General features: G+C 41.0%; 41 protein-coding genes and 1 pseudogene. 5 read left to right on the forward strand and 37 right to left on the reverse strand.

The features are described 5' to 3' along the window. Window positions 1-41: 41 nt before the first annotated feature. The 3 genes from murJ to DSBG_RS13605 form a co-directional block, all read right to left on the reverse strand. Window positions 42-1,514, reverse strand: a complete 1,473-nt coding sequence (gene murJ / locus DSBG_RS13595; protein WP_083236867.1) for a murein biosynthesis integral membrane protein MurJ — start codon at window positions 1,512-1,514, stop codon at window positions 42-44. A 3-nt stretch (window positions 1,515-1,517) separates the two neighbouring features. After that, entirely contained in the window at window positions 1,518-2,627 is a 1,110-nt protein-coding gene (locus DSBG_RS13600; protein ID WP_068964861.1) for a polysaccharide pyruvyl transferase family protein, read from the reverse strand. A gap of 282 nt (window positions 2,628-2,909) precedes the next feature. Then, window positions 2,910-3,401 (reverse strand): acyltransferase, encoded by a 492-nt coding sequence (locus DSBG_RS13605; RefSeq protein WP_068964862.1) that lies wholly within the window; start codon window positions 3,399-3,401, stop codon window positions 2,910-2,912. 316 nt (window positions 3,402-3,717) lie between these two features. On the opposite strand from DSBG_RS13605, the pseudogene DSBG_RS22520 reads away from it, so the two are divergent. Both DSBG_RS22520 and DSBG_RS22525 read left to right on the forward strand, forming a co-directional pair. Further along, window positions 3,718-3,858: pseudogene (locus tag DSBG_RS22520) on the forward strand (hypothetical protein); the annotation flags it as partial. 271 nt (window positions 3,859-4,129) lie between these two features. Beyond that, window positions 4,130-4,333 carry a hypothetical protein gene (locus DSBG_RS22525; RefSeq protein WP_141694318.1) on the forward strand — a complete coding sequence of 68 codons (204 nt, stop codon included), beginning with the start codon at window positions 4,130-4,132 and terminating at the stop codon, window positions 4,331-4,333. A gap of 99 nt (window positions 4,334-4,432) precedes the next feature. Here DSBG_RS22525 and DSBG_RS13610 read toward each other — a convergent pair whose 3' ends face one another. The 16 genes from DSBG_RS13610 to DSBG_RS13685 all read right to left on the reverse strand — a co-directional run bounded on the left by DSBG_RS13610 (window position 4,433) and on the right by DSBG_RS13685 (window position 22,597). After that, window positions 4,433-5,521, reverse strand: coding sequence for an EpsG family protein (locus DSBG_RS13610; protein WP_068964863.1), 1,089 nt, complete (start codon window positions 5,519-5,521; stop codon window positions 4,433-4,435). Between the two features lie 153 nt (window positions 5,522-5,674). Next, window positions 5,675-6,685: a glycosyltransferase family 2 protein gene (locus tag DSBG_RS13615; protein ID WP_068964864.1), complete on the reverse strand. Its 1,011-nt coding sequence runs from the start codon at window positions 6,683-6,685 to the stop codon at window positions 5,675-5,677. A gap of 524 nt (window positions 6,686-7,209) precedes the next feature. Beyond that, window positions 7,210-8,373: a Coenzyme F420 hydrogenase/dehydrogenase, beta subunit C-terminal domain gene (locus DSBG_RS13620; protein ID WP_068964894.1), complete on the reverse strand. Its 1,164-nt coding sequence runs from the start codon at window positions 8,371-8,373 to the stop codon at window positions 7,210-7,212. 1 nt (window position 8,374) lies between these two features. Further along, window positions 8,375-9,487, reverse strand: a complete 1,113-nt coding sequence (locus DSBG_RS13625) for a polysaccharide pyruvyl transferase family protein (RefSeq protein WP_068964865.1) — start codon at window positions 9,485-9,487, stop codon at window positions 8,375-8,377. Between the two features lie 203 nt (window positions 9,488-9,690). Beyond that, window positions 9,691-9,954 (reverse strand): zinc-ribbon domain containing protein, encoded by a 264-nt coding sequence (locus DSBG_RS23760; protein WP_242877623.1) that lies wholly within the window; start codon window positions 9,952-9,954, stop codon window positions 9,691-9,693. A gap of 15 nt (window positions 9,955-9,969) precedes the next feature. After that, window positions 9,970-10,986: a glycosyltransferase family 4 protein gene (locus DSBG_RS13635; protein ID WP_068964866.1), complete on the reverse strand. Its 1,017-nt coding sequence runs from the start codon at window positions 10,984-10,986 to the stop codon at window positions 9,970-9,972. A gap of 135 nt (window positions 10,987-11,121) precedes the next feature. Further along, complete coding sequence (locus DSBG_RS13640) at window positions 11,122-12,135, reverse strand: radical SAM protein (protein WP_068964867.1); 1,014 nt, start codon at window positions 12,133-12,135, stop codon at window positions 11,122-11,124. A 1-nt stretch (window position 12,136) separates the two neighbouring features. After that, window positions 12,137-13,378 (reverse strand): glycosyltransferase, encoded by a 1,242-nt coding sequence (locus tag DSBG_RS13645; RefSeq protein ID WP_068964868.1) that lies wholly within the window; start codon window positions 13,376-13,378, stop codon window positions 12,137-12,139. Window positions 13,379-13,475: 97 nt separating this feature from the next. Continuing rightward, window positions 13,476-14,867, reverse strand: a complete 1,392-nt coding sequence (locus DSBG_RS13650; RefSeq protein ID WP_068964869.1) for a sugar transferase — start codon at window positions 14,865-14,867, stop codon at window positions 13,476-13,478. A 526-nt stretch (window positions 14,868-15,393) separates the two neighbouring features. Further along, on the reverse strand, window positions 15,394-16,083 hold the full coding sequence (locus DSBG_RS13655; RefSeq protein ID WP_068964870.1) for a response regulator: 690 nt from the start codon (window positions 16,081-16,083) through the stop codon (window positions 15,394-15,396). A gap of 86 nt (window positions 16,084-16,169) precedes the next feature. Further along, the gene (locus tag DSBG_RS13660; protein ID WP_068964871.1) at window positions 16,170-18,515 is read right to left on the reverse strand and encodes a sensor histidine kinase; all 2,346 of its coding nucleotides are present in this window, start codon (window positions 18,513-18,515) and stop codon (window positions 16,170-16,172) included. Beyond that, window positions 18,505-19,446, reverse strand: a complete 942-nt coding sequence (locus DSBG_RS13665) for a polyprenyl synthetase family protein (RefSeq protein WP_068964872.1) — start codon at window positions 19,444-19,446, stop codon at window positions 18,505-18,507. Before DSBG_RS13665 ends, DSBG_RS13660 begins: the two co-directional genes overlap by 11 nt. A gap of 16 nt (window positions 19,447-19,462) precedes the next feature. After that, window positions 19,463-19,663 carry a hypothetical protein gene (locus DSBG_RS13670; RefSeq protein WP_068964873.1) on the reverse strand — a complete coding sequence of 67 codons (201 nt, stop codon included), beginning with the start codon at window positions 19,661-19,663 and terminating at the stop codon, window positions 19,463-19,465. A gap of 83 nt (window positions 19,664-19,746) precedes the next feature. Further along, window positions 19,747-20,454 carry a CpsD/CapB family tyrosine-protein kinase gene (locus DSBG_RS13675; protein ID WP_068964874.1) on the reverse strand — a complete coding sequence of 236 codons (708 nt, stop codon included), beginning with the start codon at window positions 20,452-20,454 and terminating at the stop codon, window positions 19,747-19,749. A 16-nt stretch (window positions 20,455-20,470) separates the two neighbouring features. Next, window positions 20,471-21,169, reverse strand: coding sequence for a YveK family protein (locus DSBG_RS13680; RefSeq protein WP_068964875.1), 699 nt, complete (start codon window positions 21,167-21,169; stop codon window positions 20,471-20,473). Window positions 21,170-21,454: 285 nt separating this feature from the next. Further along, window positions 21,455-22,597, reverse strand: coding sequence for a hypothetical protein (locus tag DSBG_RS13685; protein ID WP_068964876.1), 1,143 nt, complete (start codon window positions 22,595-22,597; stop codon window positions 21,455-21,457). Between the two features lie 480 nt (window positions 22,598-23,077). On the opposite strand from DSBG_RS13685, the gene DSBG_RS24060 reads away from it, so the two are divergent. After that, the gene (locus DSBG_RS24060; RefSeq protein ID WP_282434217.1) at window positions 23,078-23,212 is read left to right on the forward strand and encodes a hypothetical protein; all 135 of its coding nucleotides are present in this window, start codon (window positions 23,078-23,080) and stop codon (window positions 23,210-23,212) included. A gap of 56 nt (window positions 23,213-23,268) precedes the next feature. Here DSBG_RS24060 and DSBG_RS24065 read toward each other — a convergent pair whose 3' ends face one another. Beyond that, window positions 23,269-23,391, reverse strand: coding sequence for a hypothetical protein (locus tag DSBG_RS24065; RefSeq protein WP_282434218.1), 123 nt, complete (start codon window positions 23,389-23,391; stop codon window positions 23,269-23,271). Window positions 23,392-23,518: 127 nt separating this feature from the next. Between DSBG_RS24065 and DSBG_RS13690 the strand changes: the two genes are divergently transcribed. Then, window positions 23,519-24,619 carry an NAD(P)-binding protein gene (locus DSBG_RS13690; RefSeq protein ID WP_068964877.1) on the forward strand — a complete coding sequence of 367 codons (1,101 nt, stop codon included), beginning with the start codon at window positions 23,519-23,521 and terminating at the stop codon, window positions 24,617-24,619. Between the two features lie 69 nt (window positions 24,620-24,688). Here DSBG_RS13690 and DSBG_RS13695 read toward each other — a convergent pair whose 3' ends face one another. The 15 genes from DSBG_RS13695 to DSBG_RS13765 form a co-directional block, all read right to left on the reverse strand. Continuing rightward, window positions 24,689-26,182, reverse strand: coding sequence for an alkaline phosphatase family protein (locus tag DSBG_RS13695; protein WP_068964878.1), 1,494 nt, complete (start codon window positions 26,180-26,182; stop codon window positions 24,689-24,691). Between the two features lie 213 nt (window positions 26,183-26,395). Further along, a complete protein-coding gene (locus DSBG_RS13700; RefSeq protein WP_068964879.1) occupies window positions 26,396-26,818 on the reverse strand; it encodes a universal stress protein in 423 nt (140 codons plus the stop codon). A gap of 179 nt (window positions 26,819-26,997) precedes the next feature. Further along, on the reverse strand, window positions 26,998-27,603 hold the full coding sequence (gene pyrE, locus DSBG_RS13705; RefSeq protein ID WP_068964880.1) for an orotate phosphoribosyltransferase: 606 nt from the start codon (window positions 27,601-27,603) through the stop codon (window positions 26,998-27,000). A 22-nt stretch (window positions 27,604-27,625) separates the two neighbouring features. Then, a complete protein-coding gene (gene pyrF / locus DSBG_RS13710) occupies window positions 27,626-28,336 on the reverse strand; it encodes an orotidine-5'-phosphate decarboxylase (RefSeq protein WP_068964881.1) in 711 nt (236 codons plus the stop codon). A gap of 31 nt (window positions 28,337-28,367) precedes the next feature. After that, window positions 28,368-29,288: a dihydroorotate dehydrogenase gene (locus DSBG_RS13715; RefSeq protein WP_068964882.1), complete on the reverse strand. Its 921-nt coding sequence runs from the start codon at window positions 29,286-29,288 to the stop codon at window positions 28,368-28,370. After that, the gene (locus DSBG_RS13720) at window positions 29,275-30,126 is read right to left on the reverse strand and encodes a dihydroorotate dehydrogenase electron transfer subunit (protein WP_068964883.1); all 852 of its coding nucleotides are present in this window, start codon (window positions 30,124-30,126) and stop codon (window positions 29,275-29,277) included. Before DSBG_RS13720 ends, DSBG_RS13715 begins: the two co-directional genes overlap by 14 nt. Window positions 30,127-30,299: 173 nt before the next feature. Continuing rightward, the gene (gene carB / locus DSBG_RS13725) at window positions 30,300-33,473 is read right to left on the reverse strand and encodes a carbamoyl-phosphate synthase large subunit (protein ID WP_068964884.1); all 3,174 of its coding nucleotides are present in this window, start codon (window positions 33,471-33,473) and stop codon (window positions 30,300-30,302) included. A 1-nt stretch (window position 33,474) separates the two neighbouring features. Continuing rightward, window positions 33,475-34,587 carry a glutamine-hydrolyzing carbamoyl-phosphate synthase small subunit gene (gene carA, locus DSBG_RS13730; RefSeq protein WP_068964885.1) on the reverse strand — a complete coding sequence of 371 codons (1,113 nt, stop codon included), beginning with the start codon at window positions 34,585-34,587 and terminating at the stop codon, window positions 33,475-33,477. Between the two features lie 70 nt (window positions 34,588-34,657). Next, a complete protein-coding gene (locus tag DSBG_RS13735) occupies window positions 34,658-35,974 on the reverse strand; it encodes a dihydroorotase (RefSeq protein WP_068964886.1) in 1,317 nt (438 codons plus the stop codon). Next, window positions 35,961-36,896 carry an aspartate carbamoyltransferase catalytic subunit gene (locus DSBG_RS13740; RefSeq protein WP_068964887.1) on the reverse strand — a complete coding sequence of 312 codons (936 nt, stop codon included), beginning with the start codon at window positions 36,894-36,896 and terminating at the stop codon, window positions 35,961-35,963. The genes DSBG_RS13735 and DSBG_RS13740 overlap by 14 nt, the downstream gene beginning before the upstream one ends. 195 nt (window positions 36,897-37,091) lie before the next feature. Continuing rightward, window positions 37,092-37,652 (reverse strand): bifunctional pyr operon transcriptional regulator/uracil phosphoribosyltransferase PyrR, encoded by a 561-nt coding sequence (pyrR, locus tag DSBG_RS13745; RefSeq protein WP_068964895.1) that lies wholly within the window; start codon window positions 37,650-37,652, stop codon window positions 37,092-37,094. A 293-nt stretch (window positions 37,653-37,945) separates the two neighbouring features. Continuing rightward, a complete protein-coding gene (locus DSBG_RS13750) occupies window positions 37,946-38,950 on the reverse strand; it encodes an RluA family pseudouridine synthase (RefSeq protein WP_141694319.1) in 1,005 nt (334 codons plus the stop codon). A 36-nt stretch (window positions 38,951-38,986) separates the two neighbouring features. Continuing rightward, a complete protein-coding gene (lspA, locus tag DSBG_RS13755) occupies window positions 38,987-39,451 on the reverse strand; it encodes a signal peptidase II (RefSeq protein WP_068964889.1) in 465 nt (154 codons plus the stop codon). A 154-nt stretch (window positions 39,452-39,605) separates the two neighbouring features. After that, window positions 39,606-40,577, reverse strand: a complete 972-nt coding sequence (pta, locus tag DSBG_RS13760; protein ID WP_068964890.1) for a phosphate acetyltransferase — start codon at window positions 40,575-40,577, stop codon at window positions 39,606-39,608. A 409-nt stretch (window positions 40,578-40,986) separates the two neighbouring features. Further along, window positions 40,987-41,661: a TraR/DksA C4-type zinc finger protein gene (locus DSBG_RS13765; protein ID WP_068964891.1), complete on the reverse strand. Its 675-nt coding sequence runs from the start codon at window positions 41,659-41,661 to the stop codon at window positions 40,987-40,989. 245 nt (window positions 41,662-41,906) lie between these two features. Here DSBG_RS13765 and DSBG_RS22530 point away from each other — a divergent pair, with 245 nt between their 5' ends. Beyond that, a complete protein-coding gene (locus DSBG_RS22530) occupies window positions 41,907-42,101 on the forward strand; it encodes a hypothetical protein (protein WP_141694320.1) in 195 nt (64 codons plus the stop codon). Window positions 42,102-42,283: 182 nt separating this feature from the next. On the opposite strand, the gene DSBG_RS13770 is transcribed toward DSBG_RS22530, so the two are convergent. Then, window positions 42,284-42,625, reverse strand: a complete 342-nt coding sequence (locus DSBG_RS13770) for a DUF5665 domain-containing protein (protein WP_068964892.1) — start codon at window positions 42,623-42,625, stop codon at window positions 42,284-42,286. Window positions 42,626-42,880: 255 nt separating this feature from the next. Continuing rightward, the gene (pduL, locus tag DSBG_RS13775) at window positions 42,881-43,459 is read right to left on the reverse strand and encodes a phosphate propanoyltransferase (protein WP_068964893.1); all 579 of its coding nucleotides are present in this window, start codon (window positions 43,457-43,459) and stop codon (window positions 42,881-42,883) included. Window positions 43,460-43,531: the final 72 nt, after the last annotated feature.

The following is a 43,531-nucleotide window of genomic DNA, read 5'->3' on the forward strand; positions in this document are numbered from 1 at the left end:
CCTTTGTTGAATTAAAAAAACAAGTGAATACCGCGTTTTTATTAATATTGCATTCTAAATACTTTACTCTTTAACAAATAAATAAATCCAACATATAAAGTTAACGTTGCTGAACCGTAAGCAAGAATATTAAGAATCAAACTATGAAAATCTAACCACTGTTTAACCCATAACAATATTAGTGTAACGCTTATCATGCTAATAATGTTTTTAGCATATTCTATCGTTAAATTTCTTGCATTAAATTGCAATGAAAATTTTAATCGGAATTTAAAGAAAATCATAGTTAACGAGACATATGAGGAAATTACTGTACCTAATATTACTCCGTACAAACCAATAAATCTTGATAATATAATGCTTATAATAATATTAATGATACTAATTAATATGCTATTTTTAAAAGTTGTTTTAGTATCTCCATAAGCATAAAAATATCGATAGATTAAATCTCGAAGAACGTTCGCTGGTTGTCCCAATATAAAAAGTACAGAACAATAATAAACGATTTCCGTTAAACTTGAATTAAATAATCCTCTTTCAAATAATAAGGAGAGACCCTCACGTCCAACAATAATCATTCCAGCAACAATTAGACAAATTAGTGAATTAAAAAAAATACTATAGTCCCAAAAAAAAGTTTGGTTATCCTTATCTTTTATTTTCTCCGCGATTTTGGGATAAATATAAATTAAGATATTTGCGATCAGTAATGAATTAATCAATGTCATAATTTGAATAGAATAATTTAAAACTGAAATCTTTCCTACACCAAGATTAGAAGATATTAGAGAATCGGTCAGTAATGAAATTTGATATAACCCAGTGCTGAATAGTGTCGGAACAAAAACAACTATCATTCGTTTAAAGTTAGATGAATGAATATTGAAAGTCGGAATAAAACGTAATTTATTTTTATAAGCAACAACTGATGCAAAGACTAAATTTAACATCGCTGTAGCTCCAATAGTAGAAGCATATTCATATATACTCAAGTCTTTTTTTAATACCAAAACTATAATCAAAAGAATATTACAAAGCAATAATATAACTTTGGGAATATTAAACTGATTTCGGCATTGAAAATATGCATTTGTTACACTTAATAGTGCAGTAAAAAATTGTGTCATTAATACCAGTAAAAGCAATTCACATGTAATATTTATAAATATTTGTCCACTATTGGTCAAAAATCCAATTATTTGATATCTTAAAATATATGAAAAAGCCACAAAGACAATCGCCACAGAAAATATTGCTGATATAAAAGTATTAATATCGGATTTGTCAGTTTTATTAATATAAGCAGGAATCAAAACAGTAGTGATTCCTGTTCCTAAAAAACCAAACAAAAAAGAAGCTATTGTGTTAGCAAAATTATATGCATCCATTTCTACAGATGCCCCATAATTAGCTGCCGCTATTGATGTTCTCATTACTGTAGTAACTTGCGTAAAACCAGTTAATATTATCATTAAAATTAATTGTATAAATACTTTTTTGTTTCGAGACAAAATTTATTCCTCACAATACTTAAGTTGTTTATCTAAATGCAAAAACTGTTCTTCAGCACGTAATTTCTGTTCTTCAATATCTAGAACTATTTGATTTTGTAAATTATAATAAACATCATCCATTGAAAGACTATCTATTTCTTGAATGCGAATAAACTTGCCTTTAAAACCCGTATCCTCAATTACGTTCAACATTTTATCACTATATATAATAGGAAAGACAGGACGCCCTACAATCCAGCCTAAAATCATAGCATGAAACCGAGTTGCTAAGATATATACAGATTCTTTAAGAACTGAAACACATGACTCAATATCTCCTTCATATAAATATTGATGAACATTACATTGATACTCTTTTTTTATACCACTTTGAATTTCTTTTACTGCTTCGATATCTCCTTGATTTGAACAAAATGAAACCAATTGAATCTCATAACCTTTTGATATATAATCCTCGCAAATGTTAATTAATTGTTTAATATATGTAAGATGATATTTTGAGAAAGATAATCTATTCTTTAAATTAATAACAGAAATCGCAATTTGTTTTTTAGGTGCAATGTTTTTAGAAGGATTATAGGTAAAAACTATGTCTGGAGCAAATCGAGTATTTTTCAAGTCTTTAAATAAATTGTATGAATATGATTCGCGAAAGCAAATATCTTCATATTTTCGAAACAACTCTTTATAACTATTATAAAACTCAACATCTTGATATGGTCCAAAATTGGCACCAAGCAAATAAAAAGGTTGATTTTGAATCATTTTAATTTTATTTAACTTATATATTTTTCTCCAGTTAAAATTACTTTGAATAAACAAGGAACCGCCAATATAAACAGAAGCTATACACGTCTTAGCAAGGAAATTTGTAATTATATTTTTATTGGTTATTCTTAATAACATTGAATCCAATTTTTTTATGAATACACCTAAATTGTAAATCTTTAAGTTTCCATTATGCTTATATGTTTTTTTATACATTGTTGTTGGAGCTATTAATTTAAAACAAATATCTGGATATCGCTCGACAATTATCTTTATGAACAAGTCATCTCCTAAATTACTATTAAGATAAGCATATAGCATTACTTGTTTAATTGATTTCACCTTTGTTCACTCCCTATAGTTATATTTTTCTCAACATCTGTAAAAATATAGAATTACTGCATTATTTTAATATTACTATCCTTTGCTTAAACCAAATGAAGAATAATACTGTCTTAAATACTCTAGAGTATGAATTAGTTTTAAGTAGTTTTTTCATCTAAGAACTTACCATTTCTTTTGCCTGGTATCCTTTACTAACAACGTTGATAATTCATTTGGCATACTTACCTGGGGGGGACGCGAGGACCTAATACTCAACCTCATTTTAAATAATTGAATATCCTAGTCTGACGCCATATCGTTAAATACCTTCATCCTTTTTTCTGCTAATTCATAGGAATTGCCAATAACTTTTGCAGGATTACCACCAACTATAGTATTAGGCGGAACATCTTTAGTTACTACACTTCCCGCTGCAACAATTGAATTAGGACCAATTTTTATATCATACATTATAGTGCTATTTGCACCTATAAACACATCGTCCAATATTTCTATTCTACCCGTGTAGTAACGGTAATTACTACCCTTATAACGCTGAGAATTATTAAATAAACCGCTTATTATATCATGTGTGAGAAAGGTGACATTTGCAGCTATTCTTACATTATTGCCCATGGACACTAAGAATGGTTCAGATGGTATTTTAACTGGTTGGTAAAAACAGTCCTTACCCATTTCACGGAATATATTATTTCTTTTTAAATATTCAGCTCTTTTAAAGCCATTACTTTTCAAAAGTAAATTTAACATTATTAGCTTTTTGGGTTTCATGGTGGTAAATCCTCCTTACTTAAACGACCGTTTTCCCATTTATTAGTTTATTCCTACTACCAGTCAATAACTTGGCTTTGCAACACGATTATTATGACTTTGTTATTAATGTTCTCCTAAAGGGTAACTCTCCAACGCTTACACTACCTAGTACATTTCGATTTCATCCTAGAATACTTCTTGCGCTATATCCTTAATTTAAATGAGTATTCTTGAGGCATCCGGACAGCAATCCTGTGACATCCGGCCAATAAACCGGCACCTTAATATTGAACTCCTGTACAATGTGTTTTAGCACGTTTACGGGAGGAAGAAGAAAATGAGGTGTGAAGAACCAGTGAAAGTTCTAGAAATCTTAAGACTGACAGAAGATGGCTATTCTCAAAGAGAAATCGCTCAAAGTGTTAAATGTGGTAAATCCACGGTTGGAGAAATTCAGAACGCTGCCGAATTGTAAACTTCTATACGATACGGCTAGAAAAAATGACCAATTATGAAATCAAGCTCTTACTCTATCCAGACAGTTATGGTCATTCCCTTAAAGAGGATCCAGACTGGCGCAGTATCCATGAACTGCAAGCAAATAAACGTCTAAATTTGCAATAGTCTCTGGGAAGATTGCAAAGCGGAAAATACCAATGGGTTAAGCTATGTCGCTTTTGTCAACGTTATCTTAGCTGGAAGAATGAACCTGGTAAAAACGTGATCATGGTTCAGAATCGTGAACCATGCAAACAATTGCCCATCAACGACGTCACACAGGATCACGATATGTCACTAATCTAGGTCACATGCCGCCCCATCACCGTCACCAACACCAGGCTAATCATTTTGATGGTGCCCAATACTGCATGTGGGCTAAGAACATCGGTGGTCAAACTTATGCCGTTATTGACCATCTCCTTTCGTCTCAAATCGCCGAAGAACAGTAACCTGTATAATCTATGTTAAACACTCCATGCAATGAGGTGCCGGCCATTGGCCGGATGAGATAAGAACACAGGCCGGAGGCACAAGAACACCGGTCTGAATTAATGAGAATAGCCATTTAAAAAAGTTTGGAAAGGAACAGTTTGATTTGCTCCTATAAAAAAGAAATCATAATACCATAAAAAGACAACACTAAGAATAACTAATAAGCCAATCCATGTCATGTGATGCTTTTTACCCAAACGAAAAAAATACGGAACTATAATAATTTGTGACAAAGAAAAATATAAACCGGTTCTTGAAGTGAAATTAGTCGACATGTAAGACGTAAGCTGAATGATGCTTCCCAAAACAACAAAATTAAAATGAAAAAGCATTTGATGGTTTTCTTTCATTTTCTTATAGTAAAAGATACCGGGCAAAACAAATGGCAATGTTCTTACTAAAATACCAAAACTCCATTGTAAGGCCCTCGTCTGACGTAAATACGGTTCATATTTGCTAATAATACCAATTTTAAGAACAAGCGGGTTAAACAACGTCTCATAATTCAAAGTAACGTAAATCATTATTATAAAGGTAGAAATACTAAGCCATGTATATTCTTTCTTTCCATATAAATAAAATAAAAAATAAAACGGAAAGACTAGTATCGCACTGAAATGAAAGCTAACTGCTAAAAAAATAAAAAAGCAAAACTTCCAGAACTTCCTGTTAAAAATATATTTTAGTGCATAAAAAACAATTCCCATTGCCGCTACCTGTCTGACAAGATTAAAAGACAATTGGAAATATAACAACATAAAAACAAGCATCCCTAGTCCAACGCTGATATTATCTTTATACTGCTTAACTGCTAAATAAATAAATAGTATTGTAATAAAAGCTACTAAAAAAACAACTAGCTGAAAGCCACCTCCTAAAGTAATGACTAATTTATTTAACCAAACATATCCAAACTCCATTCGACTGGTATAATCAGGAAAGAACTTTAAAAAATTAAACTCTGGTAAATAAACTCCTAAAAAGTCCGTACCTATTCCATACCGTATACCAGACACGATGCTTGGAATAAATATTGTAGTAAAGGAAAAAAAGCCATTGAGAAAACCTTTAAATTTTACCGAACACTCAGCTAATCCTGCTGTTATTAGTGCAATGAGTGCATAAAACACTAGGTCATGATACAATTGCTTCCTCCCCTTCAATTTGAGTAATCAGAAATAGAGAATAATACAAAATAAATTTAGATATTTATGGTAAAATGATATTTAGAAATATCCTAAATATCATTGAATAATCTATAAACTAAAAACTACTATCATTTAGCATAAATATTTATTCTAAACCTGCCCTAGTGTATAAAATTTCAGTCTTTTAATGTCAGCTATAATTTCCATAATTAATGTACTTTTATTTAGTAACATAGTTTTTATTAAAAATATTTTCAAGCTCTTACTATTACTGTTACTAACAATCTTCATTATTTTTACATCTCTTAGTTTAGATAAAACATCTTTTTTAGGAATTTTGCAAAAATAAGCATATATAATTAATCTAAAAATATGAATAAGATAATTATTATATAATTTCGTGTAATAATTATATATTTTATTCTTATCATTGAAGTAAATATTAACATATTCTAACCTAGCGTCACAAGTTGATACTAAATCATCGAAATCTGACAATTTTATTTTAGCAGTCAATCCGTTTATATTTCTTTTATAATTGTAAACATAATTATTAAAGTAGATTATATTTTTCGCATATCTAAAATAAGCAAGATTAAAAATTAAATCTTCACCATGATGAATACCAATTGGGAATTTCAAGTGATAATTTTTAATGATTTCATTAGAATATATCTTTGCCCATGGAGTATTTAATTTTGTTTCATTTAGTAGCAAATTATAAATTACTTCTTTCTTACAGCTAGAATTGGACGACATGTTTGTAAATAGTTCCATAGGAACTGGTTGTAGCTTTCCAATATCAATTAAATTGTAATTAAAAAGAACTGTATCAGTATCATCATTTAATTCATTTATAAAACTTAATTCTCGCGAATCTATATAGTCATCAGAATCAATAAACATAATATAATGTCCTTTAGACACTTCAATACCCTTATTTCTTGCTGCAGATACCCCCTTATTTTCTTGTCTGTAATATAATACTCGGTTATCCTGATGAACATATCGATTACATATTAATTCACAATATGCGTCTGAACCGTCATCAATCATAATAATTTCTATTTTAATGTTTTGTACAGCTAGTATACTATTGATACATTTTTGTAGATCTGCCTCATCTGGATTAAAAATCGGAATAATAATACTCAATAACATTATATACCTACTTTCTAAATACGAAATTTGCCCTTAGACGATCTCAGTAATATTTAATTTAGCAAAGAGAACCCACCATCAGCACACTAATAAAAACATCGTATAAGTTTGCTTTATAAGTGAATTAATACATTGCTTTTAAACATCATAATAATCCGTACTAATACGCTAGCATTTAGAAGGAATTTTTACCCCTCTTTCTCTCTGCAGGGTATTCAATTAGCTTTACAATACTTCGGCGAGTCCGTTTTTAATATCCTTCCAAACTTATTAATATGTCGCATTGTTCATCAATCAATAGCTTTGCGCCGTTTTGCTTTAAGGAAACCACTGGCAACGGTTTGACATAGCCTCAAACAATACTGTTCCTGTCATTTCTCAGACTTGAAAATAAAGAATATATCACTGTGTTGGTAGGCCTTCTTAATTTCGTAATAACTAACAGCACCTTCAAACACAACCTTGTCATCAATGCTATATTCTTTTACCGTAGAATGATACAGACAGATGCTTGCTATAAATTCTCATCTTAATATCTTCTTAATTACCAATTTAACTTTATACGGAACAGCTGCTTTAATGCGGGTCATCGGTTGTAGTCCAACGCTCAAATATTTATTGATATAACTTGAAAATTCCAAGTTGTCGATTTCATTGTAAATACTATCTCTAACAACGGGCCTTCTTACTGGTTTTCGCAAATTTTCGTTTTGGAGAACTGCCTGTTCCACTGTGGATTTCAGATATAATATGTCCGCTTTAATTTTATCGAACACTTGCCTACCCTTTTGGGTATTTATCAGAATCAATGACACGCCTTTATCGGTATAGAATTCGGGATGTTGCTTTTCAATTCCCCAGTAGTCGGCAATTGTAATATCGCCAATCCGTACAGCCGTTGCATATTTACAGTGATAGCAGCATTCTCGATATGTCTTACCTTCTAAAAACGACTTATAATAGGGATCCAAAAAACCCATTTTATATTTTTCAGAATTAGAAAGTTGTACTTTATACATCAACCCCCATTTGTTTTTATCTTTACTCCTGAAATCAAACTTTATAATTCTTTGCCCAGTTTTCTTTTCGAACCATGTAATATATTTATTAAAGAGTTTTTGACTTGGAACTCCATGACAAATTAAATCCGCTGTAAGCAAATTTTCATATTCTCTTCCTAAATAACTCTTTAGCCCAGCAATTTGACAAGGCGTCCCAGAATATAATACCATCATACCTTTATTCAAGAATTGCTTTGCTTGGCCAAAGGTATCTGCCGTATCACTTTGTACATATTTCGAACCGCGCAGCCTGTCCAATCCCTTTAAACTATCAACCATAACATGCCTTGCAACCATGTTTTTATCAAAAGCACAACCATATACAATACCTTCATTTCTCAACGCATATTGTGCCAATATGGTAAACATACCGCCAGAGGAGCTTTTTAATAGAATCTCATCATCCTTTGCTCTTGCGGCATATACCTCGCCTACCTCTTTAGCCAGATTCTCAGCCAATTGGTGGCAGGTCTTGACACAAAAACCACAATTGTTACATTGTTTAATATCCACATGTGGGTATAAAAAACCTTCTTGATTATCTTTCATCTCTATACAATGCTTCGGGCATTTCTGTTCACAAGCTCTGCAACCCGTGCATTGTACTGTTATATAATTATTTATCATATTAATCACCGTTCAATACCTTAATCATAAAATCATTGGTAATCTCCCGCTGAACCGTAAGCAACCGGTTTACTTTCTTATAATCTATTTCCTTTTTAGAAATAAGAATTGCTTCCTCCGCACTATTTGCTACTCGATCCGTTAATTCTGTAATATTTAAGATATTATCAAGCCTATTACTAAAATGACTGGGATAGGTAACAATAAATTTCTTATTCAAATTGATCGAAAATGATGTTCCATGAAATGAATCAGTTACAATGTATTCTGCATTGTTGATGTATGAAACAAACTCATTGACGGTTGGCAACAGCCTTATGCTTCCACCCTTCATACGCTGATGGAGCATATTAGTCAATCTGATAATCTTTAATCCTGTTACTTTTGACAATTCAACCGCATATTCTGCGGCTTTGCTGTCGCCATGCAGTTGGTATACGAGAATAAATGGTTCCTTCTCTCCTAAAGGATTTGCAAGCTGTTCCCAATCCTTCTTAATAAGCATATAGGTGGGATCTAACACTCGCGTTTTAATTGGTACGTCAATACCAATTAAAATATCCAAACCAGACTGCTCACGTACCGAAATTGCACTATATTGTTGCAAATCCTTTTCAACTTTATGAAGCTCATCTTTAGTTAAAGAACTTTTGCCAAAGCTTGCGGAATAGGCGATTCTCTTTTTGTCCTTTGGCACAAAGGTTAAGAAGAATGGTCTTTCAAAATCCTTAATAAAGAAGTTGTTCCAAACCTGGTCACTACCGGTACAATAAACATCTGCAATTGGTGTGTCTTCCCACAACTCCTTCTCGGAATAATATGTTTTTGTCAAGGGTACATATTGCCCTAAAAAGCGGTCAAATACCTTTTTTTGCATTTTGTAAGACGGTACTTTTATCACTGTTACAACTGCGCTTTTTATCACACTATCATAATGCATTTGGGATTCGTTAAAAATCTGCTTAAAAGAACCATAGTTAAGATATCTTTGGGGACAATAATCGATAATCTCCGCCTCATGCCCCAAACGCTCAAAATATTTAATTGTTGCATAAGCCTGCAAAGCCGAACCATAATTATACACTCTGTGGTATGTAATTACCGATATTTTCATTTCTGCACCTCTTGGCTTTAAGATTACTAGTATTACATCTAGTACAAAACTTTATAAAACGGAATATCTATTCTGTACTTTACGATTAGAAGTGGAATCCAATAATTATTACATCATAATCCCTAAAGCTCTGGGATGAAAATATCTTGATACATCGTTTTAAGTACGACTCCGCATTACAATAATTCAGATTTTGAATTCATTCACGTTTTATACAATTTCGTCTTTTTCCTTACATAATTTTCATAGAGTCCAACAGTTTTTGTGCTTACCCTATCCCAATCAAATCTTTCTAAAATAGAATCGGAGATAATCTGTGTAGTTTGAGCTTTCTTAGTTGCACGGCACTCAGGGCAACGTCCAGGTTCATTGGTGAACCCTTTTTGAGCATTGAATTCTTGTTCGGATGCTGTAAACTCGAAGTCTCGGCCACAGTCTTTGCAACGAAGGATTTTGTCATTAAACATATAAAATAACCTCCACTAATATTTACAGATTTCTGTTACGGTGTTATTCATTAAAATGGCCAGTTTATCTCGAAGGTCCTTAATATTTCCCTTTTCAAAACAATCTCCGTATTCTTGAACAACCTGTATATTTTCCTCGATATCACTAACCAGACAAGCACATCCATAGCTCATCGCTTCCAGTAGGCTTATTGGCATACCTTCCACATCACTGGGAAGCACATAGAGATAACAGTTGGAAAATAACTCCTCTAGCTCCTGTCCTTGGACGAAGCCGATCATAATCACACGTTTGTCCTTCGCTACCTTCTTTTTGATTTCTTCCACATACTCATTGGTATGGCTGCTACTACCAGCTACCACCAGCTTCTTATCAGTATCAACTTCCTTAAATGCATCTAGCAAATAATGCAATCCTTTTTCAGGAACAATTCGTGCAAGAAATAGGATATAGTTATCTTTCTCTAAGCCGTACTTTTCTTTTATAAATTGCGCTTCACGGACTACCGGCTTATTTACGCCGTTAGGGATTAATTGAGTCTCTCTGCCGTATACATCTTTGAAATACTGCTGTACATTTTTAGAAAGCACGATCACTTCATCCGCATACTTAGCGGCTATCATTTCACCAAATTTGATATACTTCGTTGCAAAACCGCCCCACTTAGCACGCTGCCAATCCAATCCGTGAATAGTTGCCACCGTCCGGATTCCAAACAGATGCGGTATCCACAGCATGGCGCAAGGGCCTTCCGCATGATAGTGGATTACATCGTAACGGGAAAACAGTGCACGAATAGTAGCAAAGAAGGAATACAACAGCGCGTCCAAGCTCTTCAAATTGATGGTTGGAACAGTTACAATGCGAACGCCCTTATAATCTTTGTCTTTTTTGAATTCTTTGGCCGCGCGGTTATATGCAGTCACTTTATGTCCCTGCTTCACCATCCGTGTGGACAACTCTTCCACAACGATTTCCACGCCGCCCTCGCGGGAAGGAATTCTTTTGTGCCCTATCATCGCTATTTTCATCGACTAATTCCTAACTTTCTGTAATCTTTTCACACACATTAAACAGGCAATATAGCTTCACGATAACAGTCCTATGTTCATGCTGTCTGCTCTATTTTTCGTCCATCTTCATCTCCTTAATTACATTAATCCGCTTTATTTCTGTGCCTTATTAATAAAGCAATTCTCATAAATCGAATACTTATTGCCCTTAAAAACTTTATGCTTTACAATCCACCATCCGGGTACCCAGATATATTTGTGCATTGCTGGCGCTACACTACCAATCATCCAGCAATTGCGGTCGCAATGCTTCACGCACTCACGCACCTTGTCGGCTTGTTCGGAGTTCCACAGCTCATCCCAGGACTGCTCCTTTAGGTTGCCCATTACGGCCTTTTGCACCATACCATTGCATGGGATGACATCGCAGAAGGGGTCGATAAAAAAGGCGTCCTTGGACATCTCGCATGGAAGCAACCTTGGCTGTCCGTAGATGTAATTGATTAGTCCGTGATTGAAATAAGCACGGAACCACTTCTTGGGTGACTTAGATTTGAGTAGTGTATTAATCAGCTTTTCGAAGTTTTGACCAACCTTCTGCTTATCGTCGATTTTGTTATCGGTCTTTCTGAAATAGAAGGAATTATGAAGTGTAGCCGTAGCAAACTCCATACCCATATCATTGGACAGTTCATAAAGAGGTACCAGGTCTTCACAGTTCATGTCCTGAACGGTCATACCGAAACCAACATCCGTATGACCCATTTCAATGAGTTTATTAAGCGTACCATAACCTCTATTAAAACCATCCGGAATACCTCGAATCGTATCGTTGGTTTCCTGAAGACCTTCGATACTTATACGTATGCCTATCTGCGGAAATTCCTTACACAGGGTAATAATGCGGTCTGTAAAATAACCGTTGGTTGAAATTACGATCCTATTTGTTTTTCTATACAACTCTCTTACGATTTCATGGATATCCTTTCGGATAAAGGGCTCACCTCCTGTGATATTGGTAAATGCCATCTCAGGTAATTTTCTGATTGTTTCCAGTGTAATTTCATCCTCCGGTCTGGACGGATCACGAAAACAGTCGCACATATTACATTTGGCGTTACATCTATATGTAACGATAACGGTTCCATATAAATATCTTTTCGGCATTTCATTTACCTCTTTTAGAAATGATTTTGTTGTATTCGCATATAATAAAATCTACGTAATTGTCTGGATTAAAATCTGCTTTTGCTTTTTCAATCGCTGCTTTGCTCATCTGTATATAGGTTTCCTCATCCAGCTCCAACAGCTTGTTCATCTTATCTGATAAATCATTGGCGTTCTTGGACTCGAATACATAGCCGGTTACGCCGTCTTCCACTAGTTCAGGCAAGCCGCCGATGTTTGAAGCTATAACTGGTCTACCCTTAGACATGGCTTCCATCACCGAATAAGGACCGTTCTCATACCATTCCGAAGGAAGAACAACCGCCTTGCTTTCCGCAACAATGGTCTGGAGCTCTTCTCCCGTCTTAAAGCCTAGCAACTTAACTTTGGCGCCCAGTTGATTGCCTACAATATATCGTTTCAATTCTTCCTTTTGAGGACCATTTCCAAGCAACCAAAGCTCGTCATCGCTCTTTACTTTTTTCATTGCTTCGATGAGGGTTAAGATCCCTTTTTCTTGGGATAGCCTTCCGAAGAAAAGAATGTAGTTCCCAACCTTTTGCGGCAACTCATAAACGGTATTAATTGGAAGAAGGTTCTTTCTATGAATAATTGGGGATTTAGTAAACCGAGCCTGATCCAACTTCTTCCTATAAAAACCGGATGGCGTAATATATGTGTCTATTTTGTTGTAGGTTTTTTTGAACAGATAATAATTGGCCTCAAGCATGGCAATGACACTCTTGGCCGTTGAATCCTTTGTACATTTATTCTTAACGCAATTTATAAAGTGCTTACCGAGGCACTTCTCGCATACCATACCCCCAGAAAGCATGGTGTAATTAGGGCAGGCACAAATCAAGTCATGCATGACAAACATAATAGGGATATTATACTTGTTAAGTGCATCCACGATTGAAAGGGAGATTTGTCTATGGACAAGATTAAAAATAGCCAGATCTGGCTTTTCCGCGTGGATTAACTGCTCCATCTTATCCTTGGACTCTTTGGAATATATAAGCTTCAGTGCCGCTTTTGCCTTATTCAAGACGCCACCGCCATTGTTGTAATCTACATTGGAAACAAAATATTGCGCTTGCTCACAAGGGAAATTCTTCTCGTCCTCCATGGCAAAGTACACAACCTCATGACCACGATTCATCAGGGATTCGGCAAGCGTAAAGTAATATGTTTCTGAACCACCCTTGCGATAATGAAATTTATTAACTAATAGTATCTTCATCTATGTATCACCAAACCCCCAAGCGAGGCTGTCTCCTTCTAGAATCTCTTACTCCGCTCCATCCCATATCCAGCACGGCATCTGCAGCCTCTGCCTTCTAACTGGCCCCCCGTCTCCCTAACACCACAGGCACCGTCCTAGCCAGGATTCCCATATCTAACCAAAACGACCATCGATCTACATACTCGGCGTCCATTGCCATCCACTCATCAAAATCCACTTGATTCCGTCCACTAATTTGCCAAACACACGTAATCCCCGGCTTAACAGCCAACCTCTTGCGATGCTTCGGATCATACATATTAACCTCACTCGGTAATGGAGGGCGTGGCCCGACCAAACTCATTTCGCCCAAGAATACGTTCCATAATTGTGGCAACTCGTCCAAACTCGTCTTCCTTAAAAACCTTCCGACCCGAGTAACCCGAGGATCGTTTGTAATCTTAAACACCGGCCCACTCATCTCATTAAGATGAGCTAACTTGGACTTAAGTTCTTCCGCATTCACAACCATCGATCTAAACTTATACATCTTGAAAATCCGGCCATTTAATCCAACCCGTTCTTGACCAAAAAATACCGGACCCGGAGACGAGACTTTAACAGCGATCGCAATTGCGAACAGCATTGGACTTATAACTACAAGGCCAATACCCGTAATAATGACATCCATGCCTCTCTTGGCTAATTCCTGCACAGGCAACCTTGGACTAGCATCATAGGCAACCATCGGAAGTCCACCAAAATCAATCGGTCTACTCCGTGCAACTTTAGCCACTGTCTCATCAAGTAGAACCGTTGCTGTTTTCCCCATGAGATCTAGCAATTCAAGACACTCCTTCACCCGTCGATCGGACAAGGGTGCCGTTATAACCGTAAGATCTACTATTTTCGAACTTATTGCCGTTTGAAGATTTGAATAATCACCTAAGTATGGGATCTCCAGACCATTACGTTCAGGGGCCAAGTAACCAACCACTTTGTAACCCAACTGAGGATTTTTATTGACTTTATCTAAATAAGAGTGAGCAGCTTGCCCGCTACCAAGGATTAGAACATAACGAGTATTTCTTCCTATCGTGCGCCAAGCTTGCAGCATCAGTCGAACCATTAAATGTACGCCTAACGTGAGGCAAAGCGCTGTAGCCTCAAAGTAAAATACAAATCGGTTATGTATCAGCGAAGGCTCATATAATGTAACAGACGCAATGGTTACGGCGAAGGTAACTACATGCGCTTTAATGAGCTGCTTGGTTTCCAAACCTACGGACATAAACCGCCTAGACTGGTATACTTGATTAACGTTAGAGCTAATCATCCAGCATAAGCTATAGACCAAAAATATAAGAAAGTATTGTTCCCAAGCACTACCAGGCATAGCATGTTTATATTGATAAAGTTCTACCGTAAAGAAAAACCCTAAACCAAGGACAATTAAATCTACTATCTGGGAGATGTCATCTAATATGGCACCGTATTCTCTTAACACTTTCTCTCATCCCCTTCGAGATGAAGCTTTCTTCTCTTAAAATTGGCTGAGAGTACCATATACTTACATTCTGATATATGATCCATTAGCGGTTTTTTCCCTAAACCTTCTGGCAGCAATATCAACTTCATATCTGGAACCCCTCTCTTCCTCGGTCTAAAAAACCTCGTAAAATCTATTTAAGGCCTAATGTCACCTAACATTAAAGCTAAGGATTTCCGGTTAAATTATTGACGGGACCTTCATTTACAACATAAATACAGAATTATTGCCTCCTAACTAAAAGTATTCTGCTACGGGCAACATACCCATAGCATCAAGGATCTCCATGCCTAGGACCCATCTACCCTCACTTATTATAAAATGCTTCCAATATTTGTACATCCGTGTAAGCTACAGGACAAATAAATAAATTCCACAGTATTTCCTACAGGTTAAAATTGATAGATAATAGAATGCAAAAGAGCCACACATCACGTGTGACTCTTTTGCATTCTATTTTTATACAACCGTAAGCTTCCCTCTCTTAACTAATCTTACTACTTTCCACTTTGTCTTTTGAATAAATCAATACAGCCTCTAACCGGGATTTCACACCTAGCTTTGACAGTATATTGCTAACATGGAAATCCACAGTACGATTTTTTATACCCAATGTAGTAGCGATTTCCCTATTCCTCAAGCCCTGGGCAATAAACTCTATTATTTCTATTTCTTTTGGAGTAAGTAATGTACCATAATTTTTTTCAGGCTCCATAATATTCGTTGTAATCTCTTCGCCAACAATCACAGATCTAAGATACGGTGCCATGTTTTGGGAAAAGTAGTACTTACCACTAGAGGCCTGTAATATTGCTGCAGTCATTTCAGTTTTTGAACAGTCTTTAAGCAGAAAGCCATGGGCACCTTTATTTAAGGAGGCATTAACATACTCTTCGGGGTTTTGTCCAGTAAGCATAATAATACTGACATTTGAATCTAGCTCTTTAATTTTCTCAATCAAATCAGTTCCACAGAAATCAGGAAGATTAATATCCAGTAATACAACGTCCGGATGTTCCGCCTTCACAATTTTTAAAGAATCCCGTCCATTCTTAGCCGTTCCTACTACAGAAATATTGGGCTCAGAAGATAGCAATGATACAGTACCTTCCGCAAAGAGTGTATGGTCATCCACTACTACCACTCTTATTGTCTTCTCTAAGCTAGATACCATAATATTTCCTCCTCCACTAACATCCTTATGTCTGACTGATAATTACACCTTCAAACTCGCCTATCCTTTACTCTTTTACCAAATCTTCAAATCGGAATAGTTCCCTTAAGCGTTACCCCGTGACCAATATTTGAAGTAATATAAAACTTCCCACCCAAGCTTTCTATCCTTTCTTTCATGCCAATTATTCCGAAATGATTGCCTACTAGCGACCAATCGGCGATCTTCTCGGGATCAAAGCCTTTACCGGAATCATTAATTATCATTTCAATGCTCTCGTCTTCCAAGGTAATGGTGACATCTGCTCTAGTCGAACCTGAGTGCTTCATAACGTTATTAATTCCTTCTTGCAAAAAGCGAAATGCTACTACTTCAATATCCTCTTTCAACCGTTGTTCTCTACTCATTCCTATTACTTCTAGAAAGATTACCATAAGCTCTTTTTGCATAATTTGCTGAAACAGGACCTCGACAGCAGGAATAAGACCCAAATCACGCAAAGAGGATGGACGCAAATTACTACATATTGACCGAAGCTCGTAATTTAAATCCTCTATCATGTCCTGCATTACTGAGATTGTGTGAAAATTATTATTATTTTCAGTCGAGAAGTTTGCAATTAATTCTTTCATCCTCCGGTTTAGATCCAAGCCTATCTGTAATGATCCGTCATGTATTTCCCGTGCTAAAACTTTTTTTTCTTCTTCAAGGTTACTAAACAATAGGCGATTGATTACTTCCAGTCCCTGGCTCCTTCGTTGTGATTCCCGAGATTTTTTTTCCATTACATTTATTTCCCTAGACAATTGCTTGATGACACGAATCGCTTTGAGGCGTTGGCCTACTTGATAACACACCGAAGTTAATAACAGTACTTCATTTGATTGAAATTTGATATAGGAACGCCGATGACCCAGGAACATTCCGCACGTAAAATCGTCAGAAACAAAGGGTATATACATTTCCACAGGAAAATCGCTAGAAAAGGTTTCGATGGAATTCCATGTGCTTTTAGCTGTTTGGTAATAATCCTCCATGATTGCTTGCTCGGTTGTATTTCCAAGGTAGCGTCCTACAGCACTTTTTGTGCACCAACCTTTGAGATCCTCTGATATAACAAAGGCACCTTCAAGCCCAAGTCGGTTCACTAACTCTTCTACTATTAAAGCTTCGTTCATAGACGCCGGATTTCCGTTTAATTCAACAATTCTATTTTCAATTCTATAACTTCCACGATTACCAAGGGTCTTATCAATTGCATAATGTAATATAGCTTTAATAAGATTAAAGATAAATAGTGCCATTATGGTTAAAGACAACACTAAAAGATAAGTCTCAATCTTTAACTCCTTAATCACCCCTATTAGCACTAAAAACCAAGTGAAAAGCCAGCTCGTTAGAATACCGGAGACTAACGAAATAATGATAAACTCCAGAAACTTACGGCCATCCGGCAAACTCTCATAGACCACAACATAACTAAGGGTAATTGGAACAATCGCGATAAAGAGAGTACTAACCTTAGGATTTACGATAAGGTCAATATCCAGTAGGATGGGAACCGCTGTAAGTAAAATAAAAGGCAACAACCCTAGCGCTATACCCGTAAACACAATGGTTGCCTTGTTTTTCTCGGGTTGATCAGCAGGCAATTTGATAAGCCTGACTAAATTCCATAAAACTGTAACGGTACCGATCAGCCCATTAGCTAGTGCTAGTTTTCTTATTTCTACAAGCCCAAAAACAACTCCTAACCCTTTTAAAATTAGGATTGTAGCTACAAGTACAGAAATTAGGGATAAGACCCAAATTATGAGTCGATTTAATCTATTACGTATGTTAGTCAAAACAGAAACAAAAATCACCAATAACACTGGTACGAGTGAGAAACTAATTGCCTCTAATTCCCTCGCCAATATCAAGCCACGGCTTGAGGCCGGGGCTATAATTATGACTAACCCGACGAGCCAATTTAACCAGAATAGAGCATGAGCTTGTACAAGGAAAGGTCGCTTAAATACTGTAACAAGACCTAACAGCCAAAAGATAAATCCTACAGCCGTCATCGGGAGTTCACTTAACAATGTATAAGTAATAGGCGGTTTAGCTATTTCGACAACTCTAATCGGCGCACCAGAACTTTTTATGGTAATCGTAGAGGCTCCTTCTGCCTCGCCCCACTTTTCAGTAAACGGATACGTTCCTGGGTCCTCGTTATCAATTTTTAAAACTATATCCCCTATACGAATCCCCAATCGATAACCCTCGCCATGGGGATCACTAAATGTTACGTTCCAGTCTCCTCCCCTACTTTCAAGGCTAAGACCTACATACGGTTGATTGACCAGAACAGTAAAATACACCAGGCAAACTAAAACAAAGGCGGCATTAGCAATTCGAAATGCTAGCCGCCTGAATATTTTATCCAACAAGCTGAATCAACTTCTCTTTTCGTTTTTCTGAAATTAGGATACCATCTAAAATTTCCATAGCACGTTGCTTATACATCTCTTGAATCACCGAACAAAAATGAATAGTCCCTTCATTAACAACCAATTCTTTTAACTGCCCTCTTTCTTTTGACCCGAATTCATATAAACCTTGGATTGCTAAAGAACTAAGGCATTTTAACTCTTCAGCATTTATCCCATTAAGAACATGTAAAAGATAAACAAACGGTAAAGTTTTCCGTCCTTTAATGAAATCACTTTTTGTTTCCAGATTTAAGAAATCCGCGAGATCATTTTTGATTTGACTCATCACACCTAATTTCATCCCGAATCGTTCTAACTGGTTAACAAGTGTTTCTTCAGCGCCTCCTAAGATCGCCCCAATTTTACACGCACTAGCAGTTAATCCACCCGATTTTTTCTTAATAATCTCAAAATATTCTTCAAACGAGATTCTTTCTTTACTGTCATTCAAAAACTCCTGAAATTGGCCGTCACACGCTTGCAACCCCATCTGGTTAAGAACGTTGCTTACATCTTCGAAATGCCTGCGATTAGCTATAGTAGAAAGGGCTTTGTAGCTAAGCACTAATATACAGGTAGCTAAATTAATCGCTTGCGTAGGAGGAACTTTACGCCAGGGAAGATCATTGTTATCTTGATCCTGAATATCGTCCAAAATATCCGCAGCCAAGGCGTAAAGTTCCATAGCGACGGCTCCTTGTAGCCCTGTTTCTACGCCCCCCCCAGCGCTATCACAAGTCGTAAGCGTTAATTGGGCCCACCCATACCTTCCCTTGATTCTAAAATTAGCATCAAGCCAACTATTAATTATGCTCACTACATCCTTGCTAAGCCCAGATTCAGTTAAAAGCAGTTTTACTTCCTTCCCAATAATTTGATCCATATTCATGCATCACTTGGCCCCTTTAGACCCAAAAAAGAGTCGGCGACATTGTAGCTGCTAAAGAATTACCCGATAATTCTTCTTTCGAGAACACCTTTGTTATTACGTCCAACTCACAGTTAGTGATTTCGCGAATAGATTTCACCTGTGGAATTATTTCTGAGCAACGGTTTGGGTTTTTGGCTAATTCGTGAACTAATTCAGCAATCTTGTCAAAGTTCATTATTATTCCCCCTTTCCTTTTAGGTTTGACATCAATTCACAAATCCCTCCCTATTAAGGAAAAACTTATGAAAATCTACATATTTATGACGATCTACGGTTATGCTTCTTCTTCGTATCGTCAGAAGCGTTGTAGTAGTAGTAATAATAGTATTCTTTAGTATTCATGTCTACTTTATTGAGAACAGCCCCCAGGATCTTGACCCCCAATTTATCCAGCTGTTCTTTCGCTTTTTGGGCATAACCTTTGTTCACTTCCCCAGAGGCTAAGACTAGGATGACACCATCAACTTCCTGGGCAAGAATCGCTGCATCTGTAACTGCTATAACGGGAGGAGTATCAATGAGGAGCATGTCAAATTGCTCACTGACTTCCTCAATCAAGAGTTTCATCCGTTTGGACCCGACAAGCTCTGCAGGATTTGGAGGAACAGGACCTGCCGGGAGTACCATAACGCCGGGCACAGCCGTTTCCCGGATATATTTACAATAGTCTTGATCTTGAACTAGGAAAACTGATAACCCTTCTCCGTTATCTAACCCAAATAGTTTATGCTGAGTGGGATTACGCAAATCAGCATCGATAATAAGAACAGATTTCCCGGATTGTGCCATACTAACCGCAAGATTAGCGACTGTGTGAGATTTCCCTTCCCGAGGACCTGAGCTTGTGATCATTATTTTTTGGGTTTCTAAATCCACACTCGTAAACTGAATATTTGTTCTGAGCATCCGATAGGCCTCTGAGATTGGAGACTTTGTTTGCTCTAAAGTGATCAATGAATATGCCAAGAACTCTCTTCCCCTCTTACCCTTGTTTTCCCATTTCATAGTCTGGAATGATGCCCAGTACTGGAATGCCCAAAAGTTTCTCAACATCACTCAAGGTCTTTACGGTGTTATCCATATATTCCAGCAAAAAGACCAGCCCAACAGAAGCCATAAGGCCCACAACAAAGGCGATCAGTACGTTCAGGGTTTTCTTTGGCTTAATGGGCTTATCCGGGATCACTGCAGCATCCACAATGCTTACACTGTCCACTTTTTTTATTTCAATAACAGCTTTGGTAAACTCTTGCGCCATTGTGTTGGCAATCGAAGCTGCAAGCTCAGAGTTTGTATTAGTCACCTGGATTTCCAAAATTTCCGTGGTCTTCACCGGATTTATGGCGATCAGACTATCGAGTTCTTCGACCGTCAGCGGCAAGTTTAAGTCCTTGAGCACATTTTGTTCGACGGTGCGACTCTGCGCGATCGTTGCATAGGTTTTGGCAAGTTGTTGGTTCGCTAGAAGTACACTATTATCGAGTATTTGGGTTGGATCTTTGCCGGCCTCCGCAGCTTTTTTCCCAACGATCAGAGTGGTTGAAGCTTGATAAACCGGTTTCATGACAAAAAAGCTAATAATACCGCTAGTGAGCGCCGCGATGAGCGGTAAGACCACCACGATCATCCAACGTTTTCGTAGCACGTCCCAATACTGCCGTAATTCTATTTCCTCTTCCATGTCGACCTCCCAAATTACTTTCACTAAACAGTTTTGATTTGCCTAGAACTATCCACCCAGCTCGACAGAGGTAATTCCCATTCCCTTAAGTTCTCCAAGGGGATAACGAGAGAATCGTAAATTATCTCCCTCAAACATTCGGTTAAATTTAATAAGTTGAGTGGAATTTCTGCCTTGAAAAGATTACTTAAAAAAAGCAGAGAGCTGGGATCCCCAACTCTCTGTATAATCCGAAATGTCTTCTCCCGCAACTTGCGAGTGTCGTACGCGTTGAGCAAAACCAAATTAATTTACAGTCACTGTGATCCTAACTAACTCGTTCGCTTCTACTTGTGAATCATTCATCCTATAAGCAGTAATGACTGTTGTACCTTTTGTAGTACCGGCTTTAATGGAAGAGCCATCCTCGGCAACAGTCGCAATCGTCGGATTATCTGTCTTCCAAGCAAGCAGGCCTGCAATTGTACCAGTATCTATCCCTTTGATAGAAAGATCCAGCTTGAGTTTATTAGCACCTTTTTTTAAGGTCAGAGGCGTCAATGGGTCGCAGATGGTTCCATTGATTTTGCATTGGATTTGAGAGCGAATAACAGACATTGCCACGGCTTTTTCAGCGGCATTTGATGGATCAATAACCGCCCCTACCTGGCGCTGCGTTTCAACAAGTAAATCTACATTCCAGCCAATATCTGCGAGCTTTTGATCAAAGATATGGTACTTACTATTCGCAGGATCTGCAACATCGTGCAAGGCTGTTCTCAGCCATTCAACTAGTTTATCCTTGATTTTTGTACTAGAATCGGAACCGCTTACGAGTTCTAATAAACTGAATGGATTTTGTTTAATTTCTTTTTTGATCTCTTTTTGAAGCTCATCTTGGGTAGCCAGCATGAAACCATACAATAATTCTACCTTAAAATCGTCTCCGAAAAGCGTTCTGAATGTTCTCCCATTCTCGGTTTTAAACTTTACGAGTGCGCTTTCTAAAGTAGCGTTGTCAGCGGAATAGTGTATCGCTTGAAAATCTTGGAGGGACTTGATGATTGCCGCCTTTGCATCAGCTCTCGTAACACCTTTTGCCTGAAATCTTGCAACCACTTGATCAGTCAAAAGTCCATCAGCGGCACTGCTTAAAGTCCCATCTTGCACTGCAGTCAGCAAGTTTGCTCTGGCTTCATTAAGGGAATCTTTTTCACTTGGATTAAGATAGCCGCGGTAAGACATAATTTCAGTTACAATTTGGTCAAGAGTTGCAGTATGTGACGAACCACCTTGGTCAGCGATTTGTACCGCAATTTGCTTCGCAGTTCCCGCATCTACACTAGTGCGACTCGAAACTGCATCCTCAGCGAAAGCATTGAACGGAATCATTGTAAGTACCATACCAGCAATAGTAAATGAAGCTAAAGCTTTTTTTGCCATTTTCATGTAATAAATCTCTCCTCTCTACATTTGGGGGTCTGTTATGTCGTTAGAGAATGGACTATCTTATCACTAAATCATTAGTCCCATTTTCTTTTACCATTATTTCCCTACTTATGCTGCATAGATTCTGACTAAATTATAAGACTGCTCCAATATTTGTGCATCCGTATAAGCTACAGGTTAAATAAATAAATTTCCAGGTAATTACTACAGGTCAAATTACATTTCTCCCATTACAAATTGCGCTAAATAACTCACGCCCATATATGTTGGTCCTAGGGGATGACACAAGTTTATAATTTGTTAATAAATTGTTTAGAAAAAATTAGAACAATTAGTTTAAAATATCTGTAGATAACCTCCTGAAAAACGCTAGTATCCAGCTTGTTCCAGAATAGGGGTAATCTGACCTACAACAATTTAACCTTTTAAGCAAAAAGCTTGTTGTTGTTTTAATTATGTAAATACAAGGGAGGAGTTCGTATGGAAGGACTAGACTTTTTGATCACAGCCATCTGTTTCTCGGTTTTAGGGTATGGATTATGCTATATGACTCTTTCAGATAATCATAGATTTAAAACGCCAAACGTTAACTCAAAGAATCCACTGCAGAGATGAGAATAACCAATCAGTCCTTAAAAAGAATAAGCACGTTGAAAATTATTTTCACGTGCTTATTTGCTTTTTAAGATATCTTTTATCCTTCGGGCGATGCTCTGAACCAAACAGCTTAGCAGCACAATAGTAATCTGTAGCCCACCTTCTAAGACCATGGCACTTAGATATACTACCGCCATAGATCCTCCTATAACTCCTTTTATAGGTTCACTTGCTTAAGAACAATGTAAATGCTCCATAATAAGTTAAGTTTGTTGAATAATGTCCGTTATGATAACCAAACTAACCTAAAGGAGGCAATGTGAATTGAACGTTGCAATTATGGGTGCAGGACTATCAGGTTTGGCGTGCGCTATCACCTTAGAAAAGTACGGAGTATCTCCAACTATTTTCGAAAAACGCAGTCGAGTTGGTGATCGATTCGTGAACGGCGAGGTACTTATGTCGATTTTCAATAGGCCTATAACTGATGATTACGCTTATCTCTCCGAAAGCCATGGTATCTTTCTCCAACCTCTAGCCAATATCAGTAAAATGGATTTTTTCTCAGAAAATTGCCAAGCATCTGTAAGCGGTCACTTAGGCTTTATAAATTCAAGAGGTAGGGAAGACGAATCGTTTGAATCTCAACTCTCTAGACAGGTCAAATCCGAGATAATTTTTAATTCTATATACACGTATGAAGAATTACTTCAAGACTTTACCCATATAATCATGGCTACTGGTGATGCAGCATATGCGCTTAAGATTCAGAATTTCCAAGCCGAACTGACCGTAACTCTAAAAGGGGCTACAGTTGAAGGAAATTTTGATCGTTACCATGCTGCAACTTGGCTCGATAACAACCTAGCCCCAAAAGGCTATGGATTCTTATTACCCTATTCCGAGAAAGAAGCTACACTTACAATCGGATATCCAGACTACCCGGAAAATCAATCCTTAAATGTAAAGCCCCTTTGGGATCGATTCTATACGAAGGCCTGCAAGGATCTGGATCAGAACCTCAAGATTACTGACCAATTTGAAGTCAACAACTACATAATGGGTCTCTGTGAACATCCCCGTCTTGGTAATACTTTCTTTACAGGAAACTGTTTTGGTGCTATGATGCCTGCCTTTGGATTTGGTCAATTTTCGTCCATTTTGACTGGAGTATTTGCCGCAAGTGACTTATGCGGAAAGGGGAAATACGAAGAATTAGTTAAACCTTTAAGACAGAGTTACCAAAACTCCTTAGTCCTTCGACATGCGATGGAACAATTAGATAATCACAAGTTAGATAACCTAGTCACCTTTTTAAATAATAAGCTGTCTAATCATTTATTGACCAACCAAAAACTAAACCCATTAAAAATTTTAAGCTACATTTTAAGGCCATTCTTCACAAAAAATAACACTATAAATTAAATCATTAAACTATTGCCAAAATAATTTCAACTCTTCTTGTTTGCCTTAGGTCTTTTCCCCATATGTAATTCACTTTATTTGTGATAACCCAAAATGTTCCATAATCATTGGATACAAATCTATGATGCGTGGATTCTCCAATTTAATCGGCATTCCAGTAACAATCATGGGTACAGTCGAATCCTCTTCTTCGAGGGATCCATGGCTCCCCCCACCAGGGTGGATCGGCGCCCCATTGGCTAAATATTCATAACCCGATGCCGCCGAAACGACCACCCTGCTTCCGCCCCGGGCCTCGAGGGCCGAAACTAAGCGTGTAAACGCATCAGGAAACTTTCCAAACACAATTTCTTGCTCATCCGAAACATAGGCATCGACCACGGATAGATCTCCGTCCAAAGTCCAACTTTGGCCATAAACGTCTTGGTAGATACCTGGGCGAGAAAAGAAAAGCTTTTTTTCCGTTCCGCCTTGAAGAACACAATAACTATTTTCAGAGACTTTCCAGCAGATCTGAGCGTTGCGCGAATCTTTGCTCAAAATGCTCACGATGTCAGGCAAAATCTCATTTTCTCGTTGGAGAAGATAAATAAAGGCCATACGTTCATTTGGGCAAATAGCAATCTCTTTATTGCTTTCCCCACTTGCCTCTTCCGTAGCCTTCAAACGTTTAAATGACTTCAAAGCATAATCTAGATCAATCAGATATTCATTGCCCAGACCAATCGTAGTCTGGGAATGGTCACCCGTAATGATAATCACATTTTCCTCAATGGCTTTTTCCCAAGAACCAAACTCATTGAGGACCGAAGCAACAAGGTTGTCTGCTCGTTCAATCGAAGGCCCTGTGCGCAAAGGACCGTAGCGGTGAGAATATTTATCATTATCGGGGAAATAAACGACCATGAAATCTGGCTGTTTCCTCTCCCGAACAAGTTGGACAGCAATTTTTCCTGAAAAGGCATCATTAAAACCAAAGCGGTGACGAATCCCTCTCGGGTAAGTAATTGACTTACCCGAGAAAGGCGGATGTATGAGCTCTCCCAGGGTCAATTGAGAAGGGCCAGAGATTTTTTCTTGATTAAGGTCAAAACATGTTGCCAAAGCAACTAAGAAAGGAAGTTCAGCACGGTAAGACCGTGCAGCCCGATGCATGAAAAAGTTAATACATCCCGTACTATAGCCACCAGCTTCTAGTGCTTCATATAGAGTCGGCGTTTCTGGATTCAGGTGCTCCTCGTTGAGCCTTATTAATAAATTACGCAGGACTTTCTTAGGTCCTATTTTTAAGACGCTTTGCCAGGTCGCTCCGTAGTCCACTATTTTCCGAATCTCTTCGTTGTACCAGATAAAACCGGGTACCCTATGCTGATCAGGCCAGGTTCCTGTAATCATGGAACTCGTGGCTACTGGAGTCATGGTTGGAAAAGATGAGACGACGCGTTCCATGCAAGTTCCGTGTTTAGCCAGAAAACGAAGAGCCGGGGCATTTCCTTCCGACAGAATCCTTGCCAACACCACAGGATGCAGAGAGTCAATCACAAATAAGATTATCTTTTTCATGATCGCCCCCCTTCCGAAATCTTACTCATTTATAGATTATATTAAAATTAACTTCATAGTGTCACGAATTAAAGAGATGACATAGATCTACTGAAATAGAATCTTCATTTCCAGCAGAAATTATTATGAATATAGATATATAACAAGGCTAAAAGCAAAATGCTTCCAGCCTTGTTTAATCTCTGCTACTATATCATTGTACAAAAAGGTAATTTATTTGGCAATAAGAACCGAACATTTTGCTCCGTGAAGAACGCGCTGACTAACACTTCCTAAGAGGGCACCAGCAATCGCTCCATAACCATGGCTCCCCATAACAACCAAATCAATGTTCTCGCTTTCAATCTCACGTAAGATAATGTTTGCTGGTTTCCCTGTCAATTTTTTCTTGGTTAGGGAAATGTCAGTAACATCCATTCCTTCAAGAGTAGCTTGTATCGCCATCTCACCTGCCTCTTCTAACAAGTCAGACGAAATGAGATCCATATCCAGCTGATTCACATCATACACGAGCGGCTTGTACATGACAAACAGAAGCTCGACTTCTGAGTGAAATTTCCTAGCGAGTTCCAAGGCATTTTTCAACGCTCTTCGGGAATACTCTGAAGCATCTGTAGCCACCAAAATTTTCTTCAAATAAACCCCTCCTCCACATTATATCCTTCTCGTTACGTCCTCATGTATGAATACATTCCACACTAACATATTATATCCTTCTTTTTTTAATGATGATTATAATTTTTCTTCATGATAAATTTATATTAAGAACTAACTGGCCTAATTACTCACTGCAGCTAATACGGGCTTTTTTCCCTTTAGACTTTCCGACTTCCCGGCTTAATGGCGGGGATCCCTTGAGCACACAGCGGGCATTCTTGGGCTTCGAAAGCCTGGATATTCAGCTGAATGATTGAGCTCTGTGGCAACCCAAAATCTACTGTTCCACCGGTTCGATCAACAAGTACACCAACGCCCACTGAGATCGCCTCAAATTCATGGACCACAGATAGGACCTCACGAACGGATCCTCCGGTTGTGATCACATCCTCAACGACCAGCACGCGTTCCCCAGGAGAAAGGGTAAACCCTCTGCGCAAACGCATGATTCCGTTTTCCCGTTCTGTAAACAAGGCCCGTACTCCTAAAGCCTTAGCGACTTCATGAGCCACTAAAATGCCTCCCATAGCAGGTCCGATAACCGTTTGAATGTCCATGTCACGGAACTTTGCAGCCAAGCCCTGTGCTAATATGGCCGCCCGATCCGGGTATTGTAGTACTTGAGCACACTGCATGTACTGAGCGCTGTGTTTTCCTGAAGTTAAAAGGAAATGCCCGTCCAACAGAGCATTGCTTTTTCTAAACAAATCCAGATAATCTGATGATGTAAGTAACGTTTCCTCTATATTCAATGGTTTTTCCATTATAATTATTTCTCTCCTTTTCTTACCGTACCCAAAGTCGATCCAAAGCCTGACGAGGATCCTCCGCGCGGGTAATCGGCCTCCCAACTACAAGGTAAGAACTCCCGGCTGCTAAGGCTTCATACGGGGAAAGAACTCGCGCTTGGTCCTGAGCTTCACTCCAAGCCGGGCGGATCCCCGGAGTAACAATCAAAAAATTGGGGTCAGTATTCCGACGTATCTCTACAGCTTCCATAGCGGAAGCCACAACTCCGTCGAGTTCTGCCCGTTCAGCAAGTTTGGCGAGTGCTACCACATGCTCACGCAGGTTGCGCTGAACCCCCATCTCTTGTCGAAATTGAGCATCTGACATACTTGTTAAGACCGTAACTCCAATCACTTTGGGTACACTTCCCAGCTTAGTCCCTGCTTCTCGCACAGCATTGGCCGACCTGGCCATCATCTCATAACCACCGCTGCAATGGACATTGATCATGTCAACTCCCCATTGAACGAATCCGCTCAACGCCCGTTCGACTGTCGTGGGAATGTCATGAAGCTTCAAGTCTAGAAAGATGGGAAATCCCAAATCTTTAAGTTCACGGATTATTGCTGGACCAGAATAGGCGTACAGTTCCATCCCCACTTTAAGCCAGCATTCGCTGCCTTGAAGTGCCTTTGCTAGGGCTAAAGCCTCTTCGCGCCCTTGAACATCAAGCGCCACCATAACCCGCTTATTCAATGACCTATCCATACGCTATCCCTCCATTTTTAGACTGTCCCTTCTAAGAAACATGTGCCAATCCGACTAATTCATGTACGGAAGCCATTCCCCTTTTAGCGCAGTAGTCTTCGATGCCCTGCAGAATCTCCAACGGAGCTTGGGGATTAACAAAGTTCCCTGTGCCAATGCTAATAGCCGTTGCACCTGCCAAGATAAATTCCACAGCATCTTGCCACCGGGTGATCCCGCCCATTCCTATGATTGGCAAATCGATGGCTTGCGAAACTTGCCAAACCATGCGGACAGCAACCGGACGTATGGCTGGTCCGGAAAGCCCTCCGAACGTATTAGCGAGTACTGGACGTTGTTGATCCAGGTCAATACTCATTCCCAAAAGCGTGTTGATGAGTGATAGAGCATCAGCTCCCCCACTCTGAACTGCTCGGGCCATTTCCACAATATCCGTGACGTTGGGTGAAAGTTTCGCGATGATCGGAAGATCCGTAACTGCTTTGACCGCCCCAATCACTTCTTCAGCGCTTTTAGGATCCGTGCCAAAATGCATTCCGCCATGTTTAACATTTGGACAAGAGATGTTCACTTCCAATGCGGCTAACCCTGAATCCCGTTGCAATGCCCGGGCCATCTGCACATAATCCTCTAGAGAAAAACCGGAAATATTGGCAATCACCGCTGTAGGCAATTTTCGCACTCTGGGAAGATAGGATCTCAGAAATTCTTCGAGTCCCGGATTTTCCAACCCAACCGCGTTTAATAAGCCTGCCGGCGTTTCCACTAACCGAGGAACTGCATTTCCTAGCCTGGGCTCAGGTGTAAGCCCCTTTAATGTTATGCCCCCTAAAGCATCTACTGGACAATAGGAAGCATACTCCTCACCAAAGCCATAAGTTCCTGAACACGTCAGGACTGGATTTCTTAGAGTTATTCCTGCTATATGCGTTGTTAGATCAACAGGACACATCCCAGACTACCTCCTCGCCCCGAAAAACCGGCCCATCCTGACAAACTTTTTTATGAATCAAAGTACCTGCTTCGTCTCTAAGCGTGCATACACAGCCTAAACAGGCTCCAACTGCGCATCCCATGCGTTCTTCCAGCGAAACCTCCACAGGGACTCCAGAGGTTCTGCACAATTCTGTAACCGCCTGCATCATCTTTTTCGGACCGCAAGTTGCGATACTAATCGTTCCTCCAGCTATTGGTTGGTTTTGTTTAGATTGCCCATACAATTGTGATAACCGCTCCTCAACCTGCTCGGTCACCAGACCCTTTTGCCCAAAGCTTCCATCCAACGTACTAAGATGCAGCGGAATCCCCAGGGTTTTCCACTGGAGAAATCCCGCGCTCTCTAGAAACCTTTGGTGTTCTCCCCCCCAAAACAAGCGAACTGTCAGTCCCCGAGCAAGGGCGTCTTGGGCTAAGGCATAAAGTGGGAATATCCCGATTCCTCCGGCAACCAACCACAATTCCCCTTCTTTCGGAACGGAAAAACCTTGCCCTAAGGGCCCCATTATGCTGAGCGTCTCCCCGCAGCGTGCACTTGCTAAGATCTCGGTTCCCCGACCCTGAATCCGGTAGAGCAAGGTAATTTCGTCTTGATCCGGAGAAATTTGGGCTAAGCTGATAGGCCGCCGCAACAAGGGGTCAAAGGATGAGATCGAGTTGTCCTGAACTTGGACAGCTACGAATTGTCCAGGCTTCGCAGTTTTGGCAATCGGTCCTTTTATAACCAAGCGTCGCAGCCTTTGCTCCTTCTCCCCAAAGCATTCATGAACAACCACTAGTCCTTCCGTGAGCATCTCACCCGCACCTTCCCTTACTCGAAGCTCGAGGATCGAAGTTCGATGTTCGAATAGTTCACGAAATACCTATCGTGATTGCATATCGAATATCTCATATCGAATATCATCTAACCTCTTAATTTAATTTAATTTACTTAAATTTTCCTATTAACGTACCTCGTGCCTCGCTCCTACAGAGGCAAGAGCCCCGGTGAAATACTTTCCAGCACCTGGAGTAACGCTGCAGCCGTATCAAGACTCGTGAAACACGGGATTCCATGTTCCACGGCCGCTCTACGAATCGCAAATCCATCACTTTCCTGTATTCGGCCATGAGTTGTTGTATTGACTACATATTGTATTTGCTGCTTGCGTATCCCGTCAATAATTTCGTTCGAGCCATCATGCAATTTTGCAAGCTGTTCTACTCGAAGCCCCTCGTTCTTTAAATAGTGTGTCGTTCCTTCGGTCGCTAAAAGGCGGAATCCCAGTTCAGCGAACCGACGAGCAAGGGCTACCCCTTCTGCTTTATCACGATCTGCCAAGGTCACGAACACTGAACCATATGTTGTGAAGGACAAGCCCGCTCCGAGCAGCGCTTTATAGAGAGCTTTTTCATACGTCCTATCCATTCCCATGACTTCGCCCGTCGATTTCATCTCTGGGCCCAAAGACGGTTCGACCCGCTGAAGTTTCGAAAAGGAGAAAACTGGTGCTTTGACGGCAACCCGATCACCCGCTGGATAGAGGCCATGGGGAATTTTTATCTCTTCCCATTTTCTGCCTAAGATTACTTGAGTTGCCCAGTCTACGATTGGAACTCCAGTGACCTTACTCAGAAAGGGAACGGTCCGGCTGGACCGAGGATTGACCTCAAGAACGAAGAGTTCGTTCTGATAAATAACATATTGGATATTCAATAAGCCTTTAATTTTTAAAGATCGGGCTAATGATTCAGTCAAAGCAATAATGCGCTCTTGCATACTCACGTCTAACGTTTGAGGCGGATAGACGGCGATAGAATCTCCGGAATGAACCCCTGCCCGTTCCAAATGTTCCATAATCCCAGGGATAAAAACATTTTCTCCGTCGGAGATTGCATCGACCTCCACCTCTTTCCCCAGCAGATATTGATCCATCCAGATCTCCTGGTCCGAGGAGGCAGAAAGAGCGCGTCTTACAACGGTCTCTAATTCCTTGGCTTCATAGACAATGTCCATGGCTCTTCCACCCAGAACATACGATGGACGAACCACCAAAGGAAATCCGATTTCTTGAGCTACTGTTTGCACTTGTTCCATGCTCGTTGCCCCGCCTCCGCGTGGACGTTTGGCCGCTAGTTCTTGCAATACACGGTCAAAGGTTCCCCGCTCCTCGGCCCGGTCAATATCTTCTACTGCTGTGCCTAAAATCGGGTAGCCGCGCCTCGCCAGGCCACTCGCCAAACCAATGGCCGTCTGCCCTCCGAACTGAACAACGACACCATCGGGTTGCTCTTTATCCAGAATTGCAGAGACATCTTCTAAGGTCAAGGGTTCAAAATAAAGCCGATCAGCCGTGTCAAAGTCTGTCGAGACTGTCTCAGGATTATTATTAATAATAATACTCTCAAACCCGGCTTTGCGCAGAGCCAGCACCGCGTGCACAGAACAATAGTCAAATTCAATCCCCTGCCCAATCCGAATTGGACCAGACCCTAAAACAACCACTTTAGGTCGCTTATGAACTTCCCCTTCATCTTCAACATCATAGCTGGAATAGAAGTAAGGAGTTGTAGCCTCAAACTCTCCCGAACAGGTATCGACCATTTTAAATACAGGGCGAATACCATGCTCAATTCTGAACCGATAAACCTCATCTTCCGAGCTTTTCCATAGAGCCGCTATTTCTAGATCTGCATAACCTAAGCGTTTAGCACGCAGTAAGGACGCTTTATCCCAAGCTGCTTGTTCTAATAATACCGTATTATCGACAAGACGACGTAAGAAATTTAGATAAAAAAGGTTCCAGCCCGTCTCTTCAACCAGCCAATCGACTGTCCAGCCTCGTCTTAAGGCTTCTGCAAAAACGAACAGCTGGCGATCATCCGGCTGCAGGCACTCGGTTTTAAGTTCAGCGTCCGATAGCACTTCCAGCTCCGGAAGTCGGAGCCCGTATGCTTTGATATCTAACGAACGAATCGCTTTGAGCAGGGCGGTCTCTAAGTTCCGACCAATCCCCATCACTTCTCCGGTCGCCTTCATCTGGGTACCCAAGCGCCGATCTGCCTCAGTAAATTTGTCGAAGGGCCAGCGGGGGATTTTAACAACGACATAATCTAAGGCCGGCTCGAAACAAGCCGAGGTTTTCTCAGTAACAGCATTTTTAATTTCCGTAAGCGCATAACCTAGTGCAATTTTGGCTGCGACTTTAGCAATCGGATATCCCGTAGCCTTCGAGGCGAGAGCACTGGAACGGCTTAAACGAGGATTGACCTCGATCACTACGTATTCGTTGCGTGCGGGGTGCAGAGCAAATTGGACATTGCATCCCCCTTCAATTCCCAGGCCATTCACAATCCGCCGCGACGCACTGCGTAAGGCTTGAACCTCTCGATCGGTCAAAGTTTGACAAGGCGCTACAACAATACTATCCCCAGTATGCACGCCAACTGGGTCCATGTTTTCCATATGACAAATCGTGATGCAGTTTCCGGCTCCATCACGTAAAACTTCAAACTCGACTTCCTTCCAGCCGGCCACACTTCGCTCCACTAAGATCTGACCAATCAGGCTGGCCTGCAGGCCGCTTGTTGCAATTTGTTTCAGCTCTTCAGCATTTTGGACAATTCCTCCCCCGGTTCCTCCCAAGGTGAAGGCCGGCCGCACAATAAGTGGATAGCCCGTTTTTGCAGCAAATTCAAGCGCCTCTTCAACGTGAGCTACAATCTTACTTTCAGGGATTGGCTCACCTAGCTCCTGCATCAATGCCCGAAAGCTTTCCCGGTCTTCCGCTTGATCGATACTTTTAAGGGAAGTTCCCATCAAAGTCACTTCGCAGCGCTCCAAGACCCCTCGTTTAGCAAGCTGATAGGCTAGGTTCAGCCCTGTTTGCCCACCCATAGTGGGGATTAAGCCATCGGGCCGCTCCCGCTCAATAATCCGTTCCACGGATTCAACCGTCAACGGTTCAATATAGATTCGATCGGCAGTTTCTCGATCTGTCATAATTGTTGCTGGGTTGGAATTTACAAGAATGACTTCTACCCCTTCTTCGCGCAGAGCTCGACAAGCCTGCGTACCTGCATAGTCAAACTCAGCAGCCTGCCCAATGACAATGGGGCCTGATCCAATCACCAGAACCTTTTTCCACTCTTTCTTGGGCATTTTATAGTCTCCCCTTTTTTGCTAAATTTCTCTCAACTATTGCTCTGAAACGATCAAAAATTTCCGCATTTTCCTCCGGCCCCGGAGCGCCTTCGGGATGAAATTGTACGGACAGAATTGGGTAGGTTTGATGCTCCATACCTTCTACAGTTCCATCGTTGAGATTACGTAACGTTACTTCAAACCCTGAATCTTTTAATGAAGCTTCCTGCACAGCGTAGCCGTGGTTTTGGGACGTCATAGTCGCCTTTCCAGTTCGAATATCTATGACCGGATGATTTCCACCACGATGCCCAAAGGGTAGTTTATAGGTTTCTCCACCAGCGGCTAAAGCCAAGAGTTGATGCCCCAGACAAATACCTAATACCGGTAGTTTGTCATACAAACTACGAACTGTAGCGACACATTCCGGTAGCTTTTCCGGATCTCCAGGACCATTGCTCAACACGATCCCACTGGGATGATGGCTTAGAATCTCTTCTGGAGTCGATCTAGCCGGGAACACCATGATCCTAAACCCTCTCTCCTGAAGATGACGAATGATGTTGCGCTTAGCCCCAAAGTCGAGGACAGCGAGTAGTGAGCCTGATCCTGGGATTTCGTAAGCTTCCTTAACCGTTGATCGGTAAACCCAGTGTTCACTGTTACCCTCAAGTTCTTCATTTTCCTGGAAATTTGCCCAGAATTCCAGTCCAATCTCCCGTGTATGAACCAGTACACCAGGTAAAGTTCCAAATTGGCGCAGGTATCTTGTCAACGCCCGCGTATCGACTCCCTTTAATCCCTGAACACCGTGTTGCTGGCAATAATCCTCCAAGGACCCTTCACAATGTAAACTTCCCTCTCCCTCGGAGAGTTCTCGTACAATGAGTCCCTGAAGACGGGTTTTATCTGCTTCGTTCTCTTCATGGTGCCACCCATAATTTCCAATTTGCGGTTGAGTCAGGACGAGAATCTGTCCGGCGTAGGACAAATCTGTGACCATTTCCTGATAGCCGCTCATCGATGTATTGAAAACCACTTCATGCGCTGCCACCGAGGTTATGTCATTCAGCCAAGCCCCAAAGGCTTCTCCCTCAAAGGATGTCCCATCTTTTAAAACAAGATATGCCACGTTCGACACTTCCTCTCTGACCGTAGTAAAATCGATCACTTCTATCTGTCTATACAAACCTTTGCCTAATCTACTTTTCTAAAACAGTCCGGTTCTTTTGCACAAGTTGACCTTCTACCCAAACCATGACCGGAAACCCTTGTAAGTATTTACCTAAGAACGGGGTATTGCGCGCTTTCGAAACCAACTGAGTCGAATCAATCACCTCTGAAAAATCCGGATCAAAAAGCACCATATCGGCTATAGCTCCAGGTTTCAGCGATCCCCCGGGTAAACCAAACCGCTTGGCCGGAGATGCGCTCCAAGCCTCGATCACTCGCTCAAATGACAACCGTCCCGGTACCACTAAATGTTGCCAAATCGCACTCAGGGCCGTCTCGAGACTCGCAATCCCAAAGGGAGCCTCAGCAAAGGGTCGGGATTTTTCGGCCATGGTGTGTGGTGCATGGTCGGTCGCGATTATATCTAATGTTCCATCTCGGAGTCCTTCAACAAGTGACTCTCGGTCCTTTTGGGAACCCAGCGGAGGATTTACTTTAAGCGCTGTATCAGTTATACCTATCTCTTCATCACAGAAGATTAAATGGTGCGGATTGACTTCCGCAGTGACATTCACGCCTCTTGCTTTAGCCTGTCGGATTAAATTGACACTCTCTGTAGTGGAAATATGGGCCAGATGAAGTTTTCCACTTGTTTCCTCAGCCAGTAACAAATCCCTAGCAACAATCACGCTTTCTGCACTTGCAGGAACCCCTTTTAATCCCATGCGCGCTGAGGCCATTCCGCGGCGCATTTGCCCTTCTCCAGCCAAGTCCTTATCTTCGCAATGACTGATAATAGGTAGTCCGGTTATTTTGGCATATTCTAAAGCAAGCCGCATCACTTCTGCATTTTGAATGTTTTTACCGTCATCAGAAAAGGCGGCAGCTCCACCCGCTTTCATATCCGCCATCTCGACCAATTCGCCACCCTGCATCCCTTTAGTCACTGTTCCTATGGGCAGTACATGCGCATAGCCAGCGCGGTCACCCTGCATGCGTACAAATTCAATCAGGGCCCGATTGTCAATGACTGGTTTCGTGTTGGCCATGGCCAAAATGGTCGTAAATCCGCCGCGTATCGCAGCGCGTGAGCCACTTAATATATCCTCTTTTTCTTCTTGCCCTGGTTCACGCAAGTGCGTGTGAACATCAATAAGCCCCGGGAAAAGATACTTTCCTTCACCATTGATCGTTTCCACCGATTCACCCTGCGCTATCGTTAGAACCTCTTCCTCAGTCCTGGAGGCAGACATTTCTAACACCTGCCCACCTTTAATGAGAACATGCCGAGGGGCAGATAAGTTTTGGCTCGGATCAATTACCCATACATCTTTAAGCCACCACATTGCTAGACCCCCCAATCAGTAAGTAAATTAAAGCCATGCGAATGGCCACACCATTCGTAACCTGGCGCTCAATTAAAGCTTGTGTGCTATCAGCCACTTCATCAGAGATCTCCACATTCCGATTCATTGGTCCGGGGTGTAAGATGATACTCTGTTTTTCCGTTTTCTTTAATCGCTCGGTCGTCAATCCATAGAGTTGGCTATACTCACGGAGGCTAGGGAACAACCCGCTTTTCTGCCGTTCAAGTTGGAGGCGCAGGGCCATCACAACATCTGCCCCAGGTAAAACACTATCCAGATCATGAGCTAATTTAACCCCCAGGCCCTCCATTTCAAAGGGAACCAGAGTTGGAGGACCCACAAAGGTCACATCAACACCAAGTTTTTGAAGACACCAAGCATTGCTTCGGGCCACCCTGGAATGCAAGACATCACCAACGATGACAACTTTCTTACCATTCATGTCACCGAGCTGCTCCTCCATAGTGAAAATGTCTAGTAACGCTTGGGTTGGATGCGCATGCTGCCCATCTCCTGCATTAATCACACCCGCATCAAGGATATCCGCTAAGAATTTTGCCGAACCAGAACTGGAATGCCTTATAATCACTAGGTCAGCCCGCATCGCTTGAATCGTCTTAGCCGTATCGTATAAACTCTCTCCTTTGCTCACGCTGCTCTGAGCAACTGCAATACTCGTCGTATCTGCCCCCAACACTTTCCCAGCCATTTCAAAAGAGGTGCGAGTCCGTGTACTTGCTTCGTAGAAAAGATTAACCACTGACTTACCTTTTAACGTGGGCAATTTCTTAATCGGCCGCATCAAAATTTCTTTCATCACTTTCGCAGTATGCAGAATATGGCGAATTTCATCTACGCTCATATCCTCTATTGCTAGAACGTCTTTACGCTGCCACTTCATCGTAACCCTCCCTATCTTCTTTCACCCTTTATTATCTCTTATGGGGTAGTGCTCATACCCCTAAAAATGTATTAAGCACCTAAAAATAAAATATATCCTCTCCCCCTAGGGGGAGAGGATATATTAAAAGGCATAGCCTAATCCACTCGCCCCTTGGCTATCTCTCTGGATAGCATTTAAAGGGTAAAGTTCCATTTATTTCACAGTATCTTCTTCGTGCTCCAATAGAAGCACGTCTTCTTCCATATCTACTTCCTGCAACCGCACTGCCACAATTTCTCGTCGCGATGTCGGTAAGTTTTTACCTACATAATCTGCTCGTATGGGTAACTCTCGATGTCCACGATCCACAAGCACTGCTAATTGAATGCGCGCCGGCCTGCCTAAATCCATTGTCGCATCTAATGCCGCCCGGGCAGTTCGCCCGGTATACAGCACGTCGTCGACTAAAATCACAGATTTTCCTTCTATGCTTACTGGAATATCCGTTTCATGGACGACAGGATGTATGTCAATGGTACTTAAGTCGTCACGATAAAGAGTGATATCTAGAATTCCAAGGGGAACTTTTACCCCTTCAAACTCCTCAATGTATTGTTGAATTCGTTCCGCTAACGGCACCCCTCGGCGACGAATCCCTACCAGAACAAGTCGATCAGTCCCTTTATTCTTTTCTACAATTTCGTGCGCAATACGAGTTATTGCCCGGCGAATCCCATCCGCATCTAAAATTTTGCTCTTAATCGTTCCTTCCAAAACTTGCTGACTCCTTTCTTCTAGGGCTAATCCTTTAAGTCTGAAGATTAGATAGAAAGGTAATAAAGAAAACTTGGCTGGCGCCAAGCCTTAGCGCAGGCGGCCGCCTTAGTTGCGCTTATGCTACTGAAAGTATGTAACGAAGTTATACTTTCTGATAAGTATAAAAAAAACTATCTGAACAGCAGACAGTCCTCCCTTGTTTTCCGTCTGCCTTCCCAAGCCTCTCGGGACTTCATTAAAGGCCATATAACTGTCACTAAGTTTACTTTATGACGGCTTAAAAGTCAACGTCAGGATGAATGCAATTTCTCAACAAGCATCGCAAAAGTTTGAGGCAACGGCGCATCAAACTCCATCCATATCCCACTGCGTGGATGCTCAAATCCCAAATGGGCGGCATGCAGCATTTGCCCAGGAAGCCCATATTTATTGCGTTTCGGTCCATAAATAGGGTCCCCGAGAACAGGATGCTTAAGATAGGCCATATGGACACGGATCTGATGCGTTCTACCTGTCTCTAAACGTACTTCGAGATATGTAGCCTCATTAAACCGTTCTAATACGGTATAATGCGTCACAGCGGGTTTTGAATGATGCATTACCACAGCCATTCTCTTTCGCTCAGAAGGGTCTCGTCCGATAGGTGCGTCGACTGTACCGGAAGGTTCTAATACCACTCCATGTACCAAGGCCAGATACCTCCGTGTCATGGTATGCTCCTTAAGCTGCACAGCAAGTCCTTGATGAGCGGCATCATTTTTTGCCACCACCAAAATCCCTGATGTATCTTTGTCAATACGATGTACGATTCCTGGTCGTAATACCCCGTTGATTCCAGAAAGATTGCGGCAGTGGAATAGCAGAGCATTGACCATAGTCCCAGTCCATGCCCCTGGAGCCGGGTGCACTACCATTCCCTGACGCTTATTAACAACCAAAACATCCTCATCCTCATACAGAATATCGAGAGGGATATTTTCCGGTTCGGCCGAAGACTCACGTAAAATAGGGAAAACAACTTCAATCTGGTCACCCTGGCGTACCTTATAATTAGCTTTTTTAGGAGAACCATTAACTCTTACGCATTCTTGGGCTATAAGTCCTTGAACAAACGATCTGCTCTTTCCCAGAACATCCGTCACACCCACATCCAGGCGAACTCCTTCCGCAAGTTCGAAGATTTCCTTTTTCGCCGCAATGTTAGGACCTACGAAGGAATTCTCTTCCTCAGAAACTTGTTCGTCAAATTCAAAATCTTCTAAGACAGATTCGTGAATTTCTTTTTCCACTTGCATAACCCCGCCAATTCTTAAAATACCATTTTATCTTCTTTATTCTTCCGTAATCGATTTACGCTCTGCCTTTTCCTCCGAATATAAGCGGAGCATGAATAACCCTACTCCTATAACAATCATACTATCCGCAAAGTTAAAGACAAAAGGCCAAATCTGGAAATCCAAATAGTCCACCACACGTCCAATCACAAGGCGGTCATAGAGATTTCCTAATGCCCCACCTCCGATCATTCCGATCGCTAAACGTGTAAGTCTTTCACTACGCGGAATACGAAACTGTCCATAAATCACCCCACTCACAACTGCTAGCGCGGTAACAACAAAAATCCAGGTCCGACCGGCCAACAGGCCAAATGCAGCGCCTGGATTCAAGACAAATGTCAGATGAAATATTTTGGGAATGACTATCAACGTATCACCCGGAATAAAGTTTGACTGGACTAAAACTTTAAATAAGCGATCAATAATCCATACCCCGATCATTGTAAACCAAACCAACAACCGTCTAACCCCCCTGTGTTTTCCTTCATCTTAACACAGGGCTTATGTGGGGGCAAATTATTCATGATGAAATGAGACAGTCCTTGATTGCACGTAAAAGGGTCCTCGCGATAAGTCACGAAGACCCTTGATTTTATAATATATGGAAACTATCTTAGTCTAGCACTGCTGTAATTATAGCCATCTTGTAAACTTCTTCTGCGTTACACCCTCTGGAAAGGTCATTGATCGGAGCGTTCAGACCCTGCAGAATAGGCCCGTAAGCATCAAAGCCCCCAAGTCGCTGAGCAATCTTGTAACCGATGTTACCTGCATTAATATCTGGGAAGATAAATGTGTTAGCTTGACCTGCAACAGGAGAGTTGGAACACTTTATCTTGGCAACTTCAGGGGAGAAAGCAGCATCAAACTGAAGTTCTCCGTCAACCGGAAAATCAAGGTTCATTGCCTTAAGCTTCTCTGTAGCGTTATGCACTTTATCTACTGATTCGCCTTTGCCCGATCCCATTGTGCTGTAGGAAAGCATAGCAACCTTTGGCTCAACATCGAAAGCCTTAGCTGATCTGGCTGTTTCGACAGCGATTTCAACAAGCTCATCTTCAGTTGGGAAAAGGTTAATTGCGCAGTCAGCCAAAACATACTTCTCTGCGCCGTTTTCTGTCGCACGATTCATAATAAAACAGCTGGATACAATCTTATTGCCGGGTCTTGTCTTGACAAGCTGAAGAGCAGGACGAACTGTATCAGCTGTAGAATAGGTAGCGCCACCCAGAAGACCGTGAGCTAAACCCATTTTAACAAGCATTGTACCGAAATAGTTAGACTTTGACAGGGCCTCACGACAAGCAACCTCATCCATCTTACCCTTTCTCAGTTCCACCATTTTGGCAACCATGGCCTCGAAATCAGGATAGTTCAGAGGATCAATAATCTCAATACCGTCTATCGACCAACCACAGGCTTTTGCCGCTGCCGCTACTTCATTAGGATTGCCTAAAAGCAAAGGAGCAAGAATACCGTCCTTATGTAGACGACTGGCTGCCTCAATAATTCTGGGGTCTAATCCCTCTGTAAAAACAAGTTTCCTCTTATTAGCTTTTAATTTTGCAATCATATTTTCAAACATGATTCAATTCCTCCACTTACATTATTTTCATTAAAAATATTATACACCTAGTACCAAGGATATTTCAACATCAAAGAAGCCCTAAAAGTGTTGTTATTCTAAATATTCTTAATATTCATTAAAAGTGGATAAAAAGAAATAGCCAAATATAATAGCATGTGCAAAACAGACAAAGACACCATATCGGCCCAAACCAGAGAGTTCCTTAACTAAGAGCACTATTACAAAATTACGTCAACATGCAAGCAAGAACCTCCCCTACTTGCTAAGCGTCATTGCGGTAAAACGCAAACGGCGTCATAACACTCACGTCCCAACCCCGTCAACCCCAAGCCAGGAGGAAGTTTCTTAGCTTAGTGATCACTTTAGTGGAATTGCGTCAATGAGCGCAGACACTTCCTCCCCCTCTCTAGGTCCGTCCGTGCTCCTTGCTATAATGGATTGAATTTCCTCGCCCCTCTGGTTCTCTTTGCGTTTCAAGCGTTTCAATATATTGGACCGCCCCAATTACTTCATCTGCATCTTCATAGTTATTATTCGGATCCCTGACATCTCGATTTGTCCCCAAATCTTGAGCAGAATCCGAGGTCCCGTAGCGAGCCACAGCCTGCCAAGAATCTTCTCCATCGAACCCCACCTGATCTGTGCCATCGTTAAAAGTTCGAGAAAAGGGGCGATTTAGAAGTTCATTCTCAACCGGTTCGCGATGTAACGAATGTTGCTCTTCCCGCTCCTCTTCACGGCTACATTCCGTACATACCGTAGTATAGGGCAGAGCCTCAAGTCGTTCAAAGGGGATCTCATGACCACAGTGTTCACAAACACCATACTTACCTTGGTCATAGCGGTCTAACGCCACATCAATAGCTTCAACTTTGTGTACTAACCGATCATGTTGAGCCACATCCCGAGAACGCTCATATACCTCAGTCGCAATGTCTGCAGGATGATTATCTATGAGCGACAATTCACCTAATGACTCTCGCATATCTCCATTAAAAAGTTCCGTCGCAGTTTCCAGGGAATTTCGTCGCTCTTCACGGAGCTTCTCAATTATTTCAGCATAACGCGTTTGCTTTTCCATATATTCTTCCTCCCTATTTCATCTATACTAATTATTGTTCTTACTTTGTTCAATAAAAGCTCCTTCGATACAAAGCGAATAATTAATGCCAAGCACAAACCCTCCATAGTGCATCAAAGCGTCTTTGCGTCAAAACGCAAACAGTATACAATACTTTCCCGTCCCTCTTCCGCCTCCAAACCCCGTCGACCACAAGTCAAGAGAAAGTTTCTTAGCTTAGTGAGCACTTTAGTGGAATTGCGTCAATGAGCGCAGACGATAAGGCGTTAAGAAACTCAACGGGACTAGTCCAAGGATGGACTGATGCCGCGGTGCCCGAAGACACTGTCTTCGCACGTATTAGCCCTCTTGCAGGATGGCAAGGAGCGGCGCACATGCGACGGAACAAGGATGTTCCTAGTGTCGAATGCGCCCGAAGACACTGTCTTCGCACGTATTAGTCTTCTTGCAGGATGGCATAGCATTCGACCAGAGCAGCTCGGAGGTTTTGAGTTTTAGCCTTAGCGACAAGCGAATAGCAATGGAACGTGTGCGAATACGATAGTCTCCAGTGGAGAGTATCGCCGAAGCCGTGATCCTTAAAGGAATACCTACCGGCGTAGGATGCTAAGAAACTTTCTCCCTATGGCTGATTAACATACTTGCTTAGCTCTGCAATAAGCCCTCCAATAACCGGCAAATTGAGGATGACGATACGTTTTAACAGGAAATAAGCCACTCCTGCGAAGAAACCAGCTCCCAGTGCAGTTCCTAATCCTCGCACAAGACCGACTACAAAATTAATCCAGATCAATCGTCCTGGGCGATTTAGATACGCTATGTATTCCGCCAATCTCATCTTTTCAAGAGTCACGGCCAATGATTTGACTTGATGTCTTATGTAGGTCCACTCCTGAACTTGCAAAGGATTGACTTCTTCACTCGGAGAAGATGTTGGTTCACCTTTTTCATCTAAAACGGTCACTTTTTCACCTCTTATTAAACATCAAATTCAGTGTTCCCATAGGCCGCTAAATTTACGCAGAGATTCAAAGATTACTTAGCTTGTTCCAATCCTTCGGACACCTTGTACAAGTCTTAGTTTCACTTATGTGAAAATTTGATGCATATGCAGAAAGCCAGGAAATATTTCCTGACTTTTTTCGTTATATTGTATCCATAGTAATCAACCTTTAAGTATACTTATAAAAAACAGACCTGACCCTGACGCAAATCAAATTTAATCAAACGAAACGTCCAATTCCTGACCGTTAACCAAACTAAATGCATTGCCTTCATCTGTGTCTATATGCATATCCAAAGCATAATTGGCATTGACTCTGACAAGAACATGTTCAAAAATGCCACCACGAACACCGGGAACTAGAACACGAACATGATCTCCGTCTTTTAATGAGTACCGCTCTGCCTCATCGAGGGTCATGTGGATATGACGTGCTGCAAGCATCACGCCTTGATCCAATTGAATGCGCCCCATCGGACCTTCTATAACTATCCCAGGAGTTCCATCGAGCTTGCCTGAATCGCGAACAGGCGGCTTCACCCCCACTTTGAAGGTATCCGTCGCAGAAAGCTCCACTTGAGATTCTCTCCTTGCAGGTCCTAAAATACGAACTCCCGACATCGTGCCTTTCGGTCCAATAATGGTTACGGTCTCTTCACAAGCAAATTGACCTGGCTGGCTCAAGTCTTTCGTCTTTGTCAAGGTATGTCCTGCTCCAAAGAGTGCAGCAATATGTTCCTGGGATAAATGAACGTGTCGATTAGAAATACCAACGGGAACTTTAAAAGTTACCATACTAATCATCTCCTTGTTAATTATTGTCCATTTTTCATTTTGCCGAAAAAATAATAATTCTATAATAAATAT

The organism is Desulfosporosinus cupriresistens (assembly GCF_001707885.1).
In the GTDB taxonomy this organism is placed as follows: Bacteria; Bacillota; Desulfitobacteriia; order Desulfitobacteriales; family Desulfitobacteriaceae; genus Desulfosporosinus.

Coding starts and splice junctions, on each gene's coding strand:
- DSBG_RS13605 (WP_068964862.1), bottom strand. CDS start 3,401: ATGAAACCCAAAAAGCTAATAATGTTAAATTTACTTTTGAAAAGTAAT.
- DSBG_RS22525 (WP_141694318.1), top strand. CDS start 4,130: ATGCAAACAATTGCCCATCAACGACGTCACACAGGATCACGATATGTC.
- DSBG_RS13615 (WP_068964864.1), bottom strand. CDS start 6,685: ATGTTATTGAGTATTATTATTCCGATTTTTAATCCAGATGAGGCAGAT.
- DSBG_RS13620 (WP_068964894.1), bottom strand. CDS start 8,373: ATGATAAATAATTATATAACAGTACAATGCACGGGTTGCAGAGCTTGT.
- DSBG_RS13625 (WP_068964865.1), bottom strand. CDS start 9,487: ATGAAAATATCGGTAATTACATACCACAGAGTGTATAATTATGGTTCG.
- DSBG_RS23760 (WP_242877623.1), bottom strand. CDS start 9,954: ATGTTTAATGACAAAATCCTTCGTTGCAAAGACTGTGGCCGAGACTTC.
- DSBG_RS13635 (WP_068964866.1), bottom strand. CDS start 10,986: ATGAAAATAGCGATGATAGGGCACAAAAGAATTCCTTCCCGCGAGGGC.
- DSBG_RS13640 (WP_068964867.1), bottom strand. CDS start 12,135: ATGCCGAAAAGATATTTATATGGAACCGTTATCGTTACATATAGATGT.
- DSBG_RS13645 (WP_068964868.1), bottom strand. CDS start 13,378: ATGAAGATACTATTAGTTAATAAATTTCATTATCGCAAGGGTGGTTCA.
- DSBG_RS13655 (WP_068964870.1), bottom strand. CDS start 16,083: ATGGTATCTAGCTTAGAGAAGACAATAAGAGTGGTAGTAGTGGATGAC.
- DSBG_RS13665 (WP_068964872.1), bottom strand. CDS start 19,446: ATGAATATGGATCAAATTATTGGGAAGGAAGTAAAACTGCTTTTAACT.
- DSBG_RS13670 (WP_068964873.1), bottom strand. CDS start 19,663: ATGAACTTTGACAAGATTGCTGAATTAGTTCACGAATTAGCCAAAAAC.
- DSBG_RS13680 (WP_068964875.1), bottom strand. CDS start 21,169: ATGGAAGAGGAAATAGAATTACGGCAGTATTGGGACGTGCTACGAAAA.
- DSBG_RS13685 (WP_068964876.1), bottom strand. CDS start 22,597: ATGAAAATGGCAAAAAAAGCTTTAGCTTCATTTACTATTGCTGGTATG.
- DSBG_RS24060 (WP_282434217.1), top strand. CDS start 23,078: ATGGAAGGACTAGACTTTTTGATCACAGCCATCTGTTTCTCGGTTTTA.
- DSBG_RS24065 (WP_282434218.1), bottom strand. CDS start 23,391: ATGGCGGTAGTATATCTAAGTGCCATGGTCTTAGAAGGTGGGCTACAG.
- DSBG_RS13695 (WP_068964878.1), bottom strand. CDS start 26,182: ATGAAAAAGATAATCTTATTTGTGATTGACTCTCTGCATCCTGTGGTG.
- pyrE (WP_068964880.1), bottom strand. CDS start 27,603: ATGGAAAAACCATTGAATATAGAGGAAACGTTACTTACATCATCAGAT.
- pyrF (WP_068964881.1), bottom strand. CDS start 28,336: ATGGATAGGTCATTGAATAAGCGGGTTATGGTGGCGCTTGATGTTCAA.
- DSBG_RS13715 (WP_068964882.1), bottom strand. CDS start 29,288: ATGTGTCCTGTTGATCTAACAACGCATATAGCAGGAATAACTCTAAGA.
- DSBG_RS13720 (WP_068964883.1), bottom strand. CDS start 30,126: ATGCTCACGGAAGGACTAGTGGTTGTTCATGAATGCTTTGGGGAGAAG.
- carB (WP_068964884.1), bottom strand. CDS start 33,473: ATGCCCAAGAAAGAGTGGAAAAAGGTTCTGGTGATTGGATCAGGCCCC.
- DSBG_RS13735 (WP_068964886.1), bottom strand. CDS start 35,974: ATGTGGTGGCTTAAAGATGTATGGGTAATTGATCCGAGCCAAAACTTA.
- DSBG_RS13740 (WP_068964887.1), bottom strand. CDS start 36,896: ATGAAGTGGCAGCGTAAAGACGTTCTAGCAATAGAGGATATGAGCGTA.
- DSBG_RS13750 (WP_141694319.1), bottom strand. CDS start 38,950: ATGCAAGTGGAAAAAGAAATTCACGAATCTGTCTTAGAAGATTTTGAA.
- pta (WP_068964890.1), bottom strand. CDS start 40,577: ATGTTTGAAAATATGATTGCAAAATTAAAAGCTAATAAGAGGAAACTT.
- DSBG_RS13765 (WP_068964891.1), bottom strand. CDS start 41,661: ATGGAAAAGCAAACGCGTTATGCTGAAATAATTGAGAAGCTCCGTGAA.
- DSBG_RS22530 (WP_141694320.1), top strand. CDS start 41,907: ATGAGCGCAGACGATAAGGCGTTAAGAAACTCAACGGGACTAGTCCAA.
- pduL (WP_068964893.1), bottom strand. CDS start 43,459: ATGGTAACTTTTAAAGTTCCCGTTGGTATTTCTAATCGACACGTTCAT.